This window comes from Rhizobium sp. R693 (genome assembly GCF_002211315.1).
Taxonomy (GTDB): domain Bacteria; phylum Pseudomonadota; class Alphaproteobacteria; order Rhizobiales; family Rhizobiaceae; genus Rhizobium.
This window is the reverse complement of sequence record NZ_LOKY01000001.1, coordinates 455,462-511,642: the sequence shown is the minus strand read 5'-3', so window position 1 is coordinate 511,642 and position 56,181 is coordinate 455,462. Positions and strand designations below refer to the sequence as shown.

General features: G+C 59.9%; 54 protein-coding genes and 3 pseudogenes (2 of these 57 only partly in view). 21 read left to right on the top strand and 36 right to left on the bottom strand.

The features are described from left to right. A protein-coding gene (gene kduD, locus ATY79_RS02505) for a 2-dehydro-3-deoxy-D-gluconate 5-dehydrogenase KduD (RefSeq protein WP_088702938.1) crosses the window boundary here: on the top strand, positions 1–359 show its 3' portion. It extends 394 nt beyond the left edge of the window; only the last 359 of its 753 coding nucleotides appear in the window; its start codon lies beyond the left edge, outside the window; its stop codon occupies positions 357–359. A 27-nt stretch (positions 360–386) separates the two neighbouring features. Here kduD and flgK read toward each other — a convergent pair. From flgK to ATY79_RS02490, 3 genes and pseudogenes are all read right to left on the bottom strand, one after another. Further along, positions 387–1,144 (bottom strand): annotated as a pseudogene (gene flgK / locus ATY79_RS31945) (flagellar hook-associated protein FlgK); the annotation flags it as partial. A gap of 136 nt (positions 1,145–1,280) precedes the next feature. Further along, positions 1,281–1,598 (bottom strand): metalloregulator ArsR/SmtB family transcription factor, encoded by a 318-nt coding sequence (locus ATY79_RS02495; protein WP_189637946.1) that lies wholly within the window; start codon positions 1,596–1,598, stop codon positions 1,281–1,283. A 418-nt stretch (positions 1,599–2,016) separates the two neighbouring features. Further along, positions 2,017–2,676, bottom strand: coding sequence for a TetR/AcrR family transcriptional regulator (locus ATY79_RS02490; protein WP_088702936.1), 660 nt, complete (start codon positions 2,674–2,676; stop codon positions 2,017–2,019). 177 nt (positions 2,677–2,853) lie between these two features. Between ATY79_RS02490 and ATY79_RS02485 the strand changes: the two genes are divergently transcribed. Continuing rightward, entirely contained in the window at positions 2,854–3,855 is a 1,002-nt protein-coding gene (locus ATY79_RS02485) for an EF-hand domain-containing protein (RefSeq protein ID WP_088702935.1), read from the top strand. Between the two features lie 255 nt (positions 3,856–4,110). Here ATY79_RS02485 and ATY79_RS02480 read toward each other — a convergent pair whose 3' ends face one another. Further along, entirely contained in the window at positions 4,111–4,323 is a 213-nt protein-coding gene (locus ATY79_RS02480) for a hypothetical protein (RefSeq protein ID WP_088702934.1), read from the bottom strand. Between the two features lie 100 nt (positions 4,324–4,423). Continuing rightward, entirely contained in the window at positions 4,424–5,506 is a 1,083-nt protein-coding gene (locus ATY79_RS02475) for a glycosyltransferase (RefSeq protein WP_088702933.1), read from the bottom strand. A gap of 283 nt (positions 5,507–5,789) precedes the next feature. On the opposite strand from ATY79_RS02475, the gene ATY79_RS02470 reads away from it, so the two are divergent. Beyond that, complete coding sequence (locus ATY79_RS02470) at positions 5,790–6,569, top strand: WecB/TagA/CpsF family glycosyltransferase (protein ID WP_088702932.1); 780 nt, start codon at positions 5,790–5,792, stop codon at positions 6,567–6,569. A 14-nt stretch (positions 6,570–6,583) separates the two neighbouring features. Further along, a complete protein-coding gene (locus ATY79_RS02465; RefSeq protein WP_088702931.1) occupies positions 6,584–7,444 on the top strand; it encodes a DUF6492 family protein in 861 nt (286 codons plus the stop codon). Between the two features lie 6 nt (positions 7,445–7,450). On the opposite strand, the gene ATY79_RS02460 is transcribed toward ATY79_RS02465, so the two are convergent. From ATY79_RS02460 to ATY79_RS02450, 3 genes are all read right to left on the bottom strand, one after another. Next, positions 7,451–8,383, bottom strand: a complete 933-nt coding sequence (locus ATY79_RS02460; protein ID WP_088703024.1) for a glycosyltransferase family 2 protein — start codon at positions 8,381–8,383, stop codon at positions 7,451–7,453. Between the two features lie 120 nt (positions 8,384–8,503). After that, positions 8,504–9,865: an O-antigen ligase gene (locus ATY79_RS02455; protein WP_088702930.1), complete on the bottom strand. Its 1,362-nt coding sequence runs from the start codon at positions 9,863–9,865 to the stop codon at positions 8,504–8,506. Next, complete coding sequence (locus ATY79_RS02450; RefSeq protein WP_088702929.1) at positions 9,858–11,336, bottom strand: GumC family protein; 1,479 nt, start codon at positions 11,334–11,336, stop codon at positions 9,858–9,860. Before ATY79_RS02450 ends, ATY79_RS02455 begins: the two co-directional genes overlap by 8 nt. Before the next feature lie 205 nt (positions 11,337–11,541). On the opposite strand from ATY79_RS02450, the gene ATY79_RS02445 reads away from it, so the two are divergent. The 4 genes from ATY79_RS02445 to ATY79_RS02430 all read left to right on the top strand — a co-directional run bounded on the left by ATY79_RS02445 (position 11,542) and on the right by ATY79_RS02430 (position 16,606). Beyond that, positions 11,542–12,624 (top strand): endo-1,4-beta-xylanase, encoded by a 1,083-nt coding sequence (locus ATY79_RS02445; protein WP_088702928.1) that lies wholly within the window; start codon positions 11,542–11,544, stop codon positions 12,622–12,624. Further along, positions 12,624–14,039 (top strand): oligosaccharide flippase family protein, encoded by a 1,416-nt coding sequence (locus tag ATY79_RS02440; RefSeq protein WP_245312295.1) that lies wholly within the window; start codon positions 12,624–12,626, stop codon positions 14,037–14,039. The genes ATY79_RS02445 and ATY79_RS02440 overlap by 1 nt, the downstream gene beginning before the upstream one ends. 140 nt (positions 14,040–14,179) lie before the next feature. After that, entirely contained in the window at positions 14,180–15,976 is a 1,797-nt protein-coding gene (locus ATY79_RS02435; RefSeq protein ID WP_245312294.1) for an alpha/beta fold hydrolase, read from the top strand. A 270-nt stretch (positions 15,977–16,246) separates the two neighbouring features. Further along, complete coding sequence (locus tag ATY79_RS02430; protein ID WP_088702926.1) at positions 16,247–16,606, top strand: SPW repeat protein; 360 nt, start codon at positions 16,247–16,249, stop codon at positions 16,604–16,606. A 144-nt stretch (positions 16,607–16,750) separates the two neighbouring features. On the opposite strand, the gene ATY79_RS02425 is transcribed toward ATY79_RS02430, so the two are convergent. Continuing rightward, positions 16,751–17,881 (bottom strand): calcium:proton antiporter, encoded by a 1,131-nt coding sequence (locus ATY79_RS02425; protein WP_088702925.1) that lies wholly within the window; start codon positions 17,879–17,881, stop codon positions 16,751–16,753. 247 nt (positions 17,882–18,128) lie between these two features. Between ATY79_RS02425 and ATY79_RS02420 the strand changes: the two genes are divergently transcribed. Then, positions 18,129–19,106: a substrate-binding domain-containing protein gene (locus ATY79_RS02420; RefSeq protein WP_088702924.1), complete on the top strand. Its 978-nt coding sequence runs from the start codon at positions 18,129–18,131 to the stop codon at positions 19,104–19,106. A 54-nt stretch (positions 19,107–19,160) separates the two neighbouring features. On the opposite strand, the gene ATY79_RS02415 is transcribed toward ATY79_RS02420, so the two are convergent. From ATY79_RS02415 to ATY79_RS02395, 5 genes are read right to left on the bottom strand one after another with little or no spacing between them, the layout of a single operon-like run. Then, on the bottom strand, positions 19,161–20,426 hold the full coding sequence (locus ATY79_RS02415; RefSeq protein WP_088702923.1) for an ABC transporter substrate-binding protein: 1,266 nt from the start codon (positions 20,424–20,426) through the stop codon (positions 19,161–19,163). Between the two features lie 25 nt (positions 20,427–20,451). Beyond that, the gene (locus ATY79_RS02410; protein ID WP_088702922.1) at positions 20,452–21,288 is read right to left on the bottom strand and encodes a carbohydrate ABC transporter permease; all 837 of its coding nucleotides are present in this window, start codon (positions 21,286–21,288) and stop codon (positions 20,452–20,454) included. After that, positions 21,285–22,214, bottom strand: a complete 930-nt coding sequence (locus ATY79_RS02405; RefSeq protein ID WP_088702921.1) for a sugar ABC transporter permease — start codon at positions 22,212–22,214, stop codon at positions 21,285–21,287. The genes ATY79_RS02410 and ATY79_RS02405 overlap by 4 nt, the downstream gene beginning before the upstream one ends. Continuing rightward, the gene (locus tag ATY79_RS02400) at positions 22,207–23,376 is read right to left on the bottom strand and encodes an ABC transporter ATP-binding protein (RefSeq protein ID WP_088702920.1); all 1,170 of its coding nucleotides are present in this window, start codon (positions 23,374–23,376) and stop codon (positions 22,207–22,209) included. The genes ATY79_RS02405 and ATY79_RS02400 overlap by 8 nt, the downstream gene beginning before the upstream one ends. Then, entirely contained in the window at positions 23,373–24,200 is an 828-nt protein-coding gene (locus ATY79_RS02395; protein WP_088702919.1) for a metallophosphoesterase, read from the bottom strand. The genes ATY79_RS02400 and ATY79_RS02395 overlap by 4 nt, the downstream gene beginning before the upstream one ends. Positions 24,201–24,499: 299 nt before the next feature. Between ATY79_RS02395 and ATY79_RS02390 the strand changes: the two genes are divergently transcribed. Both ATY79_RS02390 and ATY79_RS02385 read left to right on the top strand, forming a co-directional pair. Beyond that, positions 24,500–24,949, top strand: a complete 450-nt coding sequence (locus ATY79_RS02390; protein ID WP_088702918.1) for an SRPBCC family protein — start codon at positions 24,500–24,502, stop codon at positions 24,947–24,949. A gap of 72 nt (positions 24,950–25,021) precedes the next feature. Continuing rightward, a complete protein-coding gene (locus tag ATY79_RS02385; RefSeq protein WP_088702917.1) occupies positions 25,022–26,080 on the top strand; it encodes an adenylate/guanylate cyclase domain-containing protein in 1,059 nt (352 codons plus the stop codon). A gap of 11 nt (positions 26,081–26,091) precedes the next feature. On the opposite strand, the gene ATY79_RS02380 is transcribed toward ATY79_RS02385, so the two are convergent. The 6 genes from ATY79_RS02380 to ATY79_RS02355 all read right to left on the bottom strand — a co-directional run bounded on the left by ATY79_RS02380 (position 26,092) and on the right by ATY79_RS02355 (position 32,282). After that, positions 26,092–26,529 carry an aldehyde-activating protein gene (locus ATY79_RS02380; RefSeq protein WP_088702916.1) on the bottom strand — a complete coding sequence of 146 codons (438 nt, stop codon included), beginning with the start codon at positions 26,527–26,529 and terminating at the stop codon, positions 26,092–26,094. A gap of 123 nt (positions 26,530–26,652) precedes the next feature. Next, positions 26,653–27,231, bottom strand: coding sequence for a sugar transferase (locus ATY79_RS02375; protein WP_088702915.1), 579 nt, complete (start codon positions 27,229–27,231; stop codon positions 26,653–26,655). Positions 27,232–27,274: 43 nt separating this feature from the next. After that, positions 27,275–28,186 (bottom strand): NAD-dependent epimerase/dehydratase family protein, encoded by a 912-nt coding sequence (locus ATY79_RS02370; RefSeq protein WP_088702914.1) that lies wholly within the window; start codon positions 28,184–28,186, stop codon positions 27,275–27,277. 54 nt (positions 28,187–28,240) lie between these two features. Further along, the gene (locus tag ATY79_RS02365) at positions 28,241–30,166 is read right to left on the bottom strand and encodes a nucleoside-diphosphate sugar epimerase/dehydratase (RefSeq protein WP_088702913.1); all 1,926 of its coding nucleotides are present in this window, start codon (positions 30,164–30,166) and stop codon (positions 28,241–28,243) included. 5 nt (positions 30,167–30,171) lie between these two features. Next, positions 30,172–31,542, bottom strand: a complete 1,371-nt coding sequence (locus ATY79_RS02360; RefSeq protein WP_088702912.1) for an O-antigen ligase family protein — start codon at positions 31,540–31,542, stop codon at positions 30,172–30,174. Then, positions 31,539–32,282: a glycosyltransferase family 25 protein gene (locus ATY79_RS02355; RefSeq protein ID WP_088703022.1), complete on the bottom strand. Its 744-nt coding sequence runs from the start codon at positions 32,280–32,282 to the stop codon at positions 31,539–31,541. The genes ATY79_RS02360 and ATY79_RS02355 overlap by 4 nt, the downstream gene beginning before the upstream one ends. Before the next feature lie 519 nt (positions 32,283–32,801). On the opposite strand from ATY79_RS02355, the gene ATY79_RS02350 reads away from it, so the two are divergent. From ATY79_RS02350 to ATY79_RS02340, 3 genes are all read left to right on the top strand, one after another. After that, positions 32,802–33,575, top strand: a complete 774-nt coding sequence (locus ATY79_RS02350) for a DeoR/GlpR family DNA-binding transcription regulator (RefSeq protein WP_088703021.1) — start codon at positions 32,802–32,804, stop codon at positions 33,573–33,575. A gap of 54 nt (positions 33,576–33,629) precedes the next feature. Then, positions 33,630–34,088: a YbaK/EbsC family protein gene (locus tag ATY79_RS02345; protein ID WP_088702911.1), complete on the top strand. Its 459-nt coding sequence runs from the start codon at positions 33,630–33,632 to the stop codon at positions 34,086–34,088. 90 nt (positions 34,089–34,178) lie between these two features. Further along, positions 34,179–35,174 carry a Tim44 domain-containing protein gene (locus ATY79_RS02340; protein ID WP_088702910.1) on the top strand — a complete coding sequence of 332 codons (996 nt, stop codon included), beginning with the start codon at positions 34,179–34,181 and terminating at the stop codon, positions 35,172–35,174. Between the two features lie 22 nt (positions 35,175–35,196). On the opposite strand, the gene ATY79_RS02335 is transcribed toward ATY79_RS02340, so the two are convergent. Beyond that, positions 35,197–35,862, bottom strand: coding sequence for a J domain-containing protein (locus ATY79_RS02335; protein ID WP_088703020.1), 666 nt, complete (start codon positions 35,860–35,862; stop codon positions 35,197–35,199). 446 nt (positions 35,863–36,308) lie between these two features. Between ATY79_RS02335 and panC the strand changes: the two genes are divergently transcribed. Together panC and panB are read left to right on the top strand one after the other, a co-directional pair. Then, positions 36,309–37,184, top strand: a complete 876-nt coding sequence (gene panC / locus ATY79_RS02330) for a pantoate--beta-alanine ligase (RefSeq protein ID WP_088702909.1) — start codon at positions 36,309–36,311, stop codon at positions 37,182–37,184. Next, a complete protein-coding gene (gene panB / locus ATY79_RS02325; protein WP_088702908.1) occupies positions 37,184–38,005 on the top strand; it encodes a 3-methyl-2-oxobutanoate hydroxymethyltransferase in 822 nt (273 codons plus the stop codon). Before panC ends, panB begins: the two co-directional genes overlap by 1 nt. Before the next feature lie 40 nt (positions 38,006–38,045). On the opposite strand, the gene ATY79_RS02320 is transcribed toward panB, so the two are convergent. Then, a complete protein-coding gene (locus ATY79_RS02320; protein ID WP_088702907.1) occupies positions 38,046–39,257 on the bottom strand; it encodes a TIGR03862 family flavoprotein in 1,212 nt (403 codons plus the stop codon). A 69-nt stretch (positions 39,258–39,326) separates the two neighbouring features. Between ATY79_RS02320 and ATY79_RS30365 the strand changes: the two are divergent. Continuing rightward, positions 39,327–39,447 (top strand): annotated as a pseudogene (locus tag ATY79_RS30365) (MFS transporter); the annotation flags it as partial. 285 nt (positions 39,448–39,732) lie between these two features. On the opposite strand, the gene ATY79_RS02315 reads toward ATY79_RS30365, so the two are convergent. Together ATY79_RS02315 and ATY79_RS02310 are read right to left on the bottom strand one after the other, a co-directional pair. After that, positions 39,733–40,230, bottom strand: a complete 498-nt coding sequence (locus tag ATY79_RS02315; protein WP_088703019.1) for an RES family NAD+ phosphorylase — start codon at positions 40,228–40,230, stop codon at positions 39,733–39,735. 5 nt (positions 40,231–40,235) lie between these two features. Beyond that, the gene (locus ATY79_RS02310; RefSeq protein ID WP_088702906.1) at positions 40,236–40,586 is read right to left on the bottom strand and encodes an MbcA/ParS/Xre antitoxin family protein; all 351 of its coding nucleotides are present in this window, start codon (positions 40,584–40,586) and stop codon (positions 40,236–40,238) included. Between the two features lie 415 nt (positions 40,587–41,001). On the opposite strand from ATY79_RS02310, the pseudogene ATY79_RS31230 reads away from it, so the two are divergent. Then, positions 41,002–41,192: pseudogene (locus ATY79_RS31230) on the top strand (oxidoreductase); the annotation flags it as partial. Positions 41,193–41,283: 91 nt separating this feature from the next. On the opposite strand, the gene ATY79_RS02300 reads toward ATY79_RS31230, so the two are convergent. The 3 genes from ATY79_RS02300 to ATY79_RS02290 are packed head-to-tail and all read right to left on the bottom strand — an operon-like array spanning position 41,284 to position 43,303. Then, positions 41,284–41,901, bottom strand: coding sequence for a YceI family protein (locus ATY79_RS02300; protein WP_088702905.1), 618 nt, complete (start codon positions 41,899–41,901; stop codon positions 41,284–41,286). 38 nt (positions 41,902–41,939) lie between these two features. Next, positions 41,940–42,785, bottom strand: coding sequence for an arylamine N-acetyltransferase (locus tag ATY79_RS02295; protein WP_088702904.1), 846 nt, complete (start codon positions 42,783–42,785; stop codon positions 41,940–41,942). A gap of 56 nt (positions 42,786–42,841) precedes the next feature. Then, on the bottom strand, positions 42,842–43,303 hold the full coding sequence (locus ATY79_RS02290) for a cupin domain-containing protein (RefSeq protein WP_088702903.1): 462 nt from the start codon (positions 43,301–43,303) through the stop codon (positions 42,842–42,844). A 278-nt stretch (positions 43,304–43,581) separates the two neighbouring features. Here ATY79_RS02290 and ATY79_RS02280 point away from each other — a divergent pair, with 278 nt between their 5' ends. Together ATY79_RS02280 and ATY79_RS02275 are read left to right on the top strand one after the other, a co-directional pair. After that, entirely contained in the window at positions 43,582–44,061 is a 480-nt protein-coding gene (locus tag ATY79_RS02280; RefSeq protein ID WP_245312293.1) for a pyridoxamine 5'-phosphate oxidase family protein, read from the top strand. Continuing rightward, positions 44,058–45,401, top strand: coding sequence for a GAF domain-containing protein (locus tag ATY79_RS02275; protein WP_088702901.1), 1,344 nt, complete (start codon positions 44,058–44,060; stop codon positions 45,399–45,401). The genes ATY79_RS02280 and ATY79_RS02275 overlap by 4 nt, the downstream gene beginning before the upstream one ends. A gap of 422 nt (positions 45,402–45,823) precedes the next feature. On the opposite strand, the gene ATY79_RS02270 is transcribed toward ATY79_RS02275, so the two are convergent. The 9 genes from ATY79_RS02270 to ATY79_RS02230 form a co-directional block, all read right to left on the bottom strand. Continuing rightward, complete coding sequence (locus ATY79_RS02270) at positions 45,824–46,372, bottom strand: sugar O-acetyltransferase (protein WP_088703017.1); 549 nt, start codon at positions 46,370–46,372, stop codon at positions 45,824–45,826. A gap of 243 nt (positions 46,373–46,615) precedes the next feature. After that, positions 46,616–48,448 carry an allophanate hydrolase gene (gene atzF / locus ATY79_RS02265; RefSeq protein ID WP_088702900.1) on the bottom strand — a complete coding sequence of 611 codons (1,833 nt, stop codon included), beginning with the start codon at positions 48,446–48,448 and terminating at the stop codon, positions 46,616–46,618. Beyond that, a complete protein-coding gene (locus ATY79_RS02260; protein WP_088702899.1) occupies positions 48,445–48,798 on the bottom strand; it encodes a cupin domain-containing protein in 354 nt (117 codons plus the stop codon). The genes atzF and ATY79_RS02260 overlap by 4 nt, the downstream gene beginning before the upstream one ends. After that, entirely contained in the window at positions 48,791–49,459 is a 669-nt protein-coding gene (locus tag ATY79_RS02255) for a cysteine hydrolase (RefSeq protein ID WP_088702898.1), read from the bottom strand. The genes ATY79_RS02260 and ATY79_RS02255 overlap by 8 nt, the downstream gene beginning before the upstream one ends. Then, positions 49,459–51,009 (bottom strand): ABC transporter ATP-binding protein, encoded by a 1,551-nt coding sequence (locus ATY79_RS02250; RefSeq protein WP_088702897.1) that lies wholly within the window; start codon positions 51,007–51,009, stop codon positions 49,459–49,461. Before ATY79_RS02250 ends, ATY79_RS02255 begins: the two co-directional genes overlap by 1 nt. Next, positions 51,006–51,707 (bottom strand): isochorismatase family cysteine hydrolase, encoded by a 702-nt coding sequence (locus tag ATY79_RS02245; RefSeq protein WP_088702896.1) that lies wholly within the window; start codon positions 51,705–51,707, stop codon positions 51,006–51,008. Before ATY79_RS02245 ends, ATY79_RS02250 begins: the two co-directional genes overlap by 4 nt. A gap of 260 nt (positions 51,708–51,967) precedes the next feature. Continuing rightward, a complete protein-coding gene (locus tag ATY79_RS02240; RefSeq protein WP_088703016.1) occupies positions 51,968–52,894 on the bottom strand; it encodes an ABC transporter permease in 927 nt (308 codons plus the stop codon). Next, positions 52,894–54,024: an ABC transporter permease gene (locus ATY79_RS02235; protein WP_088702895.1), complete on the bottom strand. Its 1,131-nt coding sequence runs from the start codon at positions 54,022–54,024 to the stop codon at positions 52,894–52,896. The genes ATY79_RS02240 and ATY79_RS02235 overlap by 1 nt, the downstream gene beginning before the upstream one ends. Before the next feature lie 18 nt (positions 54,025–54,042). Continuing rightward, entirely contained in the window at positions 54,043–55,167 is a 1,125-nt protein-coding gene (locus ATY79_RS02230; RefSeq protein WP_088703015.1) for a BMP family ABC transporter substrate-binding protein, read from the bottom strand. 331 nt (positions 55,168–55,498) lie between these two features. On the opposite strand from ATY79_RS02230, the gene ATY79_RS02225 reads away from it, so the two are divergent. Beyond that, a protein-coding gene (locus ATY79_RS02225; RefSeq protein WP_088702894.1) for a GntR family transcriptional regulator crosses the window boundary here: on the top strand, positions 55,499–56,181 show its 5' portion. It continues 10 nt past the right edge of the window; the window shows 683 of its 693 coding nt (coding positions 1–683); it begins with the start codon at positions 55,499–55,501; the stop codon falls past the right edge of the window.

Below are 56,181 nucleotides of genomic sequence, written 5' to 3'. Positions count from 1 at the left end.
GAGGTGGCGGCAAGATTATCAACATCGCCTCGCTATTGTCCTTCCAGGGCGGTATCCGCATTCCTTCCTATACGGCCTCGAAGAGTGGACTTGCCGGCTTGACACGTCTTCTAACCTGCGAGTGGGCGGCCAAGGGCATCAACGTCAATGCCATTGCGCCGGGCTATTTCGTGACCAACAATACCACGGCCTTGCGAGAGGATCCGGGCCGCAACGCCGAAATCCTTGCCCGCATCCCGGCCGGCCAATGGGGTCATCCTGAACAACTCGGCGGCGCGGCGGTCTTTTTGGCGTCACGGGCCTCCGACTATGTCCACGGCATTGTCCTGCCCGTCGATGGCGGATGGCTGGCGCGCTAGCGGTTCGCCGTCCGTTCGGTTACACGGGGTGTTGCCGTCGGTTTCGGAAAAGCCGAGACGAGCGATTTTTGCAATCTCGTCGAGTTGCAACTGGAACGTCGGCGCGACGCAGTCGCGGATTTGAAGCAGCGCCTGAAGGCTCCCTTGTGCCGACGTCGTGGAGCCGTCTGCGGCCGCAAGCGCGACCCCATCGATATAGACGGCATTTCCCTTAGTCCCGGCGACATAGGTGGTGGTCGCCTTGAAGGTGACGCTTCGCGCCGTCGTATCGAAGACTGTCGTCCCGTCGCTCGTATAAAGCGCCATGTCATTGTTGTCGCGCGTGACTGCGCTCACCCGACAACCGACGATATCTGCTTGAGCAGCGCGTCTCGCTCGTCACGCCCGCTCGACGTATCTGTGCCCGTCGCGGGCGCGACTTTGACTGCGTCGTTTGCAGTCTGGAACTGCGCCAGGAGGCTGTTTTGGGTGTCGACTTGCGAGGCGATTTCAGCATCTCTGCGTCTTGTCTGACGGCCTGGACGGCATCGCTCGCCTCGTTGAGGGAGTTTGCCAGCTCCTGCGCGGCAGTCACCGCCGCCTGGGCGGCGGTGGTGCTGCTCGGCGACGTCGCGAATGTCTGGAGCGCGGTCTGAAATGCCGAGAGATAGGCGCTTGGGGACGTCTCATAGTCGTTGTTGGCCACTGTCGCTTTCGCTTGCCCGCAAATATTGTTTCAGCAGCGCATCTTCCTGCGTGCCATTGAGCGAGCTGGTAACACCGAGCCCCGCTCCATTCAGCCGAGAGAGCGCCAGAAGACACATCTTCATCAAGGCGCACAGTCTGTAATTCATTACAGAACCCAGTGGTTCTATAAATGATTCCCTGACGGATCGCCAGCGTTTTATCACCGCGTTGCGTCATCCTCGAAGACCGCGTCGGCTAACCTTCGTCAGGGCGATCGCCAGATCGGCGGAGCAGATCACGCGTACACTCGAGCGTGAGCAGGATGGGGTCCTTGCAAACCGAGTAGAATATTGCCTGTGATACCCGCCGTGGCGTGACGAACTGGCAAGCTCTCATAATGGCGAGATGCTGGGATAGTGCCGACTGACCAAGGTTCAGCATCTTCGAAAGCGCGCTGACGTGAAGCTCGCCGGAGGAGAGATGGTCGAGGATGGCCAAACGGTTCGCATTTCCAAGTACGGACAGGTGCTCGGCCATTGATTTGATATTCGGATTCCCAGAATGACGGGTCATGGATGCTTCAAGAAGGATAAGGAATGCCCTCGCTGCACGCGCAAGCTCGGCAGCGCTGAATGGACGGATTGAAATGCAGGCTTTTGTGCGGACTAGTTCGGCCGCATGATTGGCCCTGAAGGCGACGCCGCGCCGGAACATGGGCTACGACCAGATCGTCGCGGCTGCAGGTTCGCGATCTCGACACGTCGCTGATCGTGCCGATTAAGAAGAGTGGACATCATGTTCACCGGATTGAAAGGCCTTGGCGGGACGATCGTCCATAGGATTAAACAGATCGTTAAAATAGTTGCCTTTCAGATTGAAAAGACTGAATTTTATGGCTTTTCTACGAAAAAGGACGATTTTTAGTACGAATTGGTTCTGTATTTCTGTGGCTCGCGGCCGCAATTGCCGCGGCACATCAGGCAATACCGAATCAGCAAGCAGCCACGCCGCGCGCAAATATGCTTATGCATCGCTCCAGATGGTTCTTGCGTGCGTTCCGGTCGGGCCAGGCCTGTGCCTGTCCCTCCGGCGGCCCCATGCCTGCGAAGATCATATCCATCAGCATGCGCGCGCCGCTTTCGTGATCGGCTATTGTCAGTTTGCCGCGCGCTTCCTGTTCGGCAAGCCACTGCGCCAGCATTTGCCTGGACCGGATCATTCCCTCCTCGTGAAGGACATCGCGCAGTTCGGGAAATTGCCCAGCCTCCCGCATCACGAGATGAATGAACGCGGCGCGCTCCTCGTCTTCTGCTTCCTCGATGTCGATCATGAAGATCTGATGAAGCGCGTCGGCGATCGGCAGGTCTTCCTCCTCGGGGCGGGGAAGGTCCAACATCATTCTGCGATGGGCCACAACGATCGCAGCAAAGAGCTCTTCCTTGCTGGTAAAGAGCTTGTACAGGGTCTGTTTGGAGATATTGCAGCGACGCGCAACAAGTGCCGTCGTCGTGCCGGCGTAACCGTGCTCCACAAAAACCTTGCGCGCCGCCTCGACGATGTGGGTCCTCTTGTCCTCATCGCTGGAGACCTTCGGGCGCCCGCGGGGTCGAGCCAGTTGTCCGATTGCCGGGGAATTGCCTGAATCATCCATATAAATCACCGGCCTATAGCGTTCCGGCCACCGAATCGGCGGTCCAGTAGGCGGGCAATGTCAACTACGACTTCTTGCCCGCAGCCTTGTTGTTGCGAGTTGAGTTCTCTCCTATTAGAGAACTTATCAGTTCTGTAATGCGTCGCCCCACCCATCTTCGTCGCATAGGAGCGCTCTGTGACAACAATCGCGTCGACATCGGCCACCACGTCCTACCGGTACACGAAACTCGCTTCGGCTACCACTGAAAGTCAATCAATTTCCTCTAATGTCACCGCTGCCGCGAGCTCGGGCGGAGTTTCCTCGACAGCGTCGGATGACAGCGCACTGATCGACAGTGCGCAAAAACTGCTGTCTCAGTTGATGTCCATGCTGATGAGCATGCAGCAAGGCCAAACCACATCTGGCGGCGACCAGTCCGGCGCCGATACGGCGCAAGATGATCTCGTCACATCAATGGACACGGATGGCGACGGGCAGGTCAGTATGGCCGAATTCGTTGCAGCGCGTCCGTCTGATGTAGGCGAGGACCAGGCAACAAATCTCTTCAACAGCTTTGACACGGAAGGTTCGGGCTCGCTGACGGTCGATCAGTTGCAAGAGGCAATGTCAAGAAATGCGTCGCCGATGGGGGCAGGACCTGCGCCTGCGCCATTGTCGTCATCAGCGTCGGACGTCTCATCTTCTGATCTGTTTGCCTCCCTGGATACGGACGGCGACGGTGTCGTAAGCCAGGAAGAGTTCGTTGCAGGGCGTCCGTCTGATGTGAGCGAGGAGCAGGCGGCAAATCTTTTCAACAGCTTTGACACGGAAGGTTCGGGCTCGCTGACGGCCGACCAGCTGCAGGAGGCAATGTCGACAAATGCGCCGCTGATGGGCGCCGGCTCACCGCCGGCGTCGTCGACATCCTCGGACCATACACTGTCAGACCTGTTTAGCTCGTTGGACACCGACGGCGACGGTGTCATCAGCCAGGAAGAGTTTGCTGCCGGGCGGCCCGACGATGTGAGCGAAGAGCAGGCAACCCTATTGTTCGAAAGCTTGGATACCGACGGCGCCGGGTCGATCACCAAGGATCAGTTTGTCGACGCAATGAAGCCCCAGCTGCCACCGTCAGCTGATTTCCGGTACCCGGACTTCGAAAGCGAGGAGGCACAGGTGCAGGCATTCGTGATTTAGGACGAAACTGCCCTCTCAGGCCGGGGGCGTCATTGAAGGGCATCCACCCTTTCAAATAGCTGACGCCCCCGGTTTTCAAAGCCTTGTGCATCGCTCTGTCCCTGGTCCCGGATGGCTGGTGGGCTGAGCGCTAGGCCAAGCGGCTTCATTCAAGGGGCTTCATTCCGGTTGGTTGCGCCCTTTGCCCAGACGACATCTGTCAGCTGGCCGGACTGTCCGGGCCAGAAAGTGGCCTTCCGGCTCCCCACGCCGGTTTTAAGGGGAATTGATCGACGGCAGGAAGAACTCGACCTCTCTGCGGCGGCGTGCTTCCAAACCCTCGACACGATCATGCCAGAACTGCTCCGCGGCAGGCGGATCCGCTTCCCATGCGCGTACCGTCTGCTGGTTATCGTCAATCTTGACGCGTCGCTTTCCGCCAAGCCTGAGATATTCCTCTGCAATCCGGCGGCCCTCCGTCATTTCCATGTCGAATCACGTCCTTTCAGCTGGCCTCGCGACACATTTGTCGCTTAACCAAAGAACGATCCACGCGAGCCATTGTTCCCTCAAGGCATTTGCGAAATGTTCAAGAAAGCGGGACCACCCGCTCATCGTCAAGTGCGTCGATGACGGCGCCCCACAAGGCGTCGACCTCCGCCGTTGCGTCAACCGATGTGACATTGCTCTTTGTTGCCTCCAGCACGGCTTCGGCCATCGTGTCTGCATCGGCATGGGTGTCGACCAGGCGTATCGCACCGCCATCCACCAGCTTGCGAAAGAGGCTATGGTGCGAGAGGGCGTCGTGCCGCTGCGGCCCGTTGACGACGACGGGCTTTCCCGAAAAGCTTGCCGCCAGAACACTTGCCCGACGTGCCGTCAGCCCCTCGGAAAACAGATAGCAGAAGACGTCGACGTGCTTGAAAATTCCGAAGAGTTCCTCGGCTCCGGCAACATATCCCGTCACGGCGACCCGGCCGGAAATGCCGAGCTTGTCGGCCAGTGCATAGAAATCGCGCTCCACATTGTCGCTGCCACGGATGAACGATCCGACGAAAACGACGCCGACATCGTGACCGAGGGCCAAAAGCCGTGCGGCAATTTCCAGAACCGCCGTGGACTGCTTCTTCGGGTAGATCGAGCCGAACTGTCCAAGGATCAGTCGTCCGGCCTTGCTCTGTTCATCGAGCGTCCGGGCAACGGAGCCGTCATGCAGCCTGGTGGGCAAGGCAAGGTTCGGCGGGATGGGAATGACGCCGCGCCGTCTGGTTGACAGAGCAGACAGTGGGCTCTTGGCAAATTCGGCGGCTACTTCAGGCGCTGAAAACAGGATCCGTGTCGCGAGCATCACCACCGGCACCAACACGAAGCGGCGCTTCCAATCGAGAGCGTCCCATTCATGAAGCACCACGATGAGTTCTTTGCGATGCAGCCGCATGGTGAGCGCTGCGACAACCGGTTCGGCAAGTTTCTTCTTCCAGGCCACAACGGGGAAGTTGAGGATGGCCGCGTCCGCATGGACAAGCGCCGCCTTGAGCCGGCGGATATCGCCGTCAAGCACATGCCTGTCAGCCCGGTTGGCGAGCCGCAGACCAGTCTGCCGCGCAAACTCTTCGACACCGCAGGTTTGGGCCGCGTCGGAGACCAGTGCGAGATAGCGACGTTTCGCCATAGGGGGACCTTTAAAACAGATGAGCAACGGGCGTGCCACACAGCGTTGATACCGTCTTTTCGTAAAGGTCGGCTTACAATTTTTAAGGCCCAGCGCTTGCCCAATCTTCAGCCAGAGTTCCTGCGATTATCATGTGTGTAGCAGGGGTTAACTATACCAAGAGGTTTTGCAGCGATCCTTCATCGAAACGGCTAACTATCAGCGCGGTTCCTGAACTGATACCCCTTTCGAAGGTGCGTGAATGACTAGGCATAGCAGTGCGTCAGCGCATCTGAGTTATTCGATGACTGAGTGGCCGACGAACCGGCTTGGAAGCTTGCCGATCGTGCGGGCCGGGATGGAGGATTCCGCCGATGCCTTCATTCGATTAGCGCTCGAGCGCAGGGGCGCTGGCGGGCGCCCCTTCTATTCCACCTCGGCAAACGGTCAGGTGATCGCGCTTTGCGAACACGATGCCAATTTTCGCTCGATGACGCGTCAGGCCGACCAGATTCATGCCGACGGCATGTCGGTCGTGATCTTCTCGAGGCTATCGTCGGGCGAACCATTGCCGGAGCGTGTCGCCACGACCGATCTCGTGCATGCCGTTGCGGAGCGCGCGGCGCAAGCCGGGGTCAGTTTCTACTTCCTCGGTGCCAGCGAAGAGGTGAACGCCCGAGCAGTCGAGAACATGTCCAAGGCCTATCCGGGGCTTCGCTTTGCCGGCCGGCACAACGGTTATTTCGACCGCGCCGAGGAGGAGGCGGTCGTCCAGGCGATCAATGCGGCCGCTCCGGACATTCTGTGGATCGGATTCGGCGTACCGCTGGAGCAGCAGTTTGTCGTTCGAAACATCAACAAATTGCACAATGTCGGCCTGATCAAGACCTCCGGCGGCCTGTTCGATTTTCTGGCCGGAAGCAAGAGACGCGCACCTCACTGGATGCAAAAGATGGGCCTTGAGTGGCTCTACCGCATGTTCCTTGAACCGCGTCGGCTGGCAAGGCGCTATCTGACCACCAATCCGGTAGCCATCTATGCGATGCTCCGGCATGCGCTGCGGGCCTTGTCCACAGGTCGTTGATCGGGACAACGATCATGAGCCCTTCAATTTCGCTGATTACACCGAGCTATCGCGGCGACCTTGAGAGTTGCCGTCTTCTCTGTGACTCGATCGATCGATACGTCACCGGCTACGATATGCATTACATCGTCATCGGCGACGAGGACGCCGAATTCTTCGCCTCCTTCGAGGGAAACAGGCGCCAGGTCATCGTCTCGTCCACCCTGCTTCCACCGCTCTGGTCGTTGCCAAAGTGGCGCGGGCGCCGTTACTGGTGGGCACCGCACCTTCGCCTGCCCGTCTATGGTTGGCACCTGCAGCAGATGCGCAAGATCGCCATCACCCTGGCGCAGCCGAGCGAACGTGTGATGTGCATCGATTCAGACAATTGCTTTTGCCGTCCACTCGACCTCGGCGTGATCGCCTCAACACCGAAGCTTGCGCACTACGTTGCGCCCGGCGATGTCAATCCATCACGGCCGAGCCATGTCCGCTGGTGGCAAAACGCCCATCGGCTGCTTGGCCTGACCGCGCCGGCGCTGCCGGGTGACGATTTCATAAGCCAGATGGTGCTGTGGGAACGGCTAACGATCGCCTCCGTGGTCAGGCGCATCGAAGGTGCAAGCGGCCTTCCCTGGTGGCATGCGCTCGCCCGCGTGAGGCATTTTTCCGAATACCTGATTTATGGCGTCGCAGTCGCCAACGACCCTGAGCTTGCCGAACGGCACGAGCGTGTTTCGCAAAGCCCGTGCCTGACCTACTGGGAAGGCCCGGCGCTCGACGCGGCCGGACTGGCGGCATTCATGGATGGGTTGAAGCCTGGGCAGACAACGATCGCCGTTCAGTCGCATACCCGCACACCAATTGAGGTGATCCGCGAGGTTGCTCTTGGTTGATGGGGCCTAATTGCTGGCCCGGTAAGGGGCAGGCAGAAACCCGAGGCTCGCCAATGTGCGGCCGAGCGACACCAACAGCGGATGGCTTGCCGGCAGCAGTCGCCGGGTTTTCAAAAACAGCGCCATCGATCGCAGTGAGCCGGCGCCTAGACTGAGAGCGTTCTTTGCCAGAACACGTGTGGCTGACGCGTTGTGGATCCGGTCAATGACATAGTTGATGCTTCCGGTGCGCAGCGAGCGCGTCATCAGGAAGCGGGCCGATACACGCTCCTGCGGTACGAATTCGCGGATCACCGCCTCTGCGCACCAAAAGGTCCTGAAACCGGCTTTGCGGCATCTGGTGAAGAACTCCATGTCGCCGCCGCCCGAAAAGTTGAAGCGGACGTCGAAGAGCGGTGAGGCGAGACCGGCAAATACGCGCCGGCGGATCAGGCAGTTGCCCGAGCCGTGGATCTGGTCGATTGCGCGCGTCGGGCCCTTGATCGAGTCGAAGAGCTGGTGGCGCGTGACAGCGTCGGACACCGGCACCTCAAACTCCCGCACAACCGGTCCTCCGACGATGTCGGCGCTCTCGCGTTTGGCCGTGCCGACAATTTCGCCAAGCCAGCCGGGCAGGGCCATTTCGTCGTCGTCGATCATCAGAAGAAACTCGGCGTCGGGAAAGGCCGCCATTGCCTCGCCGAAGGCACGGTTGATGGCGTAGCAATTGCCCTGTCGTTCCTCCGTCAGGACCAGGAATGGCCGGCCCGCAGTCGCGAGGAATTCGCGGGCATAGACCGCGCCGGCCGGGTTGGCCGCGTCGTTGTCGACAACGACGATGGCAAAGGCAAAATCGGTGACCTGATCGACCAAGGATGTCAGCGTGCGTGCAAGCCATGCCGGCCGACGGAACGTCGGGATGCAGACGACTGCCTCCACGGACCCTTTGCTTTGCTGCATCATCCAAACCTCGATCGGCGCAAATTTTTGTCGTTGCCGCTGAGGGCAACGTCGCCGACAATCGGCGGTGAAGCTGTAAATGGCTGGCGCGCATTCGACAATTGCCGGCTGAGCATGAGGTTAACGCGCCTTTGCAATGACCGGTGCGTCGACCGGGGACGAGGGATCGAGGCTCGCTTTGAGTGCTGGCGATACCGGCACGCTGACGAGACCCGCATTGGCCTGCAATCTCAGGCCGAAGACGGAAATCAGCATGGTGAACCAGATCGGTCCGCTGTTGCCGAAAAACGGGCTTTCGAGGCAGGCAAGAAATAGCGAGAACAGCCAGATCCGCACGAATAGGCGCGTCAATGCGACGTCGTTTTTACCGGCAATTGCGCGGCGAGCATAGCCGATGGGCAGGATCACCAGCCAGATGACGACCATTGCCAGCGCCGGGATGCCGCCATTGATCAGCTGCTCGACATAGCCATTGTGGGAATTGGCGGCGGTCACCGCCCACGTGGTCATCGCCTGGCCGCTGTTAAACAGCGCGTCGGTCTGCCAGAACGACTGGAAGCCGTAGCCGAGGATCGGTCGCTCTGCGATTGCCGAAAGGGCCAGGCGCCAGATGGAGCCGCGGTCGGTGAAGGTCGGATCGATGCCTGCTGAGGCAAGCAGGGCGCTGACGCCCGGAGAGATTGCCGCAGTCAGCAAGATAGTATTCAAACTCACAAGGCTACCGACCAGGATCAGCGTTCCGAGCCTGGTCCAGCGCTCAAAAATCCAGGCAAGCAGCAGGATTGCCGGAAGCATCGCAGCTGAGGTCTTGCCCCCTGCATGGAGAACGAAGAAGCCGGCAGACAACGCAATCAGCATCCCAAGCCGGCCGTGTCCTGCCTTTGCGACGTAAAGGCCGAAGAAGACGGCATAGACCATTGCGGCAGCGGCAACGTTCTTGTGACCAAAATGACCGCGCCAGTCGCCCGCAAGCGACTGCTCCAGTGCATCTGTCGCCTGGTGGATGGCAAGGTGTGGCAGGGCGATGACGCCAAAATAGGAAAGCCCGGTGGTGAAGGTCAGGCCAATGCACATGAGCTTTGCAAACTGCTGGCCATCTGTTGGAATGAGCAGCACCGCATTCGCGCAGAGGCAGACCAGGACCGCAAAGACCGTGCGCCGGAAGGCAGCACTCGGATCGCCGGCGAAAAGGCCGGTGAAGAGCAGCCAGACGAGCAGGCAAATCAGCAAGCCATGGGGGCGCAGCAGCAGATGGCGGGCCCGGTTTTGAAGCACCGCTGCAAGCACCAGGGCCGACATGGCGATGACGATCAACTGATTGAGGACGTTCGATGTGCCGCCGTACGGCGTCGAAAGGCTGGTGGCATTCGGATCGGGAAACGGGTTCAATCCGACCCAGAAGTAGCCGAAGACCGCCAGGAAGAGAAAGGCCGCCAAGGTGGCGCTCCTTTCTGCCTTGGCAATCTTGCCTGTGTCAGCCATCCGCCTGGCCCTGGGTTGCGCTCAGCCGACGATAGTCGCGCCAAAGCCCGGACAGGACTGCGATGGCAAGGCCGAGCCCGAGGCCTGCAACGCCACCGGCGCCGGCCAGCACATAGCCGCGTGGCGGGAAGCTGCGCGCCGTCGGGACGACTGCCGGTGACACGATCCTGACATTGGTCGTGTCGATCTGCTGGCGTTCGGCGGCTTCTCCAGCCCTGGCCATGAAGGTTTCGTACACTGTCGCCTTGGCGCGCGCCTCGCGTTCCAGTTCGCGCAGATGGATCTGCGCGGCGGTATCCTGGAAGACCGAGGATTTCATCTGGTTGGCTTCAGAGCTCAAGGCGTCAAGGGCCGACCTTGCTTGATCGAGTTCGGCTTTCGCCGCCTGCACGATGCGCGCCGTCTCGGCGTCGATCTGGCCTTCCAGCGCTTTCAACTGAGGCTGTAGCGACAGGATCATTGGATGGCGTGGCCCAAGCACGGCGGATTGGGAGGTTACGCGTTGTCGCAGCGTCGAGTATTGCGTGCGCAGCATGGTCATCGTTTCCGATTGCAACGCAGACGCATTCATCCGGTTCTTCGGATTGGTCGATACGAGCTCGTTATAACGTGACTGCGCCTGTATGACGCGCGCTTTGGCGTCGATCAGCTGCGTGTTCGTCTGGTTCGACATCAGCGTACTGACAAGCTCTCCTGAACTCGACTGCAATCCCTCTTCGCGCTTGAATGCCTCAACGGCAGCCTCTGCCTTGGCAACCTCTGTCTTCAGATCCCCGAGGCGCGCAAACAGCGAGCTCGCCGCCCGTCCGGCACCTTCCGATTCCGCCTTGGCGAGTTCTTCCTGGAAGGCACTCGCGATAGCATTGGCGATGGTGACGGATTTGGCCGCGTCTTGCGTCCACACGGCAATGTTGACGATGAAAGAGCGTTCGTCGCGGCGGGCCGTCACGCGCTTTGCGAGCGTGCGAAGTGCGTCGCCGGCCGGGTCCTTGGAATTCGGTTGAACGAACTCCGGATCAGCGGTGAGCTTCAGATCAGCAATCACGCGGCTCAGCACGTTACCCGACGTTAAAACCCGCAATTTGCTCTCGACATCGAGCAGCTGCGTATCTCTCTGCATGCTTTCGGAGAAGATGTCGTCAGCGACGACCCGCAGGTTCGACGGGTCGACGAGAAGATCGATCCCGGCAGTAAAGCGCGGCTTGATCACCAACACGACGGCGTAGCCGGCGACCATGCCGAGGATGGCAAAAGCAACGATCGAGACAAGACCTGAGCGCAACCAGTCGAGGACGCGTGCAGGCTCGAGCCGGAAGAACTCCTGAAGGACAAAAGTGTTGTCTTGGCTTGAAGGGGGCTCGGCAAGCTTGAGGACTGGCTGAGGCTGCGTGACAACGTCATCGCCCCGGCTCCTCGCCCAGCCTCGCGTACTGATGACCGGAGTCTGATGTCGGGATGCGGCTTCGTACATGGCGGCGGGTTCTGATTGACACGGCGCGAAAAGCGCAAATCCATGGTTAAGAGACCTGATTTTCCTTAAGTATCCATTAATAGCGATTTCAATTGTCGCGTGCGCGCAAAGCAAGTCTCGACTAAAGAGTAGACGATCATGGTCTTGCCCGCGCGCGCGGTCGAAATTCTGGTTCATTTATACGCAATCTCAAGGATATCCATTCATGCGCAGGCGGGACTTCGTTCTCGGCGCATTGGGTGCCGGACTGGCATCCTCCGGCGCACTCGACCCTGTTGTTCGATCTGACCGAATTGCCAAGGCAGCCTATGCAAGAGGGGGCATTCCTTACGGCGTGGCGGTACGCACCGATCTTCTCGATACGGAATTTGACTACAGGGCGGCGATTGTCGACCATTGCCAGCTCGTCGTCGGCGAGGGTGGACTGAAGTGGTTCGACCTGCGTCCGAGCCAGGACCAGTTCGTGTTCGACCAGCCTGACCGGCTGATTGCTTTTGCTGATCAGAATGGCATGAAAATGCGTGGTCATACGCTTGCCTGGTACGGTGCCATGCCGGAATGGACGCAGACCATCGCAAGCGCGGCGCAAGCCGAGCGCGAACTCGTCCACCACATCACTACGGTCGTCACGCGCTACCAGGGGCGGATTCCAAGCTGGGATGTCGTCAACGAGGCGATCGCCGAACATCCAAAGAGCGGCGCGACAATCCGTGGTTCGATCTGGCAGGAGCGTCTCGGCAAGCGCTACATCGAGCTTGCACTGAAAACGACGGCGGCGATTGATCCCTCCGCACAGCTCGTCATCAACGACTACAATATCGAAAACCCGACACAGCAATGCCGTGACCGGCGCCAGGCGTTGCTCGACCTGGTGCGCGATCTCAAGGATCGCGACGTGCCGCTCCATGCCGTTGGCATCCAGGGCCATCTGCCGGGTGACATGGAAATCGACAAGGAGGGCCTGTCGAAATTTGTCGAAGCGGTGAAGGCAATGGAGCTTGATGTTCTGGTGACCGAACTTGATGTGATCGACAACAAGCTGCCGGCCCTCGAATATGACCGTGATCAGCTTGTCGCCGCCCGAGCGCGCGACTTCCTCGGCGCAATCTCTGACGCGGCACGGCCGAGTGCCATTCTGACCTGGGGCATCACCGATCGCTATACCTGGGTACCGATGTGGTTCAAGCGCGATGATGGCAAGCCCAACCGTCCGCTGCCGCTTGATGCCGGATGCCGGCCCAAGGCGCTGATGAAGGTAATCGACGACTTCACGCGCGCGGCCGAATGATGTTTCGCCAGATCTCGACATACATGATTGCCAACGCCGTTTCGGCGTTGTTCGGGTTCGTTTCGGTCGTGCTCTTTACCCGCATGTTGAGCCCTCACGAATACGGTATCTATGTCGTGGGCACGGGCGTTGCCGGCGTCATAACGACCCTGCTGTTCGGGTGGATAAAATTCTCCGTGCTGCGTTTCGATTCCGAGGGCGGATCGAAAGATGTCCGCACGACCGCATTCTGTGGCTATATCGGCCTGATGCTGCTCAGTCCGCTCGTCATTTTGGCAACCTGGCTGATCGCCGAGGATTCGTCGACCTATGTCGTGCCTGCCGTCTTCGTTGCCTTCATGGTCGGGCTTTTCGAATTCGTGCAGGAAGTGTTCCGCTCCCGTCAGCAGACCGGCGCCTACATGTGGTCGGTCATCCTGCGCGCCGTCTTGACCCTCGTCTTCTCCACAGCCCTGGTGATGGTGTTCGGCATGGGTGGACAAGGCCTGCTTGCAAGCGTTGCATGCTCCTATCTCGTGACCTTGTTGGTATATGCGCCCGACGTGTGGCGCCGACCACGTCACCCGTTCGATACCGGATTGCTGAAGGAAATGTTGCGCTTTGGCCTGCCGATGACGGCTTCGTCCTTCATCTTCGTGCTACACACGGTTCTCGACCGCATGATCATCGTGACCTATATCGGTGAGACGGCCGCCGGCGTCTATGGTGCGGCAGCAGATCTGGTCCGGCAGATTATCCTGTTTCCCGGTGTTGCGATCGGTTCGGCGACAATTCCGGTAGCGATCCGTCTTTTGGCGCAGGAAGGTCACAAGGCCACCAACCGGCATCTGATGGAAACGGCTGAGGTGCTGTTGACGGTGCTCATGCCGATGGTCGTTGGACTGGCGCTGGTTGCGCCGGGCTTTGCAAGCCTGATCCTTGGCGCCGAATTTCGTGATGCCGCAGCTACCCTCATCCCGATCCTGGTCTTTGCCTGGCTATTTCGCTCGATCTCCTATCAGTTCGTGCATGTGAGCTTCCAGCTGGCGAAGAAGCCGGGCCTGATGGGTGCGCAGGGTATGATCATTCTGGCGATCAACATCATTGGCATGTTCGTCCTCGTTCCGCGGTTCCAACTGGTCGGCGCCGCATGGGCGCTGCTGATTGCCGAAATTGGCGGCGTCATCGCCGGCTACGTCCTCTCCTATCGTGCCCATCGCTTGCCGATCGAACTTCGTCCGATCGTCAAGGTCAGTCTTGCAACCGCCACGATGGCCGTGCCGACGTTCATCGTGGGCAGGCATCCGACCGGCAATGCCGTCTTCGACCTGAGCCTGCCGATCGTTACAGGTGTCGTCGTTTACGCATCAGCCGCATTCGCGCTCAATCTGTCGGGCATCCGCCTGGCGCTGACCCGGCGGTTGCGGCCAGCCTGATCAACAACACGGTTTTATGAATGCCAACCAATAGCCAAGATGAAACCCATCAGATTCTGCTAATTTCTTAACGCATCAAGTATATCGGTGAGGAATACATTCGACCGGCATTCGATCGGGACGCTTTGCAGGGTAAGGTGATGGTGAAACAGACGGCTATGAAAGACGAAGAAGGCAAGGGGCGTTGCGCCTCGCAACCGACAGCTTTCGGGTCGCATATTGGTCTGTTCACGGCAGCCGATCGTGACGCGCCAAAGAGCGATGTTGCGGTGCTTCTCCTCAACCCCTGGGGCATGGAGGAGATGTGCACGCGCCGGTTCTACCGCATCCTGGCGGAACGGTTCGCAGACATCGGTGTTGCAAGCCTGCGCTTCGATTATCCCGGAACAGCAAATTCGCTCGACGACACGGCAACCGAGCGCGGACTGTCGGCCTGGTCAGAGGTGATCGGCAAGGCCGCTTTCGAGCTCAAGATGCTTTCGGGCGCCCGCAGCGTGATTTTTCTCGGTCAGGGCATTGGCGCCAGTCTTGCGCTCATGCAGGCTCATTGTGAGCCATCTCTTGCAGCGATTGCCCTTTTAGCGCCGGTATTGAAAGGGCGTGTCTATCTGCGCGAGCTTTCCTTGTTTTCGAGGCTCATCGACGATGGCCTCGGTATAAAGCCTGATCTGCGTGACAGCGCAGCTGGATCGATCGCTGGATTGCGCATGCCGCGCGCCGTTGCAGACGACATCAAGGCAATTGACCTCAACGGTCTCCAGATCACCAGCAAGCTCCCCATTTTGCTTGCCGAGCGGCCGGGATTGGAGGGCGATACCACGTTGCGCGACAAGCTCGAGGCTGCCGGATGCAAGCTTCGCGCGATAGCCTTTGCGGGATATGATGCGCTCGTTTCCAACCCGCTGAACCAGGACATTCCCGACGCACTTGTCGACGAGCTGATCGACTGGCTGCAATCGTTGCCGCAATATCCTGGCCGCAGTGCACCGCCGGCAAAAAAGCCCAGCTCGATTGCATCGGTCCGGCTGGGCGCAATTCGCGAAACCTCCGTTCGCTTCGGGCCAGATGACCGGCTCTACGGGATCTTGTGCGAACCGACTGGCGGACCCACCGGCGTGAGTGCCGTGATATTAACGACTGCTTACGATCATACGGCCGGTTGGGCCCGTTCCGCCGTCGAGCTTGCACGCGAGCTCGCGACGGTTGGCGTCGCGTCCTTGCGCTTTGATAGCGCCGGTGTCGGGGACAGCCCCCCGGTCTTGGCGCGGCGCAAACAGGTCCTCTATGACGAAGCGCAAATTGCTGATGTGGCAATCGCCCGAGACTATGTCGATAGCCTCGGCGGTAACCAACGCACACTTCTTATCGGACGCTGCAGCGGTGCCTATGTTGCTTTCAGAAGCACTGTTGACGATCCACGCTGGGACGCCTGCCTGATCGTCAACCCGGTGGCTTTTCGCTGGCGTTTCAAAGGCTTGCCGAAGACCCTGAAGGCCTATCTCAGGAATGTGCTGGATCTCGAAACGGTTCGCCGCCTGTGGGCAGGCGAGGTGGACATTGCGGCGGTGACCAAGAATATCTCCATGCGTCTTGTCGATCGGGTGGCTGGCAGCCTGTCTCCCGTCTTTGCGCCGGCCAAGCCGCTCACGCAGCTCACAAGGCAGGTGCACGCTGATTTTCATGCACTCGCCAGCCGCGGCACGCAGCTGTCGATCGTCTATACCGAGGGTGACGAGGGACAGGAAATGTTCCGGGTCAACTTCGGCGCCGCGGGCGAAAAATTGTCCGGTTACCCGAACGTGAATCTGCATCTGTTTCCTGACGCCGACCACAATCTGACACCGCGGCCAGCGCGCGAAAGGCTGATCGAATTGGTAAAGCGACAAGCTCTTGCGCTTGGCGATCATCGACGGGACAAACGCGCAGCTCACGGCTGATCGATGGTATTGTGGCCCGACTGTGTACGACCGTTTTATGCGCGCCGCGTTGCGGTCGTATGTCGATCGCCGCAGGACCTCCCTGGATTGTCGGCGGCCGCGTGTTGCAACTTTATCTGATGCAATAGCTTGCGCGCCAGCAAAGCGCAGATGCGGGGACCCAAGTATTATCCGGTGATGTCTTGATTTAAGCCATACAGCTCACCAAATCATATACTTAAGCGTGAAGGTTCACGCGACGCCCAGTAGGCTTCATAATGGGAGGTCATCATGGCAATCAATCTGATGGAAGGAAGGAGAAGGCAGGATTGGGCTAACCTGGTTCTGGCAGTTTGCTTGTTCGTTTCGCCCTGGGTCATGGGGTTTGCGGCTGAAGCAATGCCGAGCTGGAACGCCTGGATCGTTGCCGTTATGCTTGGTGCGCTGGCCACAGCAGCACTGTCGGTATTTTCCGAATGGGAGGAATGGGCAAATCTCGTGCTCGGCCTCTGGCTGATCGCGTCGCCGTGGCTGCTTGGTTTTGCGGCCAGTGCGAGTGCGATGTGGACGGTTGTCGTACTCGGTGTGCTCGTTGCCGCCGTGTCGCTGTGGGCGGTCTGGGACGTTCATCATCCGCACGCCCACGCCTAGGCCAGACATAATCCGGTCGCCGCGGCGGTGGGCATCTAAGCTGACCACCCACCGCCCAGATGATCATGCAGCCTTGGAGATCAGCATCGATCGCGAAGGCGCGGACGTTTTGATGTGCCACAGGCTGGCAGGGCAACAGTCTCGCTAGACTTCGAATATCAGCAGGACATAGGCCACGAAGAGAACGAGATGTACGGCACCTTGCATCAGGTGCGTGCGACCGCTCGCAAAGGTGATGATGCTGAGAGCCAGTGTCAGAACGAGCATCACGGTGTCGGTCCGCTCCAGGCCGAGCACGACGTGGTGTCCCGTGAGGTGGCTGATGACCAGCATCGCAGGTACGGTCAGCCCGATCGTCGACAGGACCGATCCGAGGAAGATGTTGACCGATCGTTGTAGATGGTTGGCGACCGAGGCACGCACGGCGCTGATTGCCTCCGGTGTCGCGACAAGGACAGCCATGATGACGCCGCCCAGTGCTGCTGGAGCATGAAGTGTCTCGATGAAGTAGTCGACGGGCGCGGCCAGATGCTCGACCAGGAAGACGACGAGAGCCATGTAGGCGACAAGCAGAATGATAGGAAGCCACAAAGGCCCTTCTGCGGTCTTGATGTGTCCTCCTGTCGCCTCACCAGCATCATCGATGAAGAAGCCTTTGTGGCGACCAGTCTGCAGGGTCAGGAACACGCCGTAGAGCCCGACGGATATGAAGGCGAGAACCGTTTGCTGGACGGTTGAATAGGGCGGTCCGTTGGTCGGATGCGTAAAATTCGGCATGATCATGCTGAGGGTTGCAAGGGGCACGATGACGCCCAGATAGGCGTTGGCGCCCTGCAGATTGTGGTGCTGCTCGTGCCGTCGCCAGCCACCGACGAGCAGGGACAGGCCGACCATGCCATTCAAGATGATCATCACGACAGCAAAAAGAGTGTCGCGCACCAGCGTCGGGTTGTTTTCGCCATGCCGCATGACCGCGGTAATGGCCATCACCTCGATCGACGTGATTGCAAGCGTCAGAATAAGCGTCCCGTAAGGCTCTCCCAGTCGCTCCGCAAGGTGATCGGCATGACGCACGACTGACAATGCGCAACCAAGCACAATTGAAAAAAGCCATGTGAAGATGGCCGAAAGCCACAGGTGATTTGACAGCAATCCAAAGATCGCGTCACTGAAAAGGTAGAACACGACACTCGTCGCGATGCTGGCGGCAAGCAGCCATTCCCGGCGCACGAGTTCCAACCTTTTGCGTTGCGGCAAGGCCAATTGCGAGTTCATCCTTCAGGTCCTCGAAAATCCCTTCGAAGAATACGCCACAACCCGGCCCGCCGGTCTACTCTCATCGCGCAACCGAAAACCTCGTCAAGCCCGCCGTCTTCGTGCGTGGGCAAGGTTTTTAGCCGCCGTCGCTGGCTCGATCTTCCTCCTGCCACTCTGTGATCGTTTCCGCCGACATAAAACCTTCATCTCAAAAGCCGAAATAGGCTCAGGCATTGAGACGGGCTTTGTGATTGGAAAAACGAGCATGACCACCCTACAGCAAGTGGCGACAAGAGCGGGCTGTTCACTCGCGACTGCAAGCCGGGCCCTTGGTCTCAGGGGCTGCGTGAGCGATACGATGAGCCGGCGCGTTCGACGTGCCGTCGCTGAGCTTGGCTATCGATCAACACCTGCCATTGGCAAGGCCGGCAGACGTCCCGTTATCGGGGTTCTCATCCCGAGCATCACCAACCCGGTCTTTTCTTCTTCCCTGTCCGGTATCGAAAACAGGATGCTGGTGGCCGGTCACGGTGTGCTGATTGCACAATCGCATTATGAACCGGCACGGGAAGCTGACGCGATCCAGGCATTGTTGAATGATCGACCGACCGGCCTGATCCTGACCTTATGCGATCCATCGAATATCAGGAGCCTGCCGCAGGCGATGCCGCCGACCGTGCTGCTTGGCAATCGTCCGACCGAACTATTTCCCGCAGCCGTCACCGTCGATAATTTCAGAGCCGGATACGAAGCAACAAAGATGCTGATCGCACTCGGCCATAAGGCAATCCTGTTTGTCTCCGGAACCTTTACCGCATCCGATCGTGCGCGCCTGCGCCATGATGGCTACCGGCAGGCCATGCTGGAGGACGGTATCGAAGCGCTGGATCCGGTACAGATTCCCTTTGTTGGTGGTTACGACCAGCTTGATTTGAGCCAGGTGGTGACCCAGCTTTCGCCGACGGCGATCATTGCCTCCAACGATCTTCTGGCTTTTGCGGTAATCGGGGCGCTGCGGCGCGAGGGGGTTTGCGTTCCGCGCGACGTGTCGGTCGTCGGCTTTGACGGTATTGCGATCGGTCAGATGATGGATCCACCGTTGACAACGATGGAAATGCCCGACGCCAGCATGGGGGCAACCGCAGCGTCGTTGCTGCTCGATATGGCCGACAACGCGGCACCGGCCCGGCATTTCGATATCGCCTATGGCTTGCGGCGCGGGGGCACGGTTCGGGCAATCTGAAAGAGAAACCACCGCCTCGCGCGAAGCGGTGGTCAAGCTCAATTAAGGCGGCGATCAACTGCGGGGCAGCAAGCGCTTCACTTCGTCGGCTGCGTCGTCCAATGCCTCCTGCGGCGTTGCCGACTGGTCGACGACCCGCGAGGTATTGTCGACGATCGTCTGGGTAACGCGAACGCCATTTGCACCGGGGAAAGCATACCATGGGATCATCCGGGGCATTTGCTTCAGGCCGGCTTGGAAGAGCGGATTCTGCTTATAGAAGTCGCCGAGATAGTCCGGAGACTTTGCGGCAAGTTCGTTATTCGGCACGTAGCCGGTACCCGGTACCACCACTGAAGCACCATACGGCCCGGCGGCGAACTTGGCGAACTTCCAGGCGGCATCCTGTTTGGCAGGGTCATGTGTCAGGATGACGACGGCGTTTCCGCCCGTCGGCAGCTTGCCGTTGACCGGATCGATCAGCGGGATTTCGGCGGTGCGCAGGTCGAATTTGCCGCCGACATTCTTGATCGTATTGCGCAAGGCGCCGGTTGTCTGGAAGGCAAAACCCACCTTGCCGGCAACAAAAGCCTGTTCGCCAGCCGCCTTGGTGAAGACCGGCATGCCAGCTTCCTTCACCATTCGCTCGATGATGGTCATTGCCTTGCGCCCTTCAGCTCCGTCGAAGGCCACACTGCTTTCGTCTTCGCTGAGCATTTTGCCGCCTGCACCGAAAAGCAGCGCGGAGAACATCCAGTCATCGCCCTGCCAGCGGAAGTCGATGGATGCGACACCGTTGCCGAGCGCTTTGATCCTGGCGCCGAGTTCGATGACCTCGTCCCAGGTCTTTGGCGGATTGTCCGGGTTGGCGCCGGCCGCCTTCAGCAGATCGGCATTGTAGTACATGATCGGATTGGAGGTCGCGAAGGCGAGGCCGACTTGCTTGCCGTTTACTTGCGCGAGCTTCAGGATGTTGTCCGAAAAGCCCTGCTCGGCCATGCTCTTGTCCTTGGCGATCAGCGGCCCCATGTCGACGGGGATGTCACGCTCGTTTGCCATGCGCAAACGGTTAAGACCGATGAAGGTCAGGTCCGGCATTTCGGGTGTGCCGGCCTGGCGCATGATCGTCTGGATACCCTCTTCATAGGTCGCCGACGGGTTGGCGAACTGGATCTTGATGTCGGGATTTTCCTCCATGAACCTCTTCGAGATCGTGTCCATCACGTCCTTGAAGAAGCCCGGCATTGGGTAGTGCACGGTCAATGTCGTCTCGGCACGGGCCGGAAGCGCCACCGTCATGGCGACCGCGGCAGCGGCGAGGATCTGGGTGAAATGCTTCATCGCATGGCTCCTGGTTGAAGACCGGTCAGCCCTTGAGACCGGTCATGGTGATACCCTCGACGAAGCGTTTCTGTGCCAGCAGGAAGGCGGCGACGAGGGGAAAGGTGATGATCAGAGTGGCGGCCATCAGCGCGCCGTAATCGTCCCCGGCTTCTGCGGCGCGAAAATAGAGAAGGCCGAGAGGCGGCGTGGCATAGGCCTGGTTCGAGATCACGATCAGTGGCCAATAGAGGTCGTTCCAGTGCGCGACGACTGAAAAGATCGCAAAGGCGGTAATCGCCGGCCAGGCGTTCGGCACGATGACCCGCCCGATGATGCCAACCTCGCTCATCCCGTCCAGGCGCGCCGCATGGATCAGGTCATCGGGCATCGAGCGGAAGAACTGAAGGAAAAGGAAAATGCCGAAGACCGAGATGGTAAAGGGCGCAACCAACGCGAAATAGCTATTGAGAGCGCCTGCCTTGTCGAAAGCGACATAGAGCGGCAATGCGGTTGCATGAATTGGAACCAGCAGACCGACCATGACGAGCGCCATCATGACGCGGGCCGCGCCGAATTTGAGCTTCGCCATCGCGTAGGCGCAAGGGATTGCGACGATGATTTGCATGACAAAGATCAGCAGGCAGACGACGACGCCATTGAAAAGCAGGTTGCCCATCGAGACGCGCGACAGGGCCTTGGAAACGTTCTGGACGTAGAACCATTGCTGCGGGATCAGCGACAGTGACGACGTGAAGATGTCGCCCTGTGCCTTGCCAGCCGTCGAAATCATGAAAATATACGGTGCGAGAAAGACGAGCGCACCAAGGCTCAGGACTGACAGGCGGACGATGCGGGCGAGGGGGAAGGACGTGGCGCTCATGTGTAGTGCACCTGCCGATCTTGGATGCGGTACTGTATGAACATCAGGACAACCAGAATGGTGAGGAAGACGACGGTCATGGCCGAGGCATAGCCCACGCGCAGATAGACGAAGCCTTCCTGGTAGATCGAAAAAAGGAGCACCTCAGAGGCCTTGTTTGGTCCACCCTCGGTCAGCGTCTTGACTGTCTCGAAGACTTTGACGGAATTGATGATGCTGATCGTCGTGACGAAGAGTGTCGTCGGTCCGAGCATTGGCCATGTGACGAGGCGGAAACGATCCCACCCGCTGCGGGCGCCGTCGACCTCGGCTGCAGCATAGAGTTCGCGCGGAATGGATGTGAGGCCTGCCAGGAAGAGCACGAGATTGAACCCCACCGATTGCCAGATACCAATGATCGAAAGGCTGTAGAGCACGGTGCTCGATGCACCGAGCCAATTCGGCCCCTGGATGCCGATCTCAGCCAGCATTGCATTGATTGGCCCGATGGTCGGGTGAAAGAGATATTGCCAGACAGTGGCCATGGCGACGAGCAGCGAGGCGACCGGAAGGAAGTAGGCTGTCCTGAAAAACGAGCGACCGATGCTTTCTTTTTCGATCATGATCGCAAGGCCTAGCGCCAGGAAAACAGATACGGGTGTGACGAGCGACGTATAGACAGCGGTATTCCAGAGCGATCGCTTGAAGGTACGATCGGTCAAAAGCTCGGCATAATTGTCGAAGCCGACGAACTTGAACCCCGCATAGCCCAGCTCGAAGTCGGTGAAGCCGAGAACGATGACTGCCGCAACGGGCAAAAGGATGAAGACAACGATAAGCACGATCGCTGGCATGGAAAGCAGCCAGGCAGTCGCCGCTTCACCTTGGTCGGTGGTTCTGGACGGGGAGTGTGTGATCAGGCGGGAGCTTGCTGCAATCTCAGCCATGCACGGTCTCCCGCACCATGCTGCTGGTTAGCGGTGTTACAGGCAGGCGCGCGCCATCTGCGCCGAACACCAAAATGTGCTCGCCTTGAACATGCAGGCGGATCGGCATGCCCGGCGCAAGTCCGGCACCTTCTGCCGGGGAAACCTTGGCGATCATCGCTTCACCGACTGCATCCAGGCGGCTGTGGACGATGATTTCGGAACCGAGAAATTCCACGCGGTCGATGCGGGCGGGCAGCCCCGTATCGCCACCTCTGACGATACGGACGAACTCCGGGCGAACCCCAAGAGTTATCGACGTGCCAGACGACGGAGTGCGGTCTTGAAGTGCGCAGCGGACATCGCCGATCGCCACCGTCGAACCCGCCTCGATCTGAGAGGGTAGAAGATTGATGCGCGGCTGGCCGATGAATTTTGCGACTTCGACATGTTGCGGATCATCGTAGATGACGTGCGGCGGCGAAAGCTGGAGGAGCGCACCGCCGATCATGACGGCGACCCGATCCGCCATGGAAAGTGCCTCGGCTTGATCGTGGGTGACGTAGAGGGTTGGAACGCCAGCGCGCCGGTGCAGATCGACGATTTCGCCGCGGGCATGAACACGCAGGTTCGCGTCGAGGTTCGAAAGCGGCTCGTCCATCAGAAAGATTGCTGGCTGGCGTACCATGGCGCGCCCGAGCGCGACACGCTGGCGCTGTCCTCCGGACATCTGGCCAGGCTTGCGGTCGAGCAGGTGCTCGATCTTGAGCGAAGCTGCCATATTGCCTACGTCGCGCTTGATCTCGGCGATCGCCTTGCCCCGGCCGGGCATGAGCGGCCCGATGATCGGCAGGCGCTGCGCACGCGTTAGCCGGCGCATGAGAAGCGGTACGGCTATGTTCTGCGCTGCGGTCAAATGCGGATAGAGCGCATAGGACTGGAACACCATGGCAATGTTGCGCTCCGCGGCCTTGAGGCGCGTAATATCCTGGTTTGCGGCCACGATTTCGCCGCCGTCGGCCGTCTCGAGGCCGGCCAGGATGCGCAGCAACGTGCTCTTGCCGCAGCCGGATGGCCCGACCAGCGCTATGAACTCGCCCGGTTCCGCCTCCAGGCTCACGCCCTTGAGGATCGTGTTTGCGCCGAAGGACTTATGAATGCCGCGAAGAGACAGAGCACTCATGCCGCTGCTTCCTTCTTGACGGCCTTTGGATAGACCTCGTGAACGACGTCATCGAGCACATGCGCCGTCATGCCAGGTACTGCGACAATTTCGCTTGTCACCTCCTCGCCCAGCGTGTGGATGACGGCGCCAATGAGACGTTCGCCCGGCATTGCCCGCTCCATCTTGTCGATGACGAAGGCTGCCGATGGTCCCCAGACAAGCGAGGTATTTTCAAAGCGCCCCTGCCAGGCTGAGTGAAGGTGCCCACTGGCAAACAGTGGGGCATCCTGGGCTGCCATCAGATCGTAGAGCCGCTTGCGCTGGCTCGGACGGACTGACCAATAGCCGGTATCGCCCTCCTGCGGCTCGTCAACAAAAAGGGGCTTGTGTGCAAATAGCGCAAGTCTGCGACCCTTGCGCTCTTCAAACACTGTCTGCAGCCATTCAAACTGAGCTTCCTCTTCGTCGTCCTCGTGGCCGAGAAGCAGGGAGTTGAGACCGACGAGGCGCCAGCCCCTCGTCTCTTCCATCCACCGGTCATCGCCGGCCAGCGCGCGCCAGCGCTGCAGACGTTCACCATTGACCGGCTGATCCGAGCCGGGCAGGTGGCCGACATCATGATTACCCGGGACAATGAGCATCGGGATCGACGTTTGCCGCATCAGATCCATGCAGAAGGTTATGTCGCTTTCCTTGTCGGCGCCGTCAACGGTGAGGTCGCCGGTGTGGACAATGAGGTCGGCACCGGTCGTCTCGATCCAGTTCAAGAGCGGCGCCCAGTTGCCATTGAAGTGTTTCTTGTCTGGGCTGAAGTGGGTGTCGGTGATCTGGATGATTTTCATGGGGCCGCTCCCGGGTTCGCGAGCGTGCCCTCACAGTCGGACACGCTTGTTGCAGCCTCTTTAGTCGTGGCCCATGTCAGCCCGGTAACATCGCTTTCCACCGTCGTTTCATTTTTGTCGCACAACCGTCATGCCTGCAGCTGAGATCAATCTCCGATTGATTTTTTAAAACCGTGCCATTTTCACATGAGCGCGCACTTGCTGGGAGAGCCTTCGTTCCTACCTCCATTCATTGAGAGGTCTCAGAGCGCCGATTGGCCGATCGGCATGTTGGAGCGTTGCGGTCAAAGGAGAAGTTGATGTCCGAGCCTTTTGTCGTCCGCCGCGAGACGCATATTTCGGCACCGCCCTCGGCAGTCTTTGCCTTGCTCACTGATCCGGAAAAGATCCTGCGCTGGATGGGAACCGAGGCACAGGTCGAGCCGCAGCCAGGGGGCCTCTATCTCGTCAATGTTACCGGTGCTCGCTTCGCGCGGGGCTCTTTCCGGGAGGTTGTACCCGTCCACCGGCTTGCTTACAGCTTTGGGTGGGATGGAAGCGAGATTGTTCCTCCCGGCTCAAGTCTTGTGGAGATCGATCTGATCGAAAAGCCAGACGGAACCCTGTTGCGCCTGACCCATAGCGGGCTGCCGAATGCCGAACAATGTGCAGGTCATGCCGAAGGTTGGGAGCACTATATCGGCAGATTGGCCGATTGCGCAGCTGGGCGCGATCCCGGTCCCGATCGCTTTGCCGGTCGGACATCGTAGCCATGTTCCGGCTGGGCGCTGACGTGAAGAGCCGGCGGTGACAGTCTTCAATCAAAGTGGCATGATCCCGGCATGGAATTGCCCACCTCGCTCGCATGGCTGGTCGATGAAGCTGGCACATCGCCCGATCCCGAGAGGTTTCTGGCCGAAATCGGCGACCGGCTCATGTCGGATGGATTGCCGCTGGCGGGTGGCGCCCTGACGCTCGCGGCACCGCATCCGATCATCGCGCGCCGTACATGGCTGTGGCGGGCCGAAACCGGCCCCGTTATCGAGGCGCTAAGCTTCGTCGATACCCTGCCCAATCAGGCAGGGCAGGAATGGCTGAGCGGGCTTGGACCAGTTCAGGAAAACACCGTCGGTCCGGCGCCGGATGGTCCGGTTCTCGCATGGGCCGGAACACGAGCGTTTACGCCAGACGAGATAGACGAGTTGCGCCTGGTGGCACGCTTTGCCGCTCCTTCCTTGGCGGCGCTTGCGGCACGCGCAGGATTGGCCGCACTTCTCGAAGCCTATCTCGGCAAACGGAGCGCTTCGCGGGTGCAGGCCGGCGCTTTGTCTCGCGGCTCGGGCGAGACGATAAGTACTGCGCTGCTGTGCGCAGATTTGCGCGACTTCACGGCGCTCTCGGAAGCGACGGAACCGGCGGTGATGATTGCGACACTCGATACCTGGTTTGATCGAATTGCAGGTGCAGTCCACGCCTTCGGCGGTGAGGTCTTGAAGTTCATGGGGGATGGCGTGCTGGCAATCTTCCCGGTGACAAGCACGCCGGGAAACGCGTGCGAGGCGGCATTGCGCGCGGTCGGCTCGGCTCGCGCCGGTATGGCCCATCTCGATGCCATCCGTCAGGGCCAAGGATTGCCGTCGCTTCCCTTTGGGGTGGCGCTTCACTTCGGGGAGATCCTTTGGGGCAATATTGGTGCTGCGGACCGGCTGGACTTTACCGCGATCGGGCCGGCGGTCAATCTGGTCAGCCGGCTCGAGGGGCTGTGCAAACCGCTTGGGCACAGCGTGTTGCTGTCAGGCGCGGTCGCAGAGCAGGTCTCCGCGAGCTTGGATTTCCTCGGCAATCACGCCTTGAGGGGGATTGCCGAGCCCTGCGCCGTCTTCACCTTGCCTGGCGACTGACGACCCCTGGCTTAGAACCAGACATCGGCCACCTTGCGAGCATCTGGCGACAAATCCTCGAAACTGTGAAGGCCATCGAAGCGCTGCAGGCGAATATCGGCCACGTCTGCAGGTTCGGCAAGGCGAAGGTTGACGGCAATTCTTGTCTGGCCGTTGTTGCTTGGCGCCAGGGCGCGCCAGCTGACGAGGTTGCCGCAATGTCGACAGAAGTTGAAGGAAAGGCTCCGCGAACCACAAACATAAGCCGTAAGTGCATCGGTCTTGTCTTCGACCTGAATTCCCTGGCCGTCGTACTCGTAGGCCCACAGGACTCCGTACCGCCGGCAAACGGTGCAATTGCAGATCGTGGCATCAGGGATGGCGCCTCGAAACTCCCAGTGAACCGCTCCACAATGACAAGAACCGCGGGTTACCTTCGAGATGGGTTGCTGTCTTTCGCCCGTGGCCATGGCAATTCTTTCCTCTGCTACTCCTTGTTGCTCATTCTTCTAACGCGGATGGCTCGGGCTCGATAGCGCGATCGTCGAAGTTCGGCTTTAAGGTCGGCCGCCGGACGCGACCTGGGCAGGCAGCTATTTTGCCGCAGCGTCTCCAGTTCCGCGGCCGGCCAGAGTGCCAAGTACGAGTATGACATCCTGCCAAAAGCCGGCCTTTTGAATGTAGCGGGCATCGGCTTCCGCGAGAGCCTCGGGCGTCGACATGTCTATGCCCTGAAGCTGGGCCAGTCCGGTTATGCCGGGCCTCACCGAAAATACCTGGCGTTTGCGCCGCGCGGCGATGACCTCATGTTGCGAAGGCAGGCAAGGGCGCGGTCCGACAAAGCTCATGTCGCCGCGCAAGACGTTGATAAGTTGCGGTAGCTCGTCGAGCTTGTAGGTTCGCAGCCGGCGACCAAGTGGCGTGATCCAGGACGAGGCGGCATCATGAGAGCCGACATTGGGAGAACCGGCTGCCATCGTGCGGAATTTGATGCAGACAAATGGTACCTCGCTCCTGCCCACGCGCTCCTGAAGGAAAAGCGCGCCGCCAGGCGACGATTTGCGTACAAGCAGTACCAGGACAATGAAGACCGGAGAGAGAACGATAAGTCCGAGGCCTGCAACGCAGATATCAAACAGTCGCTTCAAGGATCTGTTAAAGCCGTTGAGCATCGGGAGGTTCAAGTTCCTACATCAAAAGTTACCGGCAAAGCTCTCAAAACGAGCGCTTCAGGGCGGTTCGCATGTCAAGGGGCGGCGTCCAGTCCAATAGCGCGCGCGTATGCGACATGTCCACCTCCAGCCAATCGGTAAGGCGGTTTACCAGATCTCCTTTGCCAGTTGCCCGGCCGAGCAGATGCAGGATGGCAGGGGGAAAGGGAAGCAGTCGTGGTGAACGGCCCATCGCCGCCGCGAGCTGCCTTAACAGTTCCGGTGTCGAGATCGCCTCATCGTCGCTTGCCAGCAATATCTGACCCGCTGCGGCCGGATGAAATGCTGCGGTCACAATGAGATCGGCAAGATTTTCCACGTGTATCATGGATCGTCGATTGTCGATCGACGCCACGGGCAGCGGAATTCCGCTTTGAACAAGCTTCGTCAGAGCCCGGAAGCTTCCGACTGCTCCTTGCCCATAAACCAGTGGCGGACGAATAATGACGATCTCCATGCCAGACGTCCTGGAGAGTGCAATCAGTGCCCGTTCGGCTTCAAGCTTTGAGGCCGCGTATTCGCCAGCCGGATCCGGTAGATCGTGCGGTGTAAACGGACGCCCCTTGATCGATTGCTCTCCGTTCACCTTGATGGTGCTGATGAAGACGAACCGTTTGACCCCTGAGGCGGCTGCTTGCCTGGCAAGGTTGATCGTCCCGTCGGTGTTCACCCTTCTAAAAACGTCGGCCGCAAAGCTTGGTGCATCGATGACGTTCTGGTTTGCCGCCGCAAGATGGATGACGCAATCGATGCCAGGCAAGGTGGCCGTCCAATCCGTTGCGCCATCAATGTCCCCAATGGGGGTGCATCCTGGCTGCGCTGAACGGCAAGCAGCCCTGTAGGCGATATTGCGGGCGCGAAGTGCCTGCTGAAGATTTTGACCGACAAAGCCGGTTGCGCCGGTAACAAGAAGCATTTTTTCAGCCCCGAACCGACGGCAATATGCAGAATAATCCCTTGGCGCAGGCTGTCATTGGGAGACGCCTTGGCGAAGGGAAACGAGATCAACCACCCCGTCGAATGGGCGATAGTCCTGCACAAGCTCGCTCAGGATGCGGCGCAGCTCCTCGACATCTCCCCCGTCGGCCACAAAGCCCAATTGCCGAAGCTTCGGCGACAGGGTCTCCCAGGTGATAAACCGTTCGCGCGCGCGCATTATCTTGGGATGCTCGGTCGGCTCGGGATTGTCACCGATCAGCAGTTCTTCGTAGAGTTTCTCTCCCGGACGAAGGCCGGTCGTGACAATGCTGATGTCACCAGACGGGTTTCGCTCGTCTTTGATCGTCAGGCCGGACAGTTCTACCATGCGACGGGCGAGATCGATAATCTTCACAGGTTCGCCCATGTCGAGGACGAAGACGTCGCCGCCCTTGGCCATCGAGCCTGCCTGAATCACCAGCTCCGTTGCCTCCGGCACCGTCATGAAGTAGCGAATGATCTCGGGATGCGTCAGCGTAATGGGGCCGCCCTGGCGAATCTGCTGGCGGAACAAGGGAACAACCGAGCCGGACGATCCCAATACGTTGCCAAACCGCACCATGGTGAGGACGGTTGTGGCACCTTCTGCCGCCAATCCCTGAAGCGCCATTTCCGCCAGTCGCTTGGTCGCGCCCATGACGTTGGTCGGCCTGACCGCCTTGTCCGTGCTGATCAGTATGAACCGTTCGGCGCCTGTACTGATCGCCGCTCGTGCGACCGCAGCAGTGCCAAAAACGTTTGTCTTCACCCCTTCCACGGGGTTCTTTTCGACCAGCGGCACATGCTTGTAGGCTGCGGCGTGATAGACGGTGTTTGGTCGCCAGGTCTCCATGATCTTCTGGATGCGAAGCTCGTCGCAAACGCTTGCAAGCAGGGGCACGATCTGCAGCCCGCTATCCGTGTTGGTGCCCAGCAATTCGTTTTCCAAGGCATAAAGCCCGAATTCGTTCTGGTCGAGGATCAGCAATGCCGCCGGCTTCAGCCGTGCCAGTCCCCGGCAGAGTTCACTGCCGATCGATCCGGCAGCGCCCGTTACGAGGACGACCCGACCGCGAATGTTGCGCTCCAGCAGTGCCTGATCCGGGCGAACCGGCGTGCGGCCGAGCAGATCCTCAATATCCAGCTCCTGCAGGTCGGTGAACTCTGCCTGTCCGCCGGCCAGGGCATTCAGGTCGGGGACGGTGCGAACGGCAACGCGGGCGCCACGGAGCTGCTCCAGGATCTCGTTGCGGCGCGTCCGATCGATTTTAGGCAGAGCCAGGAGGATCGTGCGTACGTTCAGGCGTGCACTCAATTCAACGATTTTCTCGGGATCATAGACCACGACGCCGCCGATGAGGCTTCCATGCAGGCTCTTGTCATCATCCAGATAGCCGACAACCTTGAAATCGGCACTGCCGCTGAGGGCGGCGGCGACCTGCCTGCCTCCGGATCCAGCCCCATAGATGAGCATGTTCGTCTGCGTGTTCTGCCGCAGGATCCGCTTGTAGGCCTCACTCAGGAAATATCTTGCCATAAAGCGGGACAGGCCGATTGCCAGCAGCAGCAACAACGGCTGCATAATGCCGATCGTGCGCGGTATTCCCTGGAAGCTGATGGCGGTAAAAATGGCCATGAATGCAAGGCCGTAAATCGTGATCGCCTTGATGACCGTGATGAATGCCGACCAACCGAGAAAGCGGAAGATTGCCCGGTAAAGGCCCATCGTGATGAAGATCGGCAGGGCAATAAGAAGCGACACCGGGATCGTTACAAGCTGCATGCCGGTGAGCGTCACCCAGTCATTCAGGCGAAAGCAAAAGGCAAGCCAGATGGTCAGGATGCATAGGCATGAATCGACCAGCAGGGCCAACACGCGTTTTGCGGGCCGTGGCAAATCGAGAATGCTTCGAACGTACCTGTCGGAAACCGCTCGCATCTGCCCTATCCCTGCACGCGGGCGGTAACTGCGTCAGGCAAACCGTCGGTGCGCAATGGGATGTTCCTGCTCAGGTCAACGGAGCCCGAACGCAGTCTTATCGATGAGGCAAAACATGTGGCTGCAAACAGCAAGGCATAGCATTCGCCAAGAGCAAGCCGGTTATTCGAATTGCTGAGGATGGTGACGGCAAAGTAGACCGCGAATGTCAGATAGCACGCAAAAGCGCTCTTGCTGATTACGCCTTGAGACGAAGCGCGATAAACACGGTGGATGGCTGCAACAACGATCAGCGCCAATATCGCGAGCCCGGAAAAGCCATACCGGATGAGGATCTCAAGGTAGCCGTTGTGCATCAGCGTGTAAGTGACATCGCGATAAGGGGTCGTCTGCCAGAGGGTGAGCCAGGAGTTGCCGCTACCGACAATCGGTGCGACGGATATGACGTCGATTGCATCGGCCCACAATTGCAGCCGCTCGTCCATGGACGCTGGCGTGTCTGGAGACACGATCGCATCATGCATGACGCGATCCAGGGAAGCCCCGCTATCGAGCTGTCCAATGATCCCGACGGTCGAAGAGAACGTCGCTTCTCCGAAGTGCGCCAGGTTGTCGCGAACCTGATAGATCCCCAACGACAGAAGCAGAAGGCCACCGGCAGCGGCGACCAGTACCGTCTTTCGTCGGAGGTAGAAAAGTGTCGTGGCAACCATCAGGCCAAGAGCCGGCAGCAGCGCCAACCATACGCCCTTTGACTTGGCACCGTAAATATTGAGAACGGCGAGAGCGATCACCATCACGGCAATCGCCGAAACGATCGCTTTGGTCCTGGCAGAAGAGCCGATCTCCCATTGATGCAGGGCCCAGTAAAAGGCCCCGATGAAGACAAAGCCGCATCCGACCGCGCCGTGAATCGAATTATGATGGAAAGCAGGGGAGATCCGCTCTCCTGCCAAGATCTCAGATAGTGGCGTCGAGATGATCAACAGGATGAGCGCGCCGCAGAAGAAAGCCAGCAAAATCGGCCTGACGAGATTCCAGCTCGTATGCAGGGCCACGCCCATCGCGGGAAAAAAGATCGCAAAAGCGTAAAGCCACTCCGAGGCGCCCTTTTCACCCTCTACGATCAACCCGAAGAGAAACCTGAACAAGGCCAAAAAACCCCAGGCCACGCAGACGATCGCCAACCAGTCGGTCAACGATGTGCGAAGAGGCACCTTACGAAGCGTAAGGGTAAAGACCATGAGCAGGATGGCAGCATATCGATAGATATCGCTTTCTATCAATGTGACGGACATCATCGCTAGCCATAATATGGCGATGACGACGTTGCGGGTTGCCGACGTCGTCAGAGTGCGAGGTATCGATATTGTCATGAGAGTGCATACCTTATTCGGCGCGCATATTCGATCAGGCGAAGAAAGTGCGTTCGCATCTTGCGGGCTCCTTTCAGCTTCACGGCCCGGTACTGAGCCCTGTTGGCAATCTGGCTCTCGGCCGAGCGCTCGGACAGTTCGACGATATTTTGCCGAACGGTGTAGATGTTGACGCCGGTCTTCCAACCGCGCTCAAGGGTCATGTCGAAGGGGAACTCGATATCGCCTGCGCCTTCAACCAGCTTTCGGGCGCCCTTGCGCGTGATCAGATAGCAGGCCGCGGATCCCTGCGGACCGTGCAAACAGCGCCCGATAGCATCTCCGTACTCCGAGATGGCAACTGTCCGGCACCATTTTGACCTGTGATTGAGCAACTTCACCACCTCGGCGGACGGGACTGCTTTTAATATGGCAGCTGCCCTCAGCGTGAAATCCTCACGCAATTCCACGTCATCTTCCATGATAATGGCGTTTTCGTAGCTGCTTGAGAGAAAGGCCTCCAGGGCCTTCATATGAGCACGATAGCAACCGTATTCGCCGGGCAGCATCTGTCGGCCGTTCCGACGCAGAAACTCTCTCTCGTTAAACCCGGATCTTTCTGCTGCAGGGATCGAACGTCCGTCCACGCCTGGAACTCTGTCGATCTGCATCCCGGCGAGAGCAGCCTGCGAGGAAACTTCCGCCCATCGCTTTGAAGAGCTGTCCATGTTGATCACGTAGGCACCGATCAAACGCTGCAAACGTTTCGTCCCTGTTGCCATGTTCAATTTGAGCATCTGATCCGCGTCATTCGTGGCACTCTTTGACCCTTACCCTGCCTTCTGCTTTTCAAGGCCCTAGAGGAGACCGCTATGGCGCAGACCGCTTTCCATTGGCTTGAAAGGATCTTATTTCCGACCATTCTTATCTACAACAGCTTCTGCGTGTATATCCACAATTGTGGCGGCAGCAACCCCGCTTCGACCAGAGCAAGCGCGAATGGTCAAGACGCATCTTGCGGCAGTTGCAAATTCAACGCGGCAGTCTCCTATCTTCGTATTGGCGCTGCTTGCAAGCCCGATATCGACCCGGCGGCTCAAATTCCGAACAGTTTCGTGCCTGACGTGCCGTTGGATCCCGCGTTGGTGGAGCAGACGGTGGAGGCACTCAAACCCAAGATTTACGTTTCCTTGAGGCGTCATGATCGCTTGCACGCGCGTGAGCCTCTGTTTAGCATTCCCATCGTGCCAAACGAAACACAAGTGAAAGAGACCGAACTCATGTTCCTGAGCGACCGCCAAACGGATATAGTCGCGATGGCGAAATCGAATGGGCGCGTTTTCGTCGAGGAGTTGGCTGCCCATTTCTCCGTCACGCCGCAAACGATCCGCAAGGATCTGAACGATCTCTGCGACGCACAGATTTTGACGCGCGTTCATGGCGGCGCCACATTTCCAAGCGGCACCGAGAATGTGAAATATGAGGCGAGACGCCAGATTGCAGCCACCGAAAAGCAGGCGATCGGTGTGACCGCTGCCGGGCTTATCCCAAACAACGCTTCGCTTTTCATCAATATCGGCACGACGACGGAGGCCGTTGGCGAGGCGCTGATAAACCATCACGAGTTGATGGTCATCACCAACAACATCAACGTTGCCAACCGACTAAGGCTGCTTCCGACCATCGAGGTCGTCATAGCCGGCGGGGTCGTGCGCGGCTCCGATGGTGGCATCGTGGGCGAGGCTGCGGTCGATTTCATCAGGCAGTTCAAGGTGGACTACGCCGTTATCGGCGCATCCGCGATCGATGAGGACGGAGCGCTGCTCGATTATGACTTTCGTGAAGTGAAGGTCGCGCAAGCGATCATCGCCAATGCGCGGCACGTCATTCTGGTGGCCGATTCGACGAAGTTCGAGCGGACTGCGCCCGTCCGCATCGCGCAGCTGTCTCAGGTGCATACGTTCATCACCGACCGGTGCATGACGCCGTCGATCCGTCGTCTCTGTCAGGAAAACAGCGTGAAGTTGATCGAGACCGGATCAGCGCATGGATAGACGCTCGGGAATTATAGGGTTCAATTGCTGCTGATCCTGCGCTAGCTTTTAGGCATGAGTCTAGAAACCGTCCGTGCGTTTTTCAGCGCACATGCTCCCGATATCGAGATCATCGAAACCGCTGAAAGCTCTTCGACGGTGGCGCTGGCTGCCGAGGCGCATGGGGTCGATCCGGCCCAGATCGCCAAGACGATCTGCCTGCGTGTCGGTGAGCAAACCATGCTGGTCGTTGCCGGCGGCCTGGCACGGCTCGACAACAGGAAGTTCAAGGATACCTTCGGGGGCAAGGGCCGGATGCTTGGGCCCGAAGAGGTCGTGGAGCTTACCAGCCATCCGGTCGGTGGTGTCTGCCCTTTCGGATTGCCGAGGATGTTGCCGATTTATTGCGACGTTTCGCTGAGGCGGTTCGATGAAGTCGTGCCGGCAGCCGGTTCCACCAATTCGGCCGTTCGCATTTCGACGCAACGCCTGGCCGAACTCACCCGGGCGACCTGGGTCGACGTCTGCCAATAAAGATCGTCTGATCACAAAGCTTCAATCCGGCAAAGCAGTCACTATATAAGCTCCCGACATGCGTTGTTTGTCATGACAGGAGAGATTTGGATGCCTCGTGCCGTTTCGCGTTTTGCCAAGATTGCGGCGATTGCCGTTCTGACAGGCGCTAGCGTATTTGCCTCGATCGGTGAGGCGGATGCGCGCCGCGCGGGCAGCTTCGGGTTCGGCAGCCGCGGCACGCGGACCTACCAGGCGCCGCCCGTCACGAGCACCGCACCTTCGCCGGCTGCCCCCATTGAGCGCTCGATGACGCCCCGCACGCAAACCAACGCTCCATATGCCGGCCAGCAGCCGATCGGCATGCAGAGGCCGGGCCTTTTCAACGGTTTTGGCCGATCGATGATCGGCGGCCTTGTCGCTGGCGGCCTTCTTGGGATGCTGCTCGGCCACGGTTTCGGTGGCGGCTTCGGCTTCCTCGGCATGCTGTTGCAGATCGCCCTGATCGCCATTGCGATTTCCTTTGCCATGCGCTTTTTCGCCAACCGCCGCCAGCCGGCCTACGGTGGTCCCGGTCGCGCAACAGCCAGCAACATGGCCCCCGGTGGCAGCGCGTCGTTTCAGATCCCGTCGATTGGATCGGGGGCGGGTTATCAACAGCGGCAGGCGAACGCCAAGCCGAATGACGAACTCGGATTGAGCCCAGGCGATCTTGACCGCTTCGAGCAATTGCTGACTGACGTGCAGACCGCCTATGGGGCGGAAGACTACGCCACCTTGCGTCGCCTGACGACGCCTGAGGCCATGTCCTACCTCGCCGAAGAGCTCGGGGAAAATGCGACGAACGGCGTGCGCAACGATGTCTCGAACGTCAAGCTGCTGCAGGGCGATATTGCCGAGGCCTGGCGCGAGGACGGCGCCGACTATGCGACGCTCGCCATGCGTTATTCCTCGATCGACGCGCTCGTCGAACGCGCCAGCGGCAAGCTCGTTAGCGGGGACAACCATCGAGCGACGGAAACGACGGAAGTCTGGACCTTCGTGCGCAGGGGAGGCGACGAGTGGAAGCTCGCCGCAATCCAGGGTACGGAACAGCGCGCCGCGTAAGCACGCGGCGGTGCCGGTGCCTTCACCCTTCTTGAGCCGTCGGGACGACCCAAAGCGGACGATCGTCGCGCTTGTTGCGCAAGGCCGGCGCTGACTGATCTTCGACGGCGAGACCTTCCTCGCCTTCCTGAACGTCCACTTCGTAAGTGTAGTCGTAGAGCATCTCACATGCCCGTTCGCTGGCCTTGATCTTGGCTTCCGTTTCAAAAATCGCGGTCGAAATTGCCTTGATTCGGGCACGCAACATCGAGCCGAGAATGTCGGTCACCGGTCGCTTTTCCAGCCGTTCCAGGTGATGCTCGATGCGTGAGGCATGGCGCTCGAGTTCGCGTTTGCTGAAACGCGCCTTGCGCATCTCTTCCGACAGATCGGATCGCATGCGGGCGAGCGGATCAAACGTGCCGGGCTCGCGCTCGTCCAGGGTCAGCTGATTGACCAGTTTTTCAATGACCATAAGGGCCTGCAGGTCGATGGGATCTGCAAGCTCGACGTCGTAGCCAGTATCGTCAAAGACCTTCCTGCGGACTGGATCCAACAACAGCTCGTAAGCCTTCCGCACACGGCTGAATGCTTCGGGATCGCCACCGGAGTCGGGATGCGTTGTCTTCGCGCGACGCCGATACGCCGCCTTGATCTGGTCATCGGTCGCATCTCGCCGGACGCCGAGAATCTCATAAGGATTGGTCACCATCCCTCCGTCACTGTTCGGACATTGCCGTGACACCCTTGAAGGGCATTCGTCCATCGCGGCCTTCTTCTACCATCACTGGGGCGGAGTTTGGACAAAAAGAATAAACAAAGTCACACGAGGCGACGCAGATCGGCAGCCCCGCCTGACGATCATCCTAAGGCAGATTGGCGCGGCAAAGCCCCCCCGGTGACTTTTTCCACATGAGGTGCGTTTGGGTCACCAGGGGAGCCCATTGCAGTCGCCTTCCATGCGAGGCGGATGCAAAAGGGGCCTGCCAAATTGCCCCGCTCGCTTCGCCCCCGCACGGCAAATAACGTGTGCCCAGCTGAGTGCTTAATCGTTATAATGGGGCCGCCTGCGTTGACGGTTTTCGTCAAATCGCGTTCTATCCGCCACCATTTGTCCGGCTCGCTTAATTGCCAGAGGAATTCGGAGGAGGTTTTATGCGCATTATCAGCACGATAGCGGAATTGCGCGCTCAGCTTGGCGCCGACCGGCGCGACGGCAAGACGATCGGCTTTGTGCCGACCATGGGATTTCTGCATGTCGGTCACATGGAGCTGGTCTCCCGCGCCCGCGCCGAAAACGAGGTCAGCGTGGTCTCGATCTTCGTCAATCCGTTACAGTTTGGCGCCAATGAGGATCTGGGCAAGTATCCGCGGGATCTGGCGCGCGACAGTGCGATGCTCGAAGCTGCCGGCGTCGATATCCTGTTTGCACCTGAGGTCAGCGAAATCTACCCGCGCCCGATGCTGACGGTGGTCGATGTCCCGACGCTCGGAAATCAGCTGGAAGGGGAGGTGCGTCCCGGACATTTCGCCGGGGTGGCGACCGTGGTGACGAAGCTCTTCAATCTCGTGCAGCCCGATCGGGCCTATTTCGGCGAAAAGGACTACCAGCAGGTGGCGCTCATCAAGCGGATGGTCGAGGATCTTGCTCAACCGGTTCGGGTCGTTGCCGTGCCGACGGTGCGCGAGGCCGATGGGCTTGCCTGCTCATCGCGCAATGTCTACCTCGATGAGCACGAGCGCAAAGCAGCCGTCGTCGTACCGAATGCCCTTGCAGAGGCCGAGCGGCTTTATGCCAAGGGTTGCGACAGCCCTGACGAATTGGAGGCGGCGTTAAGAAGGTTCATCGCGACAGAGCCGCTTGCCACGCCCGAAGTGGTTGCCGTACGCCATCCTGAAACGTTGGAGCGCCTGTCCTCACTGCAATCGGGCCCTGCCGTTGTCGCGCTCTTCGTGCGCATCGGGACGACGCGGCTTCTCGACAACAAGATAATCGGTATCAAATCAGGCAAGAGTTCGAGGGCGGCATAGTGAGCACCCATGGCAAAGAGAAGCGGCTGACGACGGCAGCGATCCGGGCGATGAAGGGCAAGGACAGGGTCGTCTGCCTGACGGCCTATACGACGCCGATCGCACGCCTGCTCGATCAGCATTGCGATCTTCTTCTGGTCGGCGATTCCCTCGGCATGGTGCTTTACGGCATGGAAACGACGGTCGGCGTGACGCTCGACATGATGGCGGCCCATGGCCGCGCCGTCATGCGCGGCGTGTCGCATGCCTGCGTCATCGTCGATCTGCCCTTCGGCAGCTACCAGGAATCGAAAGAGCAGGCGTTTCGCAACGCCGTCAGGCTGATGCAGGAGACCGGCTGCGATGGCGTCAAGCTGGAGGGCGGCGAGGAAATGGCGGAGACGATCGCCTTCCTGACCACGCGAGGTGTCCCGGTTTTCGCCCATGTCGGCCTGATGCCACAACTGGTCAATACGGCAGGTGGCTTCCGGTCGCTCGGACATTCAGATGAGGAGGCGGCAAAGATAAGGCGCGACGCCCTGGCGGTTGCAGAGGCCGGTGCCTTCGCAGTTGTCGTCGAGGGGACGGTCGAACCTGTCGCGCGCGATATCACGGCCTTGCTCGGCGTTCCAACGATCGGCATCGGGGCGTCGCCTGCCTGCGACGGCCAGGTTCTGGTGTCGGACGACATGCTTGGACTTTTCAACGACTTCAAGCCGCGCTTCGTCAAGCGCTTTGCCGATCTTAGCCCGCTGGTGTCGCAAGCCGCCCAGGCATATGCCGACGAAGTCCGCGCCGGCCAGTTTCCGGCCAAGGAACATACGTTTCAGCCGAAACGCTAGTGTTGGCAGCCATGTCGATGCGGGAAATGGCAGAAGCGAGCTAGCTCCGGCCGAGCCAGGTCTCGATGCCACGGGCGGCCGCCCGGCCGGTGGCAAAGCATGCCGTCAGCAGATAGCCGCCGGTCGGCGCTTCCCAGTCGATCATTTCACCGGCGACAAACAGGCCAGGCAGCGCCTTCACCATGTAGTTCCCGTCAACCTCGTCCCATGCGAGGCCGCCTGCCGTGGAAATCGCCTCGGCGATCGGGCGGGTTCTGCGAACGGGGATCGGCAAGGCCTTGATCAGACCGGCCAGTTGACGGGGATCGCCAAGGTTTGTGGTGCCGGAAAGCTCGCGTATGAGCGCCGCCTTTGCGCCGTCGATGCCGACGGCCTTTCGCAGCCGGGTCGACAGACTTGCCTTCGGATCCTGTCTTCCAAGTTCATGGGCGATGCGCTCTTTTGTACGTCCGGGCATCAGGTCGACGTCAAATGTTGCGGCTTTGCCGGCCATCAAGCTGTCCCTCAATGCGGCTGCGTGAGCGTAGACGAGGCTGCCCTCGATGCCATGCCGGGTGATCACGAATTCTCCCGGGATCGTTCCCGCCGACGAGGATGCCGTGACCGATTTGACGGGCTCGCCTGAAAATCGGCCCCGCAGATGCTCACTCCAATCGACATCGAAGCCGCAATTGGCGGGCTGAAAGTCATCGACAGAAATGCCCTTCTCCCTGAGCCAGTGTAGCCAGCGTCCGTCGGAGCCGAGGCGGGGCCAGCTCGCCCCGCCGAGCGAGAGAAGTGCCGCGTCCGGCTGAACCACATGAACGCCACCGGTCCCTTCAATGAGGTAGCCGCCATTTGAAAACCCTATCCAGCGGTGGCGGGTCAGGATCTTGACGTTTTGGGCCTCAAGTCTTCGCAGCCAGGCGCGAAGAAGCGGTGAAGCCTTCATGGCCGTCGGAAACACGCGCCCCGACGATCCCACGAATGTCTCGGCACCAAGTCCCGCTGCCCAGGCTCTGACATCGGACGGCCTGAAGCTGTCCAGTGCTTCGCGCAGGCGGTCGTTTGATGTGCCGAAGCGTGACGCGAAGCTCTCGTAATCCTCGGAATGGGTGATGTTGAGCCCGGATTTGCCGGCAAGAAGAAACTTCCGCGCGACTGTCGGCATCGCGTCATAGACCGTGACAGCATGTCCTTGAAAAGACAAACTTTCTGCAGCCGCCAGACCCGCTGGACCGCCGCCGAAGATCGCGATTTGCTTCTTCACCATCAAAAATCGCCCGGGATCAATATCGAGGGACGTCTCATGGACTGCGTGAGCACGATGCGCAAGAGGATCTTCGTTGTTCCGGCTTGCGGATGGAAGGCGATGTTCGTCGTCGGCCTCGTCGCCGCGGTCCTGATGATCCCGTTGTGCTGGTTTGAAGGAATCACCGCGTTGGCTGGTGGCGAACGGTCGCGGTGAAATTTCCTGTAGGCCCAGAGAAGTATATGGCGAAAACCTAGCTTTGACTGACTGCCGAAATCGAGATGGCGTTGTTTCCTCATTCCAACACTATCATCCATAAACACGCTCCCAAACGTGTGATACGCAACGACGAGACGTAACTCTTGAAATCATCTAGCGGCGATGGATTGGACAATTCTCCTCCACGATGAATTCGACCCGGAGTTTTCCGAGGGAAAACTATCGTGCCACGTCTCACGGTACCCGGTCTCCCAAGCATCTCACCGACGTCAATGCGTCAGATCAGCCGATGCTCTTCATCGATCAGCTCGAGCCTCGATGGCGCTGTCGCCCCCCATTTCCACAGCACCAGGTTCATGTCGGAGGCGGAGGCACCTTTAGTAAAGCTGCGAACGACGAGACCGTTATACCCCCGCGCGATCAGATCACGCGCCAAGCGCTGCGTCCGCACCTCACCGCCCGCACGCATCTGGTCCCGCCACGTGGGATCTGCCAGCGCGGCGGCGTCGAAGCCGGCCGCCGCCAGGGCCTGCGCGTCGCCCGTATCAAAGATCGTCTCTATGTCCGCGCGGTAGCACACCAGCGTCGTCGGCTGCAGGTCACCGACCTGATTGGCCTCCCTCAAGGCGGTGAGCATGGAGGTCGATACATAGAGCGCCGGCATTCCCTTCGGATTGAACCGGCCCCCATAGAGCGCGGCGCCGCGACCCGACATCGGGTCGCGGGCATAGACGGGATTGATGGCCCGGTAGAGCTTACCGGAATAGCGACCCAAAACGATCAAGCGTAAACGCCCGCGTCGACCGCGTCGATGTAGTCGAGCACGTCCTCAGCGCGCCCGTCCCGCACCAGTTGCATGGCCGTCTGGCCCGAAAAGCCGGGCAGCGGTTCCGATCTGTACCAGGCATAGGCCATCAAGGCCGATCCGAAACGCGGCTCTACCTTGTTGACGATCTCGATCATCTCGCGCAGCCGTCGCTGGGTCTTATCCGAACGTAGCCTGTCCTTGCGCTGCACGGCATCCCTGCCGAGCCCGGCCGTGCGTGCGACCTCTTCGATCGTGGTCCGCAAGGTGTCCGCGATCTTCTTGGGCTCGAACAGACCGTGGTCCGCATACTGGATGAGGCTCATCGGTACACTCCCGTAATATTGCCATTGATGCTGACACAAAATAGCGTCAGAAAATCTGGCATTCAAGAGGCAACAGGATCAGGGATCACCCCTAGGTGACGCCCAAGCATTTCAAATCGGTGTCTGGGCGCGAGACGCTGCGCAACCTGCCCGACCTCGAGCAACTGAGGGACGCGGGGCTGCCTTGCCGACCGGGGATGGCGAATAATGTCGACACAAGCCTCTCGGTCGGCATGAATAATGACGTGCAAGTGGGCTACAGGCAAATAGCCAGCGGGCTTGGTCCTCTCAAGGCGTGGATTCTCGCGCATCTGCCTGAACTTCAGCGTTGCGCGGGCGGTCGGTCGTCCCGCCGTCACCATCACAGATTGGTGCGAAGCAGCTCACGCATCTTTGGCTTTGCGCCGGCCCTTCCCACATGAAGGCTCAGAAGTCGGGGCACATCGTCAACGTGTCTTGCGTCCGCGGCCATGTGGTCGATCCGGGCGCCACCGCCGGCTGCGCCACGAAATTCGCTCTGCGTTCGTCGGCAAGATTGCTATCCGCACGGTCGCCTCTGCCGTGAACGAGCCTGACGGTGTCGATATCACAGAAATCCTGTTCCGGCTCATTCCTCAGCCGTCTGACGCGGGGCGGGATGGCCTGTGCCGGGACAGGATTTTTTCCGATTCCGGTGCGATACGGTGCGCGGCTAATTTCACTGGAATGAGTAATCAGCAGGCACCATTTGCGTTTCTATGGCGAAGGTGACGACGTCACCGAGTTCGGGGATTGCGAAATCCAATCCCCATTCGCTGCGGTGGATCCTACCGGTTGCCGAGAAGCCGATCTTCGGGACGCCCATCATCGGGTGCTCGGCCATCGAACCGTTGAAGGTGACGTCGAGTGTTGCAGGATGCGTCTCACCGCGAAAGGTGAGGAGGCCTTCGACGGTGCCGGTCTTTGCGCCCGTCACGTGGATCGTCTTGGAAATGAAGGTGATCGGCTTGGCTGCCAGGAAGGTCTCCTCTCCGCCGATTTCCGCGTCGAAGTCGACCTTTTGCGGCCAGGGGTAGTCGGTGCGGATCGAAAGCGGATCGATCGTGACCGAGAGCGTGGAGGTTTCCGGCTTTTCCGGCTTCCAGTCGAGCCGCGCATCGACTTTGGTGAAGCGCGCGGTGTAGCGCGACAGGCCGGAATGGTTGAACGACCAGTTGAAACTCGAATGCGAGGGGTCAGTCTTATACGCCCCGCCCGGCGCCGGATCGGTGGCGGCGGCAAGGGCGATGGTCGCGCTCAAGGCAAGAGCAGGGGCAAATGCGATTATGCGAAGCATGGATGGTTCCTCGGATTGAATGGATGCGGGGTATCGGCTCAGGCGGCCTTTTCGCGGCCGATGGCCTGGAGGCGCTCCCAGACCTTTCCGGGCTGTGGAATATCGAGGTCGAATACGGTCTCGAACGTGTCGGCGAGATGGTCGGCGCTGGTGATGCGCTGCTCAATGAGGCTGTTTGCCGTGACGCGGCGCAAACAGTTGTTCTGGAGGGCGACATAGCCGTCTGCCGTGTGCCGCAGGAGCGCGAGCGCATTGGTGAACGGAGAGCCGGGATCGCGCATCAGCCAGTCTTGCGTTGCGACCATCGCGGCTTCGTCGCTGTGGTCGGGCCGGAAATCGAAACTTTTCGCGATGCCCCGCGCATGGTTGTTAAAGCGCAGCCAGCCGCCGTCCACCGGAATGATCGAGAAGTCGAAGCCGCGTTGGCTGATTGGCCCGGTGGCAAGCGGAACCGGCTCGATGATAGCGTCCGCCACGCCGACTTCGGCGAGATAGGGATGGTCGAGGTCGACGCGCAGCGTCAGATGATTGCCGATGGCGATGTCGCCGAGCCTTTCCCTGTCGACGCCGCCGCAAAGACGGGTCACACAAAAGCCGAGCCCTGCAAGTGCTGCGCCAAAGAGGCCGTTCATCTCGTAGCACCAGCCGCCGCGCCGCTTCTCGACCATCTTGGCGAAGGCCGCAGCCGGGGTGATCGCAGACGGCCATCCCATGAAGGCGTCCAGCGCCTCCCAGGTGAAGCTCATGAGATGGGCGCGGTGCAGCTGCGACAGGCTGCCGATGTCGAGGCGTAATGGCCGCTCGACCCCGATCCGGGCGAGATAGGCATCGAGCTGCGTGGCTGTCAGGCTCATTCCGTTTTCGTTCGAAGATACATGTGTCATCCTTCGGTCTCCTTTCGAGATCGTTGTTCAGGTTCCGCTTGTGTGTTTGGGGTGGTTCAGGCGACTTTGCGGTCGTTTTCGGGCGGGAAGGTCAGGCCGAAGTCCCTGGCCACCGAGGCGATCTCATCGGGCGTTTCGGGTTTGCAGAGTTCGACGATCGGAAAGAAGCTTTCGAACCCGCCCGGTGTGACGACGACCATGAGGTGGCCCTTAGTCTTCCCGACATTGCGGAAACGGTGCGGCACGCCGCGCGGTAGCGCGATGCAGCCGCCTTCCGTGAGTTCGACATAGTCGCCGGCGCACCAGAAGCCGAAGCGGCCGGCGAGGACCCGGACGAACTCGTCCTCGCGCTCGTGCACATGCAGAGGCGGGCCTTCGCCGGCCAGGACGAAGGCCTCGAACATGCCGAGTGAACCGCCAGTATTTGACGCCATCATGCGGATGACGTGCTGACCGAACGCCATCGCAGGCGTCCCATGCTCCGGCGGCGAAACCGCCGCACAGATGAACTTATTCATCTTTCTTTCTCCAGGTTCGGATCGCATCGATCGCCGATGCTTCGCTGTTGCGGCAGGACGCAGAAATCCGTGCCGCGCTCCGGCATGCGGAGCGGGCGTCGATGTTCTTCGCCTGGTGGCCGAGGCCGCCAAAGACGGGCAGATGATGGTTGTCCAGGCCGTCCAGCCGGTACGGCGTTCTATAGCCCACCGTGAAAACCGGCGTTCCTAAATGAATGTGCAAGTCGTGCCGAATATCCTAAAAGTTTGCTAAGAAGAGCAGGGACAATCAATGGGGGATGACAGTGAGGCTCGATGACAGGCTCCTCGATTTTTTCAATCGGCCACTGATGTGCATCATCGCGGTGGCCGACGAAACCGGCCGTCCTTCGGCAGGACGCGGCGTCGGCTTCCATCTCCTGGAAGACCGCGAGACAATCGACGTCATCTTTTCCGCCTGGCAGTGGCCACGGCTCGAACCCTGCATCCGCAAGACCAGCCGGATTGCTACCACCTTCGTCAGCCCCTCGGACTATGTGAGCTTCCAGCTGAAAGGTTCTGCCACCATGCGCAGCACGGAAACGTCCGACCTTGATCGCGCCGGCCGTTTCATTGCTGCCGCGACGGACGAGCTCGAATCCCTCGGCGTGTCCCGGCCCCTTATCGCGCCATGGCTGACGGCGCGCGAGGCGCGGGTCGCCCGGTTCGCGATCAGCGAAATCTATATTCAGACACCCGGCCCGCTCGCCGGCATGCTGGCCGGCGCGAGGTCCCAATGAACCTGCGGCTTTCCGATCTTTCTGCGTGCTTCGAAGGTGTCATCCCCTCCATCATCGCGACCGCCTCGGCCGATGGTATGCCCAACATTTCCTATCTTTCCCATGTGGTGCGGGTCGATGAGGAGCATGTCGCGCTTTCCAACCAGTTCTTCGCCAAGACGGCGGCAAATATCCGCGCCAATCCCAAGGTTACGCTGATCCTCGTTGACGGCTTTACCGGTGACCAGTTCCTGCTCGACATCGGTTTCGTGCGTTCCGTCGATGCTGGCGCACTGTTCGACAAGATCGCGCGCCAGCTTAGGGCAAGCAGTGTGCAGGTCGGCATGTCGGACGTCATGCGGCTCAGGAGCGCCGACATTTTCCGCGTGCACGGGATCGAAAAGGTTCCCTCGCCGGTTGAGACAGCGCCGGCTATGGCCGGCCGTGCGCCCGTTAGCCTTCCTGCTCTCTCGGAAGCGATCAAGGCCATGGAGCAACAGGCGGAGGCCGATGAAATCATCGACAGCCTGCTCGGGAGCGTCCAGCGCGTTCTCGGATACAGTAATGCGCTTGTGCTTATCCAGGACAACTATCGCGGCTGCTTGATCACCACCGGCAGCATCGGCTACGAGCGGTCTGGCCTTGGATCGGAAATCATCGGTAGCGAGGGATTGATCGGCGCTGCGGCAACGGGCGGCCAGACAATCAAGGTCAGCGACATGAGCCGCGTGCGCCGGTTCGGCGAAGCGATCGGTCTGGAGGCGGAAGGGGCTGAAAATACGACGCGCACCATCGCTTTCCCGCAATTGCCGATGGCCATGAGCCAGATCGCAGTCCCGATGACCGCCCGCGGCACGGTGACGGGCGTGCTTTTCATCGAGAGCACGCAGCGGCTCGCCTTCCGTGAAGAAGACGAGGCCGCTCTCGAAATCCTGGCAGGACAGGCCGCCAGCGCTCTCAGAGCCAGCGAACGGGAGGCCGCTGTCGCCGAAACCAGACAGGTAACACCATTGCTTGAACCCGCTGCCGGACGGGAGGTTCGCATCGCCCATCACCGCTTCGATGACAGCGTGTTCATCGACGGTACCTACATAGTGAAGGGCGTTGCCGGCACGCTGCTGCGCCTGATGCTTGAATGGCATCTGAACGACGGCAGGAGCGAATTCACAAACCGGGAAATGCGGCTGGCGGCCGGTGCCCGCATGCCAGAGATCAAGGACAATCTCGAAACCCGGCTCCTGCTGTTGCGTCGCCGGCTCGAAGAAAAGCGCGCGCCCATACGCCTCGTGCGCGCCGGCAGAGGTCGCGTCCGGCTCGAAGCGGAGGGACCTCTCATTCTCGACGCGACTGCAGGCGATTAGCCGTGAGCCACGGAAATCTCGGCAGGCAATTCGCATCGCGAGCCAGTCTCAGAGAAGGTGATAGCCTGTTTCGGGTTGCAATCGGCATCGCTGCCAGAAAGAATTGGTTTTCGCCCGCTGTCGATCAGGAGGGGTCGTGCTCGACAGTCTCGTCGAGAGCCGTCAGGTCTTTGGTTCGATTATGTTCAAGGGGTAGATGCCCTACGCGTCAAAGCCCGTGTCGCGAATCGGCCGGATAGGTCCTTGGTGCGAGCATTCATCCAGTTCGCTTCTCAAGTCTTTAAGCCAGCGTTCGAGCCTAATTGGCCGACGTCGTCGACGAGAGGACATTGTCGGTAAGACTGATTGGGACGCAGCCTTCGCCGTCGGCTGCGCCGGTGGTACTCGCTCCGAGCCGACTATAAAGGCGGCCGCTTTGTCCGTCAGACCTGTCGCGCCGGATTGCCAACCACCGTTGCACCTTCTGCGATGTCGCGGGTGACGACCGAACCGGCGCCAACGATAGCGCCGTCTCCGATCGTCACGCCGCAGAGGATGATGGCGCCCCCACCGATCCAGACGTCGGTGCCGATCGACACGGGCCGGTCGATCTGCAGTCCACTACGGCGAAGAGCCGGATCCCTGTGATGGTCGGCGCAGTAGATCTGGACACCGGGCCCCAGCATGGAGCCTTGGCCGATCCGCACGCTGGCAGTGTCCAGGATCGTGCAGCCGGCATTGAGATAGACACGTTTGCCGAGCGAGATGTTCATGCCGTAGGCGCAATGGAACGGCGCCTCGATGAACGCATCGTCAGGCGCTTCCGCAAAAAGCGCTCTTAGTGCTGGCGCGATATTGCCCCGATTTTCGGGATCAAGTGTATTGTGCTGATGCACTGCTTTGCGCGCAAGCACGCGCAGGGCATCGAGCTCCGGATCGAGGCAGCAATACCACTCTCCTGCGGCCATCTTCTGTCGTTCACTAGCGCTCACCAGATGCTCCTTGAGTTGTTCCAATATCGCAGGTTCGATGATGGACGAAGGGGGAGTGTCGTCGCAAGAGCCGCAATCGTGCCGCTTGGCTTGGAGACAGGCGATAAACGCCCGAACATGCGGTCGCCTATCGCAGTTCCTTTCCAACAGATGAACAAAGCTAACGTCCAGCTGATGCGGTCAGCGTCTATTGCAAGGCGCTGCAGAAAAATGCGTAGTCGCATGTTATTCCAGAGTGGTCTGTCAACTGGCCTTGTCGACCCTGTGCGGCGGCGAAAGCTTGCTCTGAAAGGCTCGCCAGCCGCCATAGTTGGTTATGTCTAAAGCTCCGACGAGCGCCAGCGGTTCCACCAGAAAGCCCTTTGCCGAAGTGCCGTCCGATAGCATGATGGTCCCGATGCTCATGGGAGCGGGGATGGCCGCCACGAAAGCGCCGAAAGCCGCGGGTGTTAGCGTCCAGACTTCCACTTCGATTTCGCTGCCTTCGTCCTCGCCAACACGTGTCATGCCGGGTTTGGGCGGCACGGACCCTGTAAGCGTATAAAGCCTGTATGCGGCGGATGTCTGTGCTACGCGAGAGAATTTTCCACCGAGATCGGTAAGCTGATGGTTCAGCGGCATGCCGGAAAGATGCGCGCCGACGACAACGATATTGATCAGATCCGCATCCTGGGTAGTCGACGTTGGAGGAACCGAGGGGGGCTGCGACCAACCTGTCGCCCCAAGCCTCACACCACTTGCCCGATGGAGATCACGAGCAAGCGTTGCGGTCAGCCCGTCTCGGCCGGAGAGAGCAAGCAGCGTTACGCTCGCAGGAAGGCCGTCGGAGCGGGTTCCGGTCGGCACGGCAATACCGCACATGTCGAGCAGGTTGACGAAGTTCGTATAAGTGCCGAGGCGCGAATTCTCGCGGATTGGCTCCGCCTCAAGATCGGCCAGGGTATAATGTGTGGGTGCGGTCGGTACGCAGAACAGATCGACCGATGCGATCAGAGGCGCGATCTCTTTCTTCAGGGCCTGCAGCGCGTAGAGGCCGCTAAAGGCGTCGGCGGCCGAAAGCGTCTTGGCGGCGCCGTAGATCTTGCGGGTGACCGGATGAAGGCTCTGCTCCCGGGTGTCGAAAAACGGCTTGATCGCGGCATAGCGTTCGGCCACCCAGGCGCCCTCATATAGCAGGTTCGCGACCTTGTAGAATGCGGCGAAGGGTATTTCGACCAGCTTGTGGCCGAGTTTTTCCAGCGCGGACAACGCATTGAAATAGGCCGCTTCCATAACGGCGTCGCCGAAGAATTGCAGCTCGGCTTTCGCAGGCACGCCGATGGTGAGTACCGGCAAAGCCGCTCCAAATCCGGTCGGGGCAATGGTTTTCGAATAGGCGTCCGCCTCATCATGTTGAGCGGCGACGGAAAACACGGTCCATGCGTCGTCGACCGTGAGCGCGAAGATCGAGACACAGTCGAGCGTGCGACACGCGGGAAGGACGCCGGTCGTCGAAAGCGCGCCGACACTCGGTTTGAGGCCGACGATATTGTTGAGGCCAGCTGGAATACGGCCCGAACCGGCCGTGTCCGTGCCGAGCGCGAAGCTGACGATGCCCTGTGCCGTTGCCACAGCCGAACCGGAAGACGAGCCGCCTGGCACCAGTTTCGGATCAATGGCATTTTTCGGGATCGGATAGGGCGAGCGCACACCAACAAGCCCGGTCGCGAACTGGTCGAGATTGGTCTTGCCGATCACCAGCGCGCCAGCGTTTTTCAGCAGGCGGACAATGGTGGCGTCCTGTTCCGGCAGATAAGCATAGTCCGGGCAGGCCGCAGTCGTTGGCATGCCAGCGACATCGATATTGTCCTTCACCGCAAAGGGAATGCCGAAAAGCGGCCTTGAGGGATCGAAGCTGCCAAGCTTTTCTGCCTCGGCCAGCACAAAATCCTTCTTTGCCAGATGAATGAAGATGCCGGGATCGTTCACGGCGGCAATGCGGGCGAAGACCGCTTCGACGATCTTAGCGACACCGCCACCGTTGCGATAAAAATCGTGCAGCGAGGCAATGTCGAAGGCTGGTATCGTCGAGTTCATGCTAATTCCTCTTTCAGTATTGTTACGGGCCGGTCCCACTGAATGAGCACGACACAGCCGCTATCGCTCCAGACCGAATGCTCGCTACCGGGCGCATTGACGACATAACTGCCGCGGCCGTAATCGCCCGCCTCATCGGACTGTACTCCTTCGAGGACCAGGATGGTTTCCAGCCCTTCGTGCCGATGACGTGGAACGGAAGCCCCGGCCTCGTATTTCAGGAGGGCAACGCCTGGTTGATCGCCGTCGAAGGGGCGGATCCAGTGAATTGTCACCTTTTCGCGGAAGGCGCCGAATTCCAGTTCCTTCCAGCCACCTGTGGTCAGCAGTTCGCGGGTCGTTTCAGGCATCGGTGATGCTTTCCAGGATGTCATCGACATGGGCGGTCCAGCCAACGATCGCGCCCTGGGCGCGGATCATGGCGATGGCGGCAGCCTTGAATTCGGGAAAATAGCTTTCCGTCGCCTCCTCCGCGAGCAGGCATTCGTAGCCACGGTCGTTCGCCTCGCGCATCGTGGTCTGTACGCAGACCTCCGTCGTCACACCCGCGAAAACGAGCTGTTTGATACCCTTGTGCTGCAACACTTCGCCGAGCTCGGTGGCGTAGAAGGCGCCCTTGCCGGGTTTTTCGATGACGACTTCCCCGTTTGCGGGAGCAAGTTCCGGCAGGATTGCGGTGCCGGGCTCGCCCGAGATCAGGATGCGACCCATCGGGCCTTCGTCGCCGATGCGCAGCCTCGGGCTGCCACGATCGCGCTTTGCCGGCGGCAAGTCCGAAAGATCGGGCTTGTGGCACTCCATCGTATGAATGACCGGCAGGCCGGCATTTCGGAAGCCCTCAATGAGGCGTTTGACATCAGGCACGATCCTGGTGATGCGACTGACATCATTTCCGAGGCTGGCGCCAAAGCCGCCGGGTTCAGCGAAATCACGCTGCATGTCGATGACGACAAGGGCAAGTTGGTCGCGCTTGACCTCGAAGGCGAAGGGTTCTGCCTTGATCTTTGCCATCAGTGATGCCCTGCCATGTGTGCGCCGATCGCACCGATATCGGCGAAGCGCGCCTCTGTCTCGTAGATCAGCCTGCCTTCGGAAATGACCATGATGCGGTCGGACATTTCTAGAAGTTCGTCGAGATCTTCAGAAAGCAGCAGGACCGCCGCGCCGGAATTGCGCGCCTTCATGATGCGGGCGCGGATTTCGGCGACGGCGGCAAAATCGAGGCCGAAACAGGGGTTCGAGACGATCAGCAGGTCCACCTCGCCGGTCAGTTCGCGGGCGAGAACCGCGCGCTGCACATTGCCGCCCGAAAGTGCGGCGATCGGTGAGGAAGAAGAGGCCGTCTTCACCTTGAAGTCGGAGATCAGCGCTGCGGCGCGTTTCCTCATCCTGCCCTTGTTCAGCCAGATCGCATCCTTGCCGTTAGCCTTCAGATCGAAAGTGCGAAAGGCGAGGTTTTCGCTGACCGTCATGCGTGGGGCGCAGGCATTTTGCAGCGGTTCTTCGGGAATGAAACGCACCTTGTTGATGCGGGTCTCGGGACGCGTCGCGCCATAGGCTTGGCCGTTGACGGTGACGCTGCCGCTGTCGGTCGGGCGCTGCCCGGCCAAAATTTCCGTCAGCTCCTTCTGGCCGTTGCCGGAAATGCCGGCGATGCCAACGATCTCGCCTGAGCGCACCATGAGATTATCGATCTCGATTGTCTTGAGGCCGGAGCGGTCTGCCGCCTTGACCCTTTCCATCTTGAGGACGGGCTTGGCCCTATCAGAAACCAGGGCGCGGGTACCGAGCTCGGCGAGTTTCACATCGCCAATCATCATCGCCGCCATGTCTGACGTGGAGAGCTCGTCGATCTTGCCGCTGCCGACCAGCTTGCCGCGCCGCAGGACCGAGACGGCATCTGCAAACTTCGTCACCTCATGGAACTTGTGAGAGATCATCAATACCGTCAGCTCACCGCGCTTGGTCATGTCGCGCACGAGGCTAAGCATTTCGTCCGCTTCGGCAGGCGTCAGCACGGATGTCGGCTCGTCGAGGATCAGGAAGGAGCGGCCGAGATAGAGCTGCTTGATGATCTCCAGCTTCTGCTTTTCGCCCGCGGCAAGGTCGCGTACGGGCCGGTTAAGCGGGATCTTGAAGGGCATGCGCTCGATGAATTCGGCCAGATCCTTGCGTTCTTTCGTCCAGTTGATGATAGCGGGCACTTCCGCACGGCTGATGACGAGGTTTTCGGCGCCTGTCAGTGAGGGAACGAGCGTGAAATGCTGATAGACCATGCCGAGGCCGTGGGTGGTGGCGTCCCTGGGCGAGGCGATCGCCACTTCGTGGCCGTTGACGGAAAGCGAGCCCGAGGTCGCGTGGTAGAAACCCATGATGCATTTGACGAGCGTCGACTTGCCGGCGCCGTTTTCGCCGAGCAGGGCGTGGAAGCTGCCGGCAGGCACCTTGATCGATACATGGTCGAGCGCGGTGAAGCCGCCAAAGCGCATCGTCATGTCGATCGTGTCGATGCCGATAGCCTTGCCAGGCTGCGGGAGCGGGGTGTCGCGGACGGTCGTCATGGCAGCTGGCTCACGAGTGTTTCGGAGTTGGTAACGGAGCCGAACACACCGCCCTGCATCTTCACCATCTTGATGGCGGCGAGATGATTGCCGTAATCGGTGGCGCCGCAGCAGTCCTCGAGCAGCAGGCACTCGAAGCCGCGATCGTTTGCCTCACGCATCGTCGTGTGAACGCAGACATCGGTGGTGATGCCGGTCAGGATGATGTTGTCGATCCGCTTCTGGTTGAGAATAAGCTCCAGATCCGTGGCGCAGAAGGAGCCCTTGCCGGGTTTGTCGATGATCGTCTCGCCCTCGATCGGCTTCAACTCATCGATAATCTCCCACCCTGGTTCTCCACGAACGAGGATGCGGCCGCAAGGGCCGGCGTCGCCGATGCCAGCGTTGATGCGCTTTGAGCGCCAGCGCTTGTTCGCGGGTAGATCGGCGAGGTCGGGCCGGTGGCCCTCGCGCGTATGGATGACGTGGTAGCCCTTGGCGCGCATGGCAAAAAGCACTCTCTTGATCGGCTCGATCGGCGCGCGCACCAGCGAAAGGTCATAGCCCATGTGATCGACATAGCCGCCCGGACCGCAAAAATCAGTCTGCATGTCGATGATGATGAGCGCCGTGTTGTCGGGTCTTAACGCGCCGTTGTAGGGCCAGGCGTAAGGATCGGCATTGATGTAGTGTCCCTTGGCTTCGACCATCGCATCCATCGTCTTCTCCTATTTACCGCGCAAGTTTGAGAGTTTCGCATGGCGCCGCGCCCCCGTGCAGAAGCCGCTGGATGTGCCATCGACGCCCTTGACATCGCCTTTCGTGCGCAACCGATAATTGCCCGACAACGAGGTCGCGCATGCAGGCATACGGGGTGTTCCCGGCGCCGCTATCGACGGCGACGTAACCACGGCGGCAAAATTGAAAGGCGCCCTGACCGAATGTGTTGAGGCTGCAGAAACCATCCATGGCAGATCCCCTATTTCGTGAGCGACAATGCGCCGGGGGCTCCGGCCAGCGTACGGGTGGGCGACGAGGTTGCAATCAGGATGACGAGCGTCAGAACGTAGGGTGCCGCGTAAAACAGGTAGTATCCCTTTGTGACGCCAACCGACTGCAGGGCAGGGCCAAGCGCGCCCGCGCCACCGAAGAGCAGTGCCGCCAGAAAGCAGCCGATCGGGTTCCAGCGCGCGAAGATCACCAGCGCCACCGCCATCAGGCCCTGTCCGGAAGAGATGCCTTCGCTCCAGGAGCCGGGGTAGTAGAGTGAGAGATAGGCACCGCCGACGGCGGCGAGCGATCCGCCGACCGCGGTCGCCAACAGGCGGACACGCTCCGGATCGATCCCCATCGCTTTCGCCGCATCGGTGCTGTCCCCGACGACACGCAGGACGAGACCGATGCGTGTGTTTTTGAACGCCCACCACAAAAAGAGCGCAAGCAGGCCGCCCAGGATGAAAAGCACATTGATGTTCAAGGCCGCCTGAACCTGCGCAAGATTTGACCATGCGCCGAGCGGGATCGACGGCAGGTGCGGGGCTGCCGGTCGGATGAACGGCTTGCCGAGAAAGAACGCCAGTCCGAGGCCGAATTGCATCATGGCGATGCCGATCGCAATGTCGTTGACCTTTGGCCACTTGCAAATCCATCCGTGCAGCAGGCCGAAGAGAGCGCCAGTGCCAATGGCCGCCAGCACGCCGAGCCAGGGCGAACCGCTTTGCACGGCGATCGCATAGGCCGTCATGGCGCCGAAGACGAGTGTGCCCTCAAGCCCGAGATTGATGCGGCCGGAGCGTTCGGTGATGGTCTCGCCGAGGCTGACGAAGATGAAGGGTGTCGAGACGCGGATCGCGCCCGCGAGGATTGCGAGGGGGACGCCCCAGATGCCAATGCCGCTTGCTTCCATCATGAGCGTCTTTTCCAGAGGTCGGGATTGAAGATCTTGAAGCGGCCGTAAAAGGTCTCGCAAAAGAGGATGACGACGAAGAGCGTTCCCTGCAGCACCAGTACGGTCGCGTCGGGCAAGCCCATCCGGCGCTGGATCAGCCCACCCGACGCGTCGATGCCGCCAAGCAGGATGGCGACCGGAATGATTGCCAGTGGATTGTGCCGCGCCAGGAAGGCGACGAGGATGCCGGTATAGCCGTAGCCCGCAGCCAGCGAGGCATTGGCGCTGCCCTGGACAGCGGCGACTTCGATCATGCCGGCAAGACCGGCAAAGCTGCCGGCGATCGCCGTGAAACCGACGATCAGTCGACCGACAGGCAAGCCCTGGATCTGAGCGGCGCGAACGTTGCCGCCGGCGATACGCGCCGCAAATCCATAACTCGTGATCTCGATCAGTACCGACGAGACGATGCAGGCGGCAACGCCAATGGCCAGCCCCCAATGAACGTCCATTCCGGGTATCTTGCCGAGCATGTAATGCGCGGGCAGGGGAGCAGTGGAGGGCTTGTTCAGGCTCGCCGGATCGCGCAGCGGTCCTTCCACGAGCTGGTTCATCAGCGCGATGGCGATATAGGCGAGCAGCAGCGAGGAGATAGTCTCGTTGACGCCGCGATAGTGTCGCAGGAACCCAGCAAAACCGATCCAGATGCCGCCGACGATCATTGCCACCGCCGCCATCAGCATGAGGACGAGGAGGGCAGGTAATGTTCCGACGAACGGCAACGCGGCGGCCGCAGCAGCAACGCCACCCAATACCACTGCGCCCTCGCCGCCGATAATGACGAGCCCCAGACGGGCTGGTAAGGCGACGCAAAGCGCTGTCAGAAGAAGTGGGGCAGCCCGGCTGAGGCTATTCTGGATCGAGAACCAACTGCCGAAGCCGCCGGTGTACATCAGTTGGAACAAGGTAGCCGGCGATTTGCCGATCACCAGGATGAAGAGGGAGAAGAGCGCCAGTCCGATCAGAATTGCGCCGAAGCTGATGACAATAGGTTCCGCGCGCCGTGCCAGCCATTCGACGATGGGTCTGAATACGGAGGATCGTTCGGAAGCGATGGCTATTTGTGACGTGTTCGCCTCGACTGTCATGGCGCTTCTCCCCCTGGCTCAGGCCGTGGATCCGACGACGCCTTCCACCAGGTAGGCCATGCTCTCGAGCTCGATGGCATCTTCGGCATAGCTCTTGTCGGCCGTGACGACGACGTTGCCCTTGTTGTCCTTGATCGGTCCCTTGAAGACGGAGAACGCACCCGTCATCATCTCGGCCAAAGTGGCGTCGAATTTCGTCCGTCCCTCGGCCGGTACGGCAGGCCCGAGCGGGCTCATCTTGACGAAGCCGTCCTTGAGGCCGCCGCGCACGAAGTTGCCAAGCTTCTCGCCGGCCTGTGCCTTCTTGACGAAATCGGTGTAGACATTTCCCCACGCCCATTCGGCGCCGGTCAGATACTTTTCCGGCGCCAGCGGGCTCTGGTTTGCGTGGTAACCGCAGACGAAAGCGCCGCGGCCGGCAGCCGTCTCGACAACAACCTTCGGGCTGTCGACATGGCAGGTGATCACATCGGCGCCCTGGTCGATCAGCGCGTTGGTCGCTTCGGCCTCCTTGACGGCAAGCGACCACTCGCCGGTGAATATGACCTGGCAGGTGATTGACGGATCGACCGAACGCGCCCCGAGCAGGAAGGCGTTGATGTTCTGAAGCACCTGCGGAATGGGTTTGGCGGCGACGAAACCGAGTTTCTTGCTCTTTGAGGTGTAGCCGGCTGCGACCCCGTTCAAGTATTGCCCCTGGAAGATGTAGCCGAAATACGAGCCGGTGTTTGCCGGGTTCTTGCCTTCCTGCCAGAGGCCGCCGCAATGGCGAAACTGGATATCCGGATACTTCGCCGCCATCGCCAGCATATGCGGGTCGAAATAGCCAAACGACGTCGGGAAAATCAGCGTCGCGCCGTCGAGGTTGATCATCGATTCCATCGTCTTCTGGACATCCACGGTTTCGGGGACATTTTCCTCTTCGACGATCGTGACGCCGGCAACGGCCTTCAGCGCCGCTGCACCTTCGGCATGCGCCTGGTTATAGCCGTAGTCGTCCTTGGGACCGACGTAGATGAAGCCGACGGTCAGCGCGCTCTCAGCGAGGGCGCGGCGAGGCATGAGGCCCGGTGTCAAGGCGAGGGCGCCGGCTGCTGACGCCTGAAGGAAATGGCGGCGGTTCATGGAAAGGAGATTGGTCATCGGAATGCTCCTTGCGGCCGAGGCCGGTTCGAAAAAAATGCTGCAGAAAAGTGCATGCAATGCGCGTGCCAGATATTAACATATTGATTTATATATAATTTCCATGAATACAGAAGACACACTGAGGAAAGTGTATGCAGATTCAAGGATCTTGTGCATAAGAACTAGTCAATGAGTATTTGTTATTCACATCGGTAGCAAAGTAGATTGCGAAGCACACGTTTCCAGAGTCGGAAAGTTTAAATTTAACAATAACTTCACAGCTGCATTTGACTTATTGAGCCTCGCGCGCCATCTGTATGCAGAGTGTCAAAGTGAGCAGATTCGCATCGTGAAGCAGGCCGGCCGCAGGGAAGTCATCCGTACCGGAACCACCGTCGAACAGATGGTGCGGGCGATTTCCGACATGATCGTCACCGGTTCAATCCTGCCTGGCGCGAAGCTCGACGAAGTCTCGCTCGCCACGCGTTTCGACGTTTCGCGTACGCCGGTACGAGAAGCTCTGCGCGAACTCGGCGCCATGGGATTGATCGAGCGCGAGCCGAACCGCAGTGCCGTTGTTGCCACCGTCACCGAGGCCTATCTGCATTCAATGTTCGAGGCGATGGCGGAACTCGAAGCGATCTGCGCCAGGCTGTCGGCCGAGCGTATGACAGGCGATGAGCGGCGCACGCTGGAAATGATGCACAGGGCATCGATGAGGCTCGTGCATGCCGGCGCGCAGGAGGAATATTCGGTTTACAACACCGAGTTCCACACCCGGCTTTATCGCGGCGCGCATAATGATCATGTCTTCGAGATGGTGACCCAGACGCGGGCACGGCTTGCTGCCTTTCGGCGAGCGCAGTTCCGTCTGCCCGGGCGCCTGGCAAAATCCTATGAGGAGCATGGCCGGATCGTCACCGCGATCATGCGAGCGGATGCCGCAGCAGCAGCTCAGGCGGCATATTCCCACGTAGAGATTGTCAGCGATGCCAGCGCGGTGTTTGCAACAGGCGGGGAGCGGACAGAGCG

Bases quoted from the DNA above. Each gene is read 5' to 3' on its own strand.
- ATY79_RS02495 (WP_189637946.1), bottom strand. From the start codon at position 1,598: ATGACCCGTCATTCTGGGAATCCGAATATCAAATCAATGGCCGAGCAC.
- ATY79_RS02490 (WP_088702936.1), bottom strand. From the start codon at position 2,676: ATGGATGATTCAGGCAATTCCCCGGCAATCGGACAACTGGCTCGACCC.
- ATY79_RS02480 (WP_088702934.1), bottom strand. From the start codon at position 4,323: ATGGAAATGACGGAGGGCCGCCGGATTGCAGAGGAATATCTCAGGCTT.
- ATY79_RS02475 (WP_088702933.1), bottom strand. From the start codon at position 5,506: ATGGCGAAACGTCGCTATCTCGCACTGGTCTCCGACGCGGCCCAAACC.
- ATY79_RS02470 (WP_088702932.1), top strand. From the start codon at position 5,790: ATGACTGAGTGGCCGACGAACCGGCTTGGAAGCTTGCCGATCGTGCGG.
- ATY79_RS02465 (WP_088702931.1), top strand. From the start codon at position 6,584: ATGAGCCCTTCAATTTCGCTGATTACACCGAGCTATCGCGGCGACCTT.
- ATY79_RS02460 (WP_088703024.1), bottom strand. From the start codon at position 8,383: ATGCAGCAAAGCAAAGGGTCCGTGGAGGCAGTCGTCTGCATCCCGACG.
- ATY79_RS02455 (WP_088702930.1), bottom strand. From the start codon at position 9,865: ATGGCTGACACAGGCAAGATTGCCAAGGCAGAAAGGAGCGCCACCTTG.
- ATY79_RS02450 (WP_088702929.1), bottom strand. From the start codon at position 11,336: ATGTACGAAGCCGCATCCCGACATCAGACTCCGGTCATCAGTACGCGA.
- ATY79_RS02445 (WP_088702928.1), top strand. From the start codon at position 11,542: ATGCGCAGGCGGGACTTCGTTCTCGGCGCATTGGGTGCCGGACTGGCA.
- ATY79_RS02440 (WP_245312295.1), top strand. From the start codon at position 12,624: ATGTTTCGCCAGATCTCGACATACATGATTGCCAACGCCGTTTCGGCG.
- ATY79_RS02435 (WP_245312294.1), top strand. From the start codon at position 14,180: ATGGTGAAACAGACGGCTATGAAAGACGAAGAAGGCAAGGGGCGTTGC.
- ATY79_RS02430 (WP_088702926.1), top strand. From the start codon at position 16,247: ATGGCAATCAATCTGATGGAAGGAAGGAGAAGGCAGGATTGGGCTAAC.
- ATY79_RS02425 (WP_088702925.1), bottom strand. From the start codon at position 17,881: ATGAACTCGCAATTGGCCTTGCCGCAACGCAAAAGGTTGGAACTCGTG.
- ATY79_RS02420 (WP_088702924.1), top strand. From the start codon at position 18,129: ATGACCACCCTACAGCAAGTGGCGACAAGAGCGGGCTGTTCACTCGCG.
- ATY79_RS02415 (WP_088702923.1), bottom strand. From the start codon at position 20,426: ATGAAGCATTTCACCCAGATCCTCGCCGCTGCCGCGGTCGCCATGACG.
- ATY79_RS02410 (WP_088702922.1), bottom strand. From the start codon at position 21,288: ATGAGCGCCACGTCCTTCCCCCTCGCCCGCATCGTCCGCCTGTCAGTC.
- ATY79_RS02405 (WP_088702921.1), bottom strand. From the start codon at position 22,214: ATGGCTGAGATTGCAGCAAGCTCCCGCCTGATCACACACTCCCCGTCC.
- ATY79_RS02400 (WP_088702920.1), bottom strand. From the start codon at position 23,376: ATGAGTGCTCTGTCTCTTCGCGGCATTCATAAGTCCTTCGGCGCAAAC.
- ATY79_RS02395 (WP_088702919.1), bottom strand. From the start codon at position 24,200: ATGAAAATCATCCAGATCACCGACACCCACTTCAGCCCAGACAAGAAA.
- ATY79_RS02390 (WP_088702918.1), top strand. From the start codon at position 24,500: ATGTCCGAGCCTTTTGTCGTCCGCCGCGAGACGCATATTTCGGCACCG.
- ATY79_RS02385 (WP_088702917.1), top strand. From the start codon at position 25,022: ATGGAATTGCCCACCTCGCTCGCATGGCTGGTCGATGAAGCTGGCACA.
- ATY79_RS02380 (WP_088702916.1), bottom strand. From the start codon at position 26,529: ATGGCCACGGGCGAAAGACAGCAACCCATCTCGAAGGTAACCCGCGGT.
- ATY79_RS02375 (WP_088702915.1), bottom strand. From the start codon at position 27,231: ATGCTCAACGGCTTTAACAGATCCTTGAAGCGACTGTTTGATATCTGC.
- ATY79_RS02370 (WP_088702914.1), bottom strand. From the start codon at position 28,186: ATGCTTCTTGTTACCGGCGCAACCGGCTTTGTCGGTCAAAATCTTCAG.
- ATY79_RS02365 (WP_088702913.1), bottom strand. From the start codon at position 30,166: ATGCGAGCGGTTTCCGACAGGTACGTTCGAAGCATTCTCGATTTGCCA.
- ATY79_RS02360 (WP_088702912.1), bottom strand. From the start codon at position 31,542: ATGACAATATCGATACCTCGCACTCTGACGACGTCGGCAACCCGCAAC.
- ATY79_RS02350 (WP_088703021.1), top strand. From the start codon at position 32,802: ATGTTCCTGAGCGACCGCCAAACGGATATAGTCGCGATGGCGAAATCG.
- ATY79_RS02345 (WP_088702911.1), top strand. From the start codon at position 33,630: ATGAGTCTAGAAACCGTCCGTGCGTTTTTCAGCGCACATGCTCCCGAT.
- ATY79_RS02340 (WP_088702910.1), top strand. From the start codon at position 34,179: ATGCCTCGTGCCGTTTCGCGTTTTGCCAAGATTGCGGCGATTGCCGTT.
- panC (WP_088702909.1), top strand. From the start codon at position 36,309: ATGCGCATTATCAGCACGATAGCGGAATTGCGCGCTCAGCTTGGCGCC.
- ATY79_RS02320 (WP_088702907.1), bottom strand. From the start codon at position 39,257: ATGGTGAAGAAGCAAATCGCGATCTTCGGCGGCGGTCCAGCGGGTCTG.
- ATY79_RS02310 (WP_088702906.1), bottom strand. From the start codon at position 40,586: ATGAGCCTCATCCAGTATGCGGACCACGGTCTGTTCGAGCCCAAGAAG.
- ATY79_RS02300 (WP_088702905.1), bottom strand. From the start codon at position 41,901: ATGCTTCGCATAATCGCATTTGCCCCTGCTCTTGCCTTGAGCGCGACC.
- ATY79_RS02295 (WP_088702904.1), bottom strand. From the start codon at position 42,785: ATGACACATGTATCTTCGAACGAAAACGGAATGAGCCTGACAGCCACG.
- ATY79_RS02290 (WP_088702903.1), bottom strand. From the start codon at position 43,303: ATGAATAAGTTCATCTGTGCGGCGGTTTCGCCGCCGGAGCATGGGACG.
- ATY79_RS02280 (WP_245312293.1), top strand. From the start codon at position 43,582: ATGACAGTGAGGCTCGATGACAGGCTCCTCGATTTTTTCAATCGGCCA.
- ATY79_RS02275 (WP_088702901.1), top strand. From the start codon at position 44,058: ATGAACCTGCGGCTTTCCGATCTTTCTGCGTGCTTCGAAGGTGTCATC.
- atzF (WP_088702900.1), bottom strand. From the start codon at position 48,448: ATGAACTCGACGATACCAGCCTTCGACATTGCCTCGCTGCACGATTTT.
- ATY79_RS02260 (WP_088702899.1), bottom strand. From the start codon at position 48,798: ATGCCTGAAACGACCCGCGAACTGCTGACCACAGGTGGCTGGAAGGAA.
- ATY79_RS02255 (WP_088702898.1), bottom strand. From the start codon at position 49,459: ATGGCAAAGATCAAGGCAGAACCCTTCGCCTTCGAGGTCAAGCGCGAC.
- ATY79_RS02250 (WP_088702897.1), bottom strand. From the start codon at position 51,009: ATGACGACCGTCCGCGACACCCCGCTCCCGCAGCCTGGCAAGGCTATC.
- ATY79_RS02245 (WP_088702896.1), bottom strand. From the start codon at position 51,707: ATGGATGCGATGGTCGAAGCCAAGGGACACTACATCAATGCCGATCCT.
- ATY79_RS02240 (WP_088703016.1), bottom strand. From the start codon at position 52,894: ATGGAAGCAAGCGGCATTGGCATCTGGGGCGTCCCCCTCGCAATCCTC.
- ATY79_RS02235 (WP_088702895.1), bottom strand. From the start codon at position 54,024: ATGACAGTCGAGGCGAACACGTCACAAATAGCCATCGCTTCCGAACGA.
- ATY79_RS02230 (WP_088703015.1), bottom strand. From the start codon at position 55,167: ATGACCAATCTCCTTTCCATGAACCGCCGCCATTTCCTTCAGGCGTCA.